The sequence below is a fragment of the Bradyrhizobium sp. DOA1 genome (assembly GCF_001593325.1).
Lineage (GTDB): Bacteria > Pseudomonadota > Alphaproteobacteria > Rhizobiales > Xanthobacteraceae > Bradyrhizobium.
The window spans coordinates 4,281,273-4,336,491 of sequence record NZ_JXJM01000001.1; the positions used below are offsets into that span (position 1 = coordinate 4,281,273).

The 55,219-nt window shown below is 65.8% G+C and carries 47 protein-coding genes; 24 read left to right on the plus strand and 23 right to left on the minus strand.

The features are described 5' to 3' along the window. From SE91_RS20185 to SE91_RS20195, 3 genes are all read left to right on the plus strand, one after another. Nucleotides 1-712 (plus strand): quinone oxidoreductase family protein (locus SE91_RS20185; protein ID WP_061848834.1); only part of this gene is annotated, 712 nt, incomplete at its 5' end. 251 nt (nucleotides 713-963) lie between these two features. Then, entirely contained in the window at nucleotides 964-2,334 is a 1,371-nt protein-coding gene (locus SE91_RS20190; RefSeq protein ID WP_061848835.1) for a cation-efflux pump, read from the plus strand. 211 nt (nucleotides 2,335-2,545) lie between these two features. After that, nucleotides 2,546-4,876, plus strand: coding sequence for a PAS domain-containing sensor histidine kinase (locus SE91_RS20195; protein WP_061848836.1), 2,331 nt, complete (start codon nucleotides 2,546-2,548; stop codon nucleotides 4,874-4,876). A 180-nt stretch (nucleotides 4,877-5,056) separates the two neighbouring features. Here the strand turns inward: SE91_RS20195 and SE91_RS20200 are convergent, their stop codons facing one another. After that, nucleotides 5,057-5,950: a LysR family transcriptional regulator gene (locus tag SE91_RS20200; RefSeq protein WP_060735584.1), complete on the minus strand. Its 894-nt coding sequence runs from the start codon at nucleotides 5,948-5,950 to the stop codon at nucleotides 5,057-5,059. A 222-nt stretch (nucleotides 5,951-6,172) separates the two neighbouring features. Here SE91_RS20200 and SE91_RS20205 point away from each other — a divergent pair, with 222 nt between their 5' ends. The 5 genes from SE91_RS20205 to SE91_RS20225 are packed head-to-tail and all read left to right on the plus strand — an operon-like array spanning nucleotide 6,173 to nucleotide 12,153. Beyond that, entirely contained in the window at nucleotides 6,173-6,661 is a 489-nt protein-coding gene (locus SE91_RS20205; protein ID WP_061848837.1) for a formate dehydrogenase subunit gamma, read from the plus strand. Further along, nucleotides 6,658-8,214, plus strand: a complete 1,557-nt coding sequence (locus tag SE91_RS20210) for a formate dehydrogenase beta subunit (protein WP_061848838.1) — start codon at nucleotides 6,658-6,660, stop codon at nucleotides 8,212-8,214. Before SE91_RS20205 ends, SE91_RS20210 begins: the two co-directional genes overlap by 4 nt. Before the next feature lie 10 nt (nucleotides 8,215-8,224). Next, nucleotides 8,225-11,098, plus strand: a complete 2,874-nt coding sequence (fdhF, locus tag SE91_RS20215; RefSeq protein WP_061848839.1) for a formate dehydrogenase subunit alpha — start codon at nucleotides 8,225-8,227, stop codon at nucleotides 11,096-11,098. A gap of 4 nt (nucleotides 11,099-11,102) precedes the next feature. Further along, entirely contained in the window at nucleotides 11,103-11,930 is an 828-nt protein-coding gene (fdhD, locus tag SE91_RS20220) for a formate dehydrogenase accessory sulfurtransferase FdhD (RefSeq protein WP_061848840.1), read from the plus strand. Further along, a complete protein-coding gene (locus SE91_RS20225) occupies nucleotides 11,920-12,153 on the plus strand; it encodes a formate dehydrogenase subunit delta (RefSeq protein WP_061848841.1) in 234 nt (77 codons plus the stop codon). Before fdhD ends, SE91_RS20225 begins: the two co-directional genes overlap by 11 nt. Here SE91_RS20225 and SE91_RS20230 read toward each other — a convergent pair. The 13 genes from SE91_RS20230 to SE91_RS37175 all read right to left on the minus strand — a co-directional run bounded on the left by SE91_RS20230 (nucleotide 12,110) and on the right by SE91_RS37175 (nucleotide 28,055). After that, nucleotides 12,110-15,097: a bifunctional [glutamine synthetase] adenylyltransferase/[glutamine synthetase]-adenylyl-L-tyrosine phosphorylase gene (locus tag SE91_RS20230; RefSeq protein ID WP_061848842.1), complete on the minus strand. Its 2,988-nt coding sequence runs from the start codon at nucleotides 15,095-15,097 to the stop codon at nucleotides 12,110-12,112. The genes SE91_RS20225 and SE91_RS20230 overlap by 44 nt on opposite strands. Then, nucleotides 15,094-16,554, minus strand: a complete 1,461-nt coding sequence (locus tag SE91_RS20235) for a sensor histidine kinase (RefSeq protein ID WP_061848843.1) — start codon at nucleotides 16,552-16,554, stop codon at nucleotides 15,094-15,096. Before SE91_RS20235 ends, SE91_RS20230 begins: the two co-directional genes overlap by 4 nt. Then, complete coding sequence (locus SE91_RS20240) at nucleotides 16,538-17,218, minus strand: response regulator transcription factor (RefSeq protein WP_008553803.1); 681 nt, start codon at nucleotides 17,216-17,218, stop codon at nucleotides 16,538-16,540. Before SE91_RS20240 ends, SE91_RS20235 begins: the two co-directional genes overlap by 17 nt. Before the next feature lie 274 nt (nucleotides 17,219-17,492). Continuing rightward, complete coding sequence (locus SE91_RS20245; RefSeq protein WP_061848844.1) at nucleotides 17,493-19,070, minus strand: Do family serine endopeptidase; 1,578 nt, start codon at nucleotides 19,068-19,070, stop codon at nucleotides 17,493-17,495. Nucleotides 19,071-19,363: 293 nt separating this feature from the next. Further along, nucleotides 19,364-19,846, minus strand: coding sequence for a cytochrome c-type biogenesis protein (locus tag SE91_RS20250; RefSeq protein ID WP_061848845.1), 483 nt, complete (start codon nucleotides 19,844-19,846; stop codon nucleotides 19,364-19,366). Between the two features lie 4 nt (nucleotides 19,847-19,850). Beyond that, nucleotides 19,851-21,833 (minus strand): heme lyase CcmF/NrfE family subunit, encoded by a 1,983-nt coding sequence (locus tag SE91_RS20255; protein WP_061848846.1) that lies wholly within the window; start codon nucleotides 21,831-21,833, stop codon nucleotides 19,851-19,853. Beyond that, the gene (gene ccmE / locus SE91_RS20260; protein WP_008553789.1) at nucleotides 21,830-22,339 is read right to left on the minus strand and encodes a cytochrome c maturation protein CcmE; all 510 of its coding nucleotides are present in this window, start codon (nucleotides 22,337-22,339) and stop codon (nucleotides 21,830-21,832) included. Before ccmE ends, SE91_RS20255 begins: the two co-directional genes overlap by 4 nt. 37 nt (nucleotides 22,340-22,376) lie before the next feature. Next, nucleotides 22,377-23,477 (minus strand): c-type cytochrome biogenesis protein CcmI, encoded by a 1,101-nt coding sequence (ccmI, locus tag SE91_RS20265; protein ID WP_061851221.1) that lies wholly within the window; start codon nucleotides 23,475-23,477, stop codon nucleotides 22,377-22,379. A 131-nt stretch (nucleotides 23,478-23,608) separates the two neighbouring features. Then, nucleotides 23,609-23,878, minus strand: coding sequence for a hypothetical protein (locus SE91_RS20270; RefSeq protein WP_060735580.1), 270 nt, complete (start codon nucleotides 23,876-23,878; stop codon nucleotides 23,609-23,611). Nucleotides 23,879-23,974: 96 nt separating this feature from the next. Continuing rightward, nucleotides 23,975-25,378 (minus strand): hypothetical protein, encoded by a 1,404-nt coding sequence (locus tag SE91_RS20275; RefSeq protein ID WP_061848847.1) that lies wholly within the window; start codon nucleotides 25,376-25,378, stop codon nucleotides 23,975-23,977. A 149-nt stretch (nucleotides 25,379-25,527) separates the two neighbouring features. After that, entirely contained in the window at nucleotides 25,528-26,904 is a 1,377-nt protein-coding gene (locus tag SE91_RS20280; protein WP_061848848.1) for an ATP-binding protein, read from the minus strand. A gap of 93 nt (nucleotides 26,905-26,997) precedes the next feature. Continuing rightward, nucleotides 26,998-27,672, minus strand: a complete 675-nt coding sequence (locus SE91_RS20285; protein WP_011085905.1) for a response regulator transcription factor — start codon at nucleotides 27,670-27,672, stop codon at nucleotides 26,998-27,000. Between the two features lie 227 nt (nucleotides 27,673-27,899). Further along, entirely contained in the window at nucleotides 27,900-28,055 is a 156-nt protein-coding gene (locus SE91_RS37175) for a hypothetical protein (RefSeq protein ID WP_008553760.1), read from the minus strand. A gap of 231 nt (nucleotides 28,056-28,286) precedes the next feature. On the opposite strand from SE91_RS37175, the gene ku reads away from it, so the two are divergent. The 4 genes from ku (at nucleotide 28,287) to SE91_RS20305 (ending at nucleotide 30,329) form a co-directional block, all read left to right on the plus strand. Continuing rightward, nucleotides 28,287-29,282, plus strand: coding sequence for a non-homologous end joining protein Ku (gene ku / locus SE91_RS20290; RefSeq protein WP_061848849.1), 996 nt, complete (start codon nucleotides 28,287-28,289; stop codon nucleotides 29,280-29,282). A 59-nt stretch (nucleotides 29,283-29,341) separates the two neighbouring features. Continuing rightward, complete coding sequence (locus SE91_RS20295) at nucleotides 29,342-29,578, plus strand: hypothetical protein (RefSeq protein ID WP_061848850.1); 237 nt, start codon at nucleotides 29,342-29,344, stop codon at nucleotides 29,576-29,578. Nucleotides 29,579-29,783: 205 nt separating this feature from the next. After that, nucleotides 29,784-29,957 (plus strand): hypothetical protein, encoded by a 174-nt coding sequence (locus tag SE91_RS37180; protein ID WP_060737648.1) that lies wholly within the window; start codon nucleotides 29,784-29,786, stop codon nucleotides 29,955-29,957. 207 nt (nucleotides 29,958-30,164) lie between these two features. Then, complete coding sequence (locus SE91_RS20305; protein WP_008553742.1) at nucleotides 30,165-30,329, plus strand: Flp family type IVb pilin; 165 nt, start codon at nucleotides 30,165-30,167, stop codon at nucleotides 30,327-30,329. 565 nt (nucleotides 30,330-30,894) lie between these two features. On the opposite strand, the gene SE91_RS20315 is transcribed toward SE91_RS20305, so the two are convergent. After that, nucleotides 30,895-33,438 carry a cation-translocating P-type ATPase gene (locus SE91_RS20315; RefSeq protein WP_061851222.1) on the minus strand — a complete coding sequence of 848 codons (2,544 nt, stop codon included), beginning with the start codon at nucleotides 33,436-33,438 and terminating at the stop codon, nucleotides 30,895-30,897. A 263-nt stretch (nucleotides 33,439-33,701) separates the two neighbouring features. Between SE91_RS20315 and SE91_RS20320 the strand changes: the two genes are divergently transcribed. The 3 genes from SE91_RS20320 (at nucleotide 33,702) to SE91_RS20330 (ending at nucleotide 39,706) form a co-directional block, all read left to right on the plus strand. After that, nucleotides 33,702-35,375: a thiamine pyrophosphate-requiring protein gene (locus SE91_RS20320; protein ID WP_283806315.1), complete on the plus strand. Its 1,674-nt coding sequence runs from the start codon at nucleotides 33,702-33,704 to the stop codon at nucleotides 35,373-35,375. Between the two features lie 104 nt (nucleotides 35,376-35,479). Then, nucleotides 35,480-37,978 carry a GAF domain-containing sensor histidine kinase gene (locus SE91_RS20325; protein WP_061848853.1) on the plus strand — a complete coding sequence of 833 codons (2,499 nt, stop codon included), beginning with the start codon at nucleotides 35,480-35,482 and terminating at the stop codon, nucleotides 37,976-37,978. A 78-nt stretch (nucleotides 37,979-38,056) separates the two neighbouring features. Further along, a complete protein-coding gene (locus tag SE91_RS20330; RefSeq protein WP_061848854.1) occupies nucleotides 38,057-39,706 on the plus strand; it encodes an alpha/beta hydrolase in 1,650 nt (549 codons plus the stop codon). Nucleotides 39,707-39,713: 7 nt separating this feature from the next. Here the strand turns inward: SE91_RS20330 and SE91_RS20335 are convergent, their stop codons facing one another. Further along, the gene (locus SE91_RS20335) at nucleotides 39,714-41,294 is read right to left on the minus strand and encodes an MDR family MFS transporter (RefSeq protein WP_060735576.1); all 1,581 of its coding nucleotides are present in this window, start codon (nucleotides 41,292-41,294) and stop codon (nucleotides 39,714-39,716) included. Nucleotides 41,295-41,450: 156 nt separating this feature from the next. Continuing rightward, the gene (locus SE91_RS20340) at nucleotides 41,451-41,966 is read right to left on the minus strand and encodes a YcgN family cysteine cluster protein (protein ID WP_061848855.1); all 516 of its coding nucleotides are present in this window, start codon (nucleotides 41,964-41,966) and stop codon (nucleotides 41,451-41,453) included. 294 nt (nucleotides 41,967-42,260) lie between these two features. On the opposite strand from SE91_RS20340, the gene SE91_RS20345 reads away from it, so the two are divergent. From SE91_RS20345 to SE91_RS20365, 5 genes are all read left to right on the plus strand, one after another. Continuing rightward, complete coding sequence (locus SE91_RS20345; RefSeq protein ID WP_060735575.1) at nucleotides 42,261-44,549, plus strand: transglycosylase domain-containing protein; 2,289 nt, start codon at nucleotides 42,261-42,263, stop codon at nucleotides 44,547-44,549. A 9-nt stretch (nucleotides 44,550-44,558) separates the two neighbouring features. Next, complete coding sequence (locus tag SE91_RS20350) at nucleotides 44,559-45,137, plus strand: DUF1214 domain-containing protein (RefSeq protein ID WP_061848856.1); 579 nt, start codon at nucleotides 44,559-44,561, stop codon at nucleotides 45,135-45,137. Beyond that, nucleotides 45,134-45,715 (plus strand): DUF1254 domain-containing protein, encoded by a 582-nt coding sequence (locus SE91_RS20355; RefSeq protein ID WP_061848857.1) that lies wholly within the window; start codon nucleotides 45,134-45,136, stop codon nucleotides 45,713-45,715. The genes SE91_RS20350 and SE91_RS20355 overlap by 4 nt, the downstream gene beginning before the upstream one ends. 480 nt (nucleotides 45,716-46,195) lie before the next feature. Then, nucleotides 46,196-47,272 (plus strand): Cj0069 family protein, encoded by a 1,077-nt coding sequence (locus SE91_RS20360; RefSeq protein ID WP_061848858.1) that lies wholly within the window; start codon nucleotides 46,196-46,198, stop codon nucleotides 47,270-47,272. A gap of 125 nt (nucleotides 47,273-47,397) precedes the next feature. Further along, nucleotides 47,398-47,808 carry a GFA family protein gene (locus tag SE91_RS20365; RefSeq protein WP_008553665.1) on the plus strand — a complete coding sequence of 137 codons (411 nt, stop codon included), beginning with the start codon at nucleotides 47,398-47,400 and terminating at the stop codon, nucleotides 47,806-47,808. Between the two features lie 9 nt (nucleotides 47,809-47,817). Here SE91_RS20365 and SE91_RS20370 read toward each other — a convergent pair whose 3' ends face one another. Genes SE91_RS20370 through SE91_RS20380 form a run of 3 tightly spaced genes read right to left on the minus strand, consistent with a single transcriptional unit; the run spans nucleotide 47,818 to nucleotide 50,446 of the window. Continuing rightward, on the minus strand, nucleotides 47,818-48,828 hold the full coding sequence (locus tag SE91_RS20370; protein WP_156489697.1) for a transketolase family protein: 1,011 nt from the start codon (nucleotides 48,826-48,828) through the stop codon (nucleotides 47,818-47,820). Beyond that, nucleotides 48,825-49,664 (minus strand): transketolase, encoded by an 840-nt coding sequence (locus SE91_RS20375; protein ID WP_061848860.1) that lies wholly within the window; start codon nucleotides 49,662-49,664, stop codon nucleotides 48,825-48,827. The genes SE91_RS20370 and SE91_RS20375 overlap by 4 nt, the downstream gene beginning before the upstream one ends. Nucleotides 49,665-49,684: 20 nt before the next feature. Further along, on the minus strand, nucleotides 49,685-50,446 hold the full coding sequence (locus SE91_RS20380; protein WP_061848861.1) for an SDR family NAD(P)-dependent oxidoreductase: 762 nt from the start codon (nucleotides 50,444-50,446) through the stop codon (nucleotides 49,685-49,687). A 132-nt stretch (nucleotides 50,447-50,578) separates the two neighbouring features. On the opposite strand from SE91_RS20380, the gene SE91_RS20385 reads away from it, so the two are divergent. Next, entirely contained in the window at nucleotides 50,579-51,466 is an 888-nt protein-coding gene (locus tag SE91_RS20385) for a LysR substrate-binding domain-containing protein (protein WP_061851223.1), read from the plus strand. Nucleotides 51,467-51,531: 65 nt separating this feature from the next. Here the strand turns inward: SE91_RS20385 and SE91_RS20390 are convergent, their stop codons facing one another. Further along, the gene (locus tag SE91_RS20390) at nucleotides 51,532-52,896 is read right to left on the minus strand and encodes an NAD(P)-binding domain-containing protein (protein WP_061848862.1); all 1,365 of its coding nucleotides are present in this window, start codon (nucleotides 52,894-52,896) and stop codon (nucleotides 51,532-51,534) included. A 49-nt stretch (nucleotides 52,897-52,945) separates the two neighbouring features. Next, nucleotides 52,946-53,263: an ArsR/SmtB family transcription factor gene (locus SE91_RS20395; RefSeq protein WP_061848863.1), complete on the minus strand. Its 318-nt coding sequence runs from the start codon at nucleotides 53,261-53,263 to the stop codon at nucleotides 52,946-52,948. Between the two features lie 110 nt (nucleotides 53,264-53,373). Here SE91_RS20395 and SE91_RS20400 point away from each other — a divergent pair, with 110 nt between their 5' ends. From SE91_RS20400 to arsC, 3 genes are read left to right on the plus strand one after another with little or no spacing between them, the layout of a single operon-like run. Further along, nucleotides 53,374-53,736: an ArsR/SmtB family transcription factor gene (locus tag SE91_RS20400; RefSeq protein WP_008553640.1), complete on the plus strand. Its 363-nt coding sequence runs from the start codon at nucleotides 53,374-53,376 to the stop codon at nucleotides 53,734-53,736. Beyond that, nucleotides 53,729-54,439: an aquaporin gene (locus tag SE91_RS20405; RefSeq protein ID WP_082813768.1), complete on the plus strand. Its 711-nt coding sequence runs from the start codon at nucleotides 53,729-53,731 to the stop codon at nucleotides 54,437-54,439. Before SE91_RS20400 ends, SE91_RS20405 begins: the two co-directional genes overlap by 8 nt. Next, entirely contained in the window at nucleotides 54,436-54,837 is a 402-nt protein-coding gene (arsC, locus tag SE91_RS20410) for an arsenate reductase (glutaredoxin) (RefSeq protein WP_061848864.1), read from the plus strand. The genes SE91_RS20405 and arsC overlap by 4 nt, the downstream gene beginning before the upstream one ends. Nucleotides 54,838-54,853: 16 nt before the next feature. On the opposite strand, the gene SE91_RS20415 is transcribed toward arsC, so the two are convergent. Continuing rightward, nucleotides 54,854-55,219: tripartite tricarboxylate transporter substrate-binding protein (locus SE91_RS20415; RefSeq protein ID WP_249762075.1), on the minus strand; the 366-nt coding region annotated here is incomplete at its 5' end.

A 55,219-nucleotide genomic window follows, 5' to 3' on the forward strand; every position in this document is an offset into this window, starting at 1 on the left:
CGCCGCCTTCGCCGAGTACACGCTGGCTGATCACGGCCGGCTGTTCCACGCGCCCTCGAACATGAATTTCGAGGAGGCCGCCACCCTGCCCGTCGCGCTCGCGACCATGCACAATGCTGTCGTCACCGTCGGCGGCGTGCAGCCGGGACAAAGCGTGCTGATCCAGGGCGCCAGTTCCGGCGTCGGCCTGATGGCGATGCAGATCGCGAGGCTCAAGGGCGCAAAGCTCGTGATCGGCTCGTCGACCGACGCCACTCGCCGCGGCCGGCTGAAAGAATACGGCGCCGATCTCGCCGTCGACAGCTCCGATCCGAAATGGGTCGACGACGTCCTGAAGGCAACGAACGGCGAAGGCGTGGATCTCATCGTCGACCAGGTCTCAGGCAAGGTCGCGAGCCAGAACCTCGCCGCGACCAAGGTGAAGGGCCGCATCGTCAATGTCGGCCGGCTCGGCGGCACCCATGCCGACTTCAACTTCGACCTGCACGCCGCGCGCCGCATCGACTATGTCGGCGTCACCTTCCGCACCCGCACCATCGAGGAGGTCCGCGAGATCTTCGAGGAGGTCCGCAAGGACATCTGGGGCGCGGTGGAATCGCGCAAATTGCAACTGCCGATCGACAAGGTTTATCCGTTCGACCAGATCGACCAGGCGTTCGAGCACATGGAGGCGAACAAGCATCTGGGGAAGATCGTGGTGACGGTGCCGTAGGCGGCGCTCCGCGTCCAAATACCCCCGATCTTGGAGGGTGGGCAAACCGAAGCGTGCCCACCATAGGCGGCGGATCAGGAGACACCTGCTGGTGGGCACGGCGCTACGCGCCTTTGCCCACCCTACGAGACCGAGCCAGCGGCAGCATTCAATTCAGAAGCATTCGCAATAGCTTCGCTCCTGCAACTCACTTGCGACTACAGCTGTGGATCGTCGCTTGATGTTCACCCATGGGCTGCTAAATCCCCGCCATGACTTCCCAGCACAACAAGACCTCGGTCGCCGCGATCTCGATCTTCGCCAGCGGCGGCATGGCGGCGGCCAAGTTCGTGGTCGGGATCGCGATCGGCTCGCTGGCGCTGATCTCCGAGGCCCTGCATTCCGCGATCGACCTGGTTGCGACCATCATCACCTGGGCGGTGGTGCGGGTGTCCGACAAGCCGGCCGACGAGGAGCACCATTACGGCCACGGCAAGCTCGAGAGCGTTTCCGCGCTGGGGGTCACCGCCCTGCTCTACGTGCTCGCCGGCGGCATCCTGGTCGAGGCCTATAGCCGGCTCAGCGAGGGAAGCCCGCCGCCGACGATCTCGGCGGTGCCCTTCGTGGTGCTGGTGATCGACATCGCGGTAAACCTTTGGCGCGCCCGCGCGCTGCATCGCGCCGCGCGCGCGACGCGGAGCCAAGCGCTGGCGGCCGATGCGCTGCATTTCGCTTCCGACGTCATGGGCTCCTGCGCGGTGATCGTCGGTCTGATCCTCGCCGGGCTCGGCTTCTGGTGGGGCGACGCGGCCGCCGCCGCCGCCGTCGCCGTGATGATCGCGGCGCTCGGCCTGCGCATGGCCGGCTCGACCGTGCAGACCCTGGTCGACCGCGCGCCGGAGGGCGCCCATGAGAAGGCCACGGCCGCGATCCGCAGTGTGCCCGGGGTGATCGACGTCGAGCGGCTGCGCGTGCGCATGGTCGGGGCGACCACGTTCATCGACACCATTGCGAAGGTGCCGCGGACCTATCCGATCGACCGCGTCGAGGAGATCAAGCATGCGGCCGAGCTTGCCGTCAGCAAGACATTTGGCGACGCCGACCTCACCTTCACGGCCGTTCCCGTTGCGCGCAACAACGAGACCGTGCGCGACCGCATCATGGTGATCGCGCGCAATTCCGGCCTCGCCATCCACCACGTCACGGTGCACGATCTCGGTGCCAAGCTGATCGTCAGCATCGACCTCGAGGTCGACGGCGAGATGCGGCTCGATTCGGCCCACGACGTCGCCAACACGCTGGAGCGCAACATCAAGGAGGAGTTCGAGGACGTCGAGGTCGACGTCCATATCGAGCCGCTGGAACCGGAACTGCCGTTCGGCATCGACGCTCCGGCGGAACGCGTGCAGATCATCGCCGCTGCGCTCGCCGAATTTGCCGGCGAGGGCGAGATCCACGACATCCATAATGTGCGCGTCCGCAATACCGACGCCGGCGAGATCGTCAATTTCCATTGCCGCGCCGCGCCGTCGATGAGCGTGATCAAGGTGCACGAGCAAGTCGACGCGATCGAACGCGCGTTGCGCCGCGCGTTCCCGAGCGTGAAGCGCGTCATCAGCCACGCCGAGCCGCCGCGTGCGTGACCGGGCGCGTCCTGGAGTCACGTTCTCGTTTCGGACTCCTCACGCCCGTGAGTTTGCGGACGCGCGCTGCACAAACTGCGCATTGGATAAGAATAATTTCGCGTTAACGATTCGTTGACTCTCGACAGCCCGCGAAAACTGGATTCAAATCGATGTGATTCGAAAGCGACGTGGGGCTGCTTTCGAAACTCGTTTTCAGGGGGCCGAAGGCATGTCGCGTGCAGACGCCGCGAACGCGTGCGTCCAATCCGATTCGATCAAAGGATTGGCGCAATCGATCGCGAAACCTGCCTATCACCGGCTACTGATCGCGGAGCCGGCGCTGCGCCGCGCGGTGCCGACGCTCATCATCGCGTTCCTGATCACGATCTGCCTCGGCGCGTTCGTGCAGGTCGTCGACCAGACGCGTCAGAAGCGCATGGTGATCCGGCACGACATCTCGGCGCTCGCCGACCTGCTCGCCGAACGGATCGACCGCCTCACCTCCGTGCGACAGGAGCGGCTCAAGACCATCGAGAGCCTGCCGACGCTGCTGCCCGATCTCATTCCGTCCTGGGGCACCGCCTCGGGCCGCCACGTCATCGTCACCTCGGCCGGCATCGACCGCCGGATCCTCGCCCGCGTCCCGATCGACAACGACCCCGTCGGCAACGACCGCCTGCTCGATGCGATCACGACGGCGCAACTGGTCGCGGCGCCGCCGCGCGACGCCAACGTCTCCGACATGACACTGCCGAACGGCAACGCCGCAATGGCGACCTCGCGCCAGATCAAGTCGCTGCCCGGCTTCATCACCGTGATCCAGGAGCGCAACGAGCCGATCTGGGGCTCGGACGCCGCGCTCTCGGTGACCTTGTCGGCGACGACCGGCTTCGTCGTCCTGATCCTGGGCTTCGCCTTCCACTGGCAGTCGACCCGCGCCCGCGAAGGCGACCTCATCAACGACGCCGTGCGCGGCCGCATCGACACCGCGCTCAACCGCGGCCGCTGCGGCCTGTGGGACTGGGACCTGTCCCGCGGCCGGATCTTCTGGTCGCAGTCGATGTTCTCGATGCTCGGCCTCGACGGCCGCAACGAGCTCCTCACCTTCGGCGAGGTCAACGCGCTGGTGAAATCCGACGACATCGATCTGTTCGAGATCGCCGACCAGCTCATCTCCGAGAAGATCGACCACATCGACCAGACCTTCCGCATGCAGCATGTCGACGGCCACTGGATCTGGCTGCGCGTCCGCTGCGAGAAGACCCGTGGTGCCACTGATTCCAGCGTGCACCTGATCGGCATCGCGGTCGACATCACCGAGCAGAAGAGCCTCGCCGAGAAGACGGTGGAAGCCGATCTTCGCCTGCGCGACGCGATCGAGACCATTCCGGAAGCCTTCGTGCTGTGGGACGCCAGCGACCGCCTCGTCCTCTGCAACTCGCACTTCCAGCGCCTGCACAAGCTGCCGGACACCGCCGTGATCCCCGGCACCTCCTACGAGACCGTGCTCGAGGTCGGCCGCATGCCCGAGGTGCGCACGCGCCACAACGAGACCGCGGCCCAGGGCCCCGGCGCGCGCACCTTCGAGGCACAGCTCGACGACGGCAGCTGGCTGCACATCAGCGAGCGGCGCACCAAGGACGGCGGCTACGTCTCGGTCGGCACCGACATCACGCGCATCAAGGAGCACGAGCAGAAGCTGGTCGACAACGATCTGCGCCTGCGCGCCACCGTGATCGACCTCAAGCGCTCGCAGGCCGCGCTGGAGCGCCAGGCGGTCGAGCTCGCCGACCTCGCCGAAAAGTACCAGCGCGAGAAGACCCGCGCCGAGGAAGCCAACCAGACCAAGTCGAAATTCCTCGCCAATATGAGCCACGAGCTGCGCACGCCGCTCAACGCCATCATCGGCTTCTCCGAGATCATGGGCTCGGGCATGTTCGGCGAGCTCGGCAGCGAGAAGTACCAGGAATACTGCCAGGACATCCTGACCAGCGGCCATTACCTGCTCGAGGTCATCAACGACATCCTCGACATGTCCAAGATCGAGGCCGGCCGCATGAAGCTTGACCTGGAAGAGCTGGATCTGTCCCGGACGCTGGCGGAATCCTTGCGAGTCGTTACCGGACGGGCGCAGGACAAGCACTTGACGCTGGATGCCGACATCGCCAAACCCATCGCCGTTGTCGCCGACCGCCGCGCCACCAAGCAGATCATCGTCAACCTGCTCTCCAACGCGGTGAAGTTCACGCCCGACGGCGGCCGCGTCGTGGTGCGCAGCCGGCAGCTCGACGACAAGATCGTGCTGATGATCGCCGACACCGGCATCGGTATCGCGCCGCATTCGCTGGCGCGGCTCGGCCGCCCGTTCGAGCAGGTCGAGAGCCAGCTCACCAAGACCTATCACGGCTCGGGCCTCGGCCTCGCCATCGCCCGCTCGCTGGCGCAGCTCCACGGCGGCTCGATGCGTCTGCGCTCCAAGCTCGAAGTCGGAACGGTGGTGCGCGTGACGCTGCCGCGCGACGCGGTAAAGGCGGCGGCCGGGATACCGGCGGCGGCCTAGGACGAAGCTCACCTGCGGCCATCCTTCGAGACGCCCGCTGCGCGGGCTCCTCAGGATGAGGACCGAGTAAGCAGCAACTGCTTCAGCGAACACGGATATGACGGAGCCTCATCCTGAGGAGCGCTCCAACGGAGCGCGTCTCGAAGGACGAGGCGCTTGCTCAGGCCCTGCCGCTCTAGCCTACAGCTGCAGCGTCGGCGCCACTTCGCGCGCGACATTGACCAGCGCCGCGATCAGGGGCGTCATGGGATCGCGCTGCGGGATCACGAGGCCGATGCTGTAATTGACCTCGGGATCGACGATCGGGATCGAGCGCACCGTATCGGACAGGCCGAGCGTTTCGGCGAGCTTGGCCGGCATCACGCTCGCCCAGCGCCCGGTCTTGACGTGCGTGAACAGCACCAGCAGCGAGTTCGAGGTCAGCGTCGGTGTCGCCTCCGCGCCGACCGAGCGCAGCGCGCGGTCGATGATGCGGCGGTTCTGCATGTCGGGCGTCAGCAGGCACAGCGGCACCTGCCCGACCTCGGTCCAGGTCACCGTCTCGCGATCGCCGAACATCCCATCCGGCGCGGTCAGCAGGCGGTAGCTCTCGTTGTAGAGCGGGATGGTGCGCACCTTGCCGATCGGCTCGTTCTCGATATAGGTCAGCCCCGCATCGACCTCGAGATTTTCGAGCAGCCCGAGCACCTCTGATGAGGTTGTCGAGCGGATGCTGAAACGCACATCGGGATGCCGGGCGCGGAACGGCGTCGTCAGCGCGGCAACCATGCCGAGCACGGTCGGGATCGCCGCGATGCGGATCTCGCCGGAGAGCTGATGCTTCAGCCCGTTGATCTCGTCGCGCATCGCGCGGGCATCGCCCACGATCCGCCGCGCCCAGTCGAGCGCACGCTCGCCTTCCGGCGTAAAACCCTGGAAGCGGGAGCCGCGCTGGACCAGCATCACGCCGAGGATCTCCTCGAGCTGCTTGAGCCCGGTCGACATCGTCGGCTGCGTCACGCCGCAGGCCTCCGCCGCGCGTCCGAAATGCCGCTCCTTCGCCAGCGCCAGCAATAATTCAAGCTTGTCGATCAACCGGTCGTCCCCTCGCACTCCATCGTGGCGTGCACGCTAGCACGCCCGCCTCCGGCCAACACCTGAAAACACCGGGCCAAAGCCTCATTATTGCATTCTCAAATCGTCTCATCGGACTTGCAGATCAATATGAATTCGCAATCGCAGCACGGGACAGCTTTATTGATCTTCGAATGATTCCAAATAGTTTGAGGCAAGGAACGCTCAAGTTGAGAACGAAGAATGACAGCCACCTACGAGTCTCGTTACGAGCCTTGGGACGAAGCGCGCGGTGCCGAAATCATCGCCGAACACGCACAGCAGGAAGGCGCAACGCTCGTCATCCTGCATGCGCTTCAGGAGGCGTTCGGCTACGTGCCGGAGGCCGCCATTCCCATGGTGGCGCAGGCGCTCAATCTGTCCCGCGCCGAAGTGCACGGCGTCTTCACGTTCTATCATGACTTCAGGCACAAGCCGGCCGGCCGCCACGTGCTGAAGCTCTGCCGCGCGGAAGCCTGTCAGGCTGCGGGCGGTGACGCGCTGGCGGCGCGCGCCGAGGCCAAGCTCGGCGTCACGCTCGGCAACACCACGGCGGACGATCGCGTCACGCTGGAGCCGATTTACTGCCTCGGCCTGTGCGCGACCGCGCCGTCCGCGATGCTCGACGGCCGCCTGATTGGCCGGCTCGATCAGAAGCGCCTCGATGCGCTGGTTGCGGAGGCGCAGCGATGAGCATGCGTGTATTCGTTTCACGCGATGCAGGTGCGGTGGCCGTCGGCGCCGACGAGGTCGCGCTGGCGCTGGAGCAGGCTGCTGCCAAGCGCGGCGTATCCGTCGAGATCGTCAGGACCGGCTCGCGCGGCCTATACTGGCTGGAGCCGCTGGTCGAGGTCGCAACGCCGCAGGGCCGGATCGCCTTCGGGCCCGTCACCGAGGCGGACGTGCCCTCGCTGCTCGATGCGCTCGCCAGCAACACGCCGCATCTGTTGCGGCTGGGCGCGACCGACGAAATCCCCTGGCTGAAGCGCCAGACCCGCCTCACCTTCGCCCGCTGCGGCGTGATCGATCCGCGCTCGCTCGACGACTACCGCGCCCATGGCGGCTACAAGGGCCTGGAGCGCGCCCTGTCGCTCGGCTCGGATGCGACCCTTAGCGAAGTCACGGCATCGGGCCTGCGCGGCCGCGGCGGCGCGGGCTTCCCGACCGGCATCAAGTGGAAGACGGTCACGCAAGCCAAGGCCGACCGCAAGTTCATCGTCTGCAACGCCGACGAGGGCGACAGCGGCACCTTCGCCGACCGCATGATCATGGAGGGCGATCCCTTCCTGGTGATCGAGGGCATGACGATCGCCGGCCTCACCGTCGGCGCGACCAAAGGCTACATCTACATCCGCAGCGAATATCCGCACGCCGTCGAGGCGATGAACGCCGCGATCGCAGCGGCCAGGCGCGGCGGCTATCTCGGCAGCAATATCGGCGGCTCGAAGCAGGGGTTTGATCTCGAGGTGCGCGTCGGCGCCGGCGCCTATATCTGCGGCGAGGAGACCTCGCTGCTGGAGAGCCTCGAAGGCCGCCGCGGCATCGTGCGCGCCAAGCCGCCGCTGCCCGCCCATCACGGCCTGTTCGGTAAGCCGACCGTCATCAACAACGTGCTGTCGTTCGCGGCCGTTCCCTTCATTCTCGCCGAGGGCGCCAAGGCCTATGCCGATTTCGGCATGGGCCGATCCCGCGGCACGATGCCGATCCAGCTCGCCGGCAACATCCGCTACGGCGGCCTGTTCGAGACCGCGTTCGGCGTGACGCTGGGCGAACTCGTCGACGACATCGGCGGCGGCACGTTCACCGGCCGCCCGGTTCGCGCCGTGCAGGTCGGCGGGCCGCTCGGCGCCTATTTCCCCCGCGCCCTGTTCGACACGCCGTTCGACTACGAGGCCTTCGCGGCGCGCGACGGCCTGATCGGCCATGGCGGCATCGTCGTGTTCGACGACAGCGTCGACATGCGCAAGCAGGCACGCTTCGCGATGGAGTTCTGCGCCGTCGAATCCTGCGGCAAGTGCACGCCGTGCCGGATCGGCTCGACCCGCGGCGTCGAGACCATCGAGAAGATCATCAACGGCGAGCGCGTCCATGAAAATCTCGCGCTCGTGGAAGACCTCTGCAACACCATGAAATTCGGCTCGCTCTGTGCGCTCGGCGGCTTCACGCCCTACCCCGTGCTCAGTGCATTGAGGCACTTCCGGGAGGACTTCGTGCCGACGCCGACCACGCTTCAGGCCGCGGAATAGGAGAACGACGATGTCTCTGATCGAAGAAATCGACTACGGCACGCCGGCCTCCAAATCGGAAACGATGGTGACGCTGATCATCGACGGCAACACGGTCACGGTGCCCGAGGGCACCTCGATCATGCGGGCCGCGATGGACGCGGGCCACCAGATTCCAAAGCTGTGCGCCACCGACATGGTCGACGCATTCGGCTCCTGCCGGCTCTGCTTGGTCGAGATCGAGGGCCGCGCCGGTACGCCGGCGTCCTGCACCACGCCTGTGATGAACGGCCTCGTCGTCCACACCCAGACCGAGCGGCTCAAGAAGCTGCGCAAGGGTGTGATGGAGCTCTACATCTCCGACCATCCGCTCGACTGCCTCACCTGCGGCGCCAATGGCGATTGCGAATTGCAAGACATGGCCGGCGCGGTGGGCCTGCGCGACGTGCGCTACGGCTATGAAGGCGAGAACCACGTCTTCGCCAAATCCCACGGCTGCGACAACGACCACTGGATGCCGAAGGACGAGTCCAACCCGTACTTCACCTACGATCCCTCCAAGTGCATCGTCTGCTTGCGCTGCGTCCGCGCCTGCGAGGAGGTGCAAGGCACCTTCGCGCTCACGATCTCGGGCCGCGGCTTCGACAGTCGGGTCTCGCCCGGCATGAGCGAGAGCTTCCTCGGCTCCGAATGCGTCTCCTGCGGCGCCTGCGTGCAGGCCTGCCCGACCGCGACGCTGACGGAGAAGTCGGTGATCGAGATCGGCCAGCCTGAGCACTCCGTCGTCACCACCTGCGCGTATTGCGGCGTCGGCTGCGCCTTCAAGGCCGAGATGCGCGGCGAGGAAGTGGTGCGCATGGTGCCCTACAAGGATGGCAAGGCCAATCGCGGCCATTCCTGCGTCAAGGGCCGTTTCGCCTGGGGTTACACCAACCACAAGGAACGCATTCTCAAGCCGATGATCCGCGAGCGGATCGAGGATCCCTGGAAGGAAGTGTCCTGGGACGAAGCGTTCTCGTTTGCCGCCGCCAGGATGCGCGGCATCCAGAAGAAGTACGGCCGCGACGCCATCGGCGGCATCACCTCGTCCCGCTGCACCAACGAGGAGACCTATCTGGTGCAGAAGCTGATCCGCGCCGGCTTCGGCAACAACAATGTCGACACCTGCGCCCGCGTCTGCCACTCCCCGACCGGCTATGGCCTCGCCACCACCTTCGGCACCTCCGCCGGCACGCAGGATTTCGACTCGGTGGAGGACACCGATGTCGTGGTCGTCATCGGCGCCAATCCCGCTTCGGCCCACCCTGTGTTCGCCTCTCGCCTGAAGAAGCGGCTGCGCCAGGGCGCCAAGCTGATCGTGATCGATCCGCGCCGCACCGAGATGGTGGAATCGCCGCATGTGAAGGCGCTGCACCTGCCCCTGATGCCCGGCACTAACGTCGCGGTCATGACCGCGATCGCGCATGTCATCGTCACCGAGGGTCTCGTCAACGAAGCCTTCGTGCGCGAGCGCTGCGACTGGAGCGAGTTCGAGGAATGGGCGGCCTTCGTCGCTCAACCCAACAACAGCCCGGAAGCCACCGCCATCCTCACCGGCGTCAACCCGAACGATCTGCGCGAGGCGGCCCGCATCTACGCCACCGGCGGCAATGGCGCGATCTATTACGGCCTCGGTGTCACCGAGCACAGCCAGGGCTCGACCACCGTGATCGCGATCGCCAATCTCGCGATGGCCACGGGCAATATCGGCCGGCCCGGCGTCGGTGTGAATCCGCTGCGCGGCCAGAATAACGTGCAGGGCTCCTGCGACATGGGCTCGTTCCCACACGAGCTGCCGGGCTACCGTCACATCTCCGGCGATGCCGTGCGCGACCAATTCGAGGCGCTGTGGAACGTCAAGCTCAACCCCGAGCCCGGCCTGCGCATCCCGAACATGTTCGATGCCGCGGTCGACGGTACCTTCATGGGTATCTACGTGCAGGGCGAGGACATCCTGCAGTCCGACCCCAACACCAGCCACGTCGTGGCGGCACTGTCGGCGATGGAATGCGTCATCGTTCATGATCTCTTCCTGAACGAGACCGCGAACTATGCTCACGTCTTCCTGCCCGGCTCGAGCTTCCTGGAGAAGGACGGCACCTTCACAAATGCCGAGCGCCGCATCCAGCGCGTGCGCAAGGTGATGACGCCGAAGAACGGCATGGCCGACTGGGAGGTCACCATCGGCCTTGCCAAGGCGATGGGTTTCGAGATGAACTACAGCCACCCCTCCGAGATCATGGACGAGATCGCGGCGCTGACGCCGACCTTCGCCGGCGTCTCCTATGCCAAGCTCGACGAGCTCGGCTCGGTGCAGTGGCCCTGCAACGACAAAGCGCCCGAGGGCACGCCGGTGATGCATATCGACGGCTTCGTCCGCGGCAAGGGCAAGTTCGTCGTCACCGAATATGTCGCGACCGACGAGCGCACGGGCCCGCGCTATCCGCTGCTGCTCACCACGGGCCGCATCCTCAGCCAGTACAATGTCGGCGCGCAGACAAGGCGCACCGACAACGTGGTCTGGCATGCGGAGGACCGGCTGGAGATCCACCCGCACGATGCCGAGCAGCGCGGCGTGCGCGATGGCGACTGGGTCCGCCTGAAGAGCCGCGCCGGCGAGACCACGCTGCGCGCCGAGATCACCGACCGCGTCGCGCCCGGCGTCGTCTACACCACCTTCCACCATCCGGACACGCAGGCCAACGTCATCACGACCGACTATTCGGACTGGGCCACCAACTGCCCGGAATACAAGGTGACGGCGGTGCAGGTCTCGCCCTCGAACGGTCCGTCGGACTGGCAGAAGGCCTATGACGCACAGGCGCGGCAGTCCCGCCGCATCGTGCCGGCCGAAGCCGCGGAGTAACGGCATGCACGTCCCCGTCCAGGCCATCGACCGCAAGAGCTGGCGCGACGGTGCCGCGTCGGAAGGCGCGCGGCTGATCCCGGAGGAGACGCCGCTGGCGCTGACCTACAATGGCGGCACTTACGCCGTCATGATGGGGACGCCGCAGAACCTGGAAGACTTCGCGGTCGGCTTCAGCGTGAGCGAGGGCATCGTCAAATCCGTCGACGACATCCGCTCGCTCGAAATGGTCCGCCTCGACGACGGCATCGAGCTTCGCATGTGGCTCGCCTCGGACGATGCCGCGCGCATCAGCGAGCGTCGCCGCCACGTCGCAGGCCCGACCGGTTGCGGCATCTGCGGCGTCGAGTCCATTGCCCAGGCGGTGCGGCCCGCGGCGGTCGTGCCGCAGGGACAGACCTTCACGCCAAACGAGATCATGGCGGCGATGCAGGCCATCGCGCCGCTGCAATCGATCAATTTGCAGACGCGCGCCGTTCACGCCGCCGCGTTCTGGTCTACTACCGGCAACATCGTCGCACTGCGCGAGGATGTCGGCCGCCACAATGCGCTGGACAAGCTCGCCGGGGCGCTGGCGCGCAGCCGCACGGATGCACGCGGCGGCATGGTGCTGCTGACGAGCCGCGTCTCGGTGGAGATGGTGCAAAAGACGGCCGCGATCGGCGCCCCCGTGATGGTCGCCGTATCAGCGCCGACCGCGCTCGCGGTGCGGACGGCGGAAGCCGCCGGCATCACGCTGATCGCCATTGCCCGCCAGGACGGGTTCGAGGTGTTCTCGCATGGTGACCGTATCGTCGGCCGCCATGCCACGGAGGTTGCCGATGTCGCCTGACCGCCTGATCTACATGGCCAACCAGATCGGCAGATTCTTCCAGAGCCAGGGCCATGACAAGGCCGTGCCGGGAATTGCCGAGCACATCAAGAAGTTCTGGGACCCCCGGATGAAGCGCGCGATCTTCGCCCATCTCGATGCAGGCGGCGCCGGCCTCACGCCCGATGTCCGCGAGGCCCTCACCGCGCTGAAGCAGACGACGTCCCTTCCAGCAGCGCCGTGAAGACGCGACGCACCTCGCTCTGCGTCTCCTTCACCCGCGCTTCCAGCGAGGAGAAATCCGGCGCATCGCCGGCCCGCGCCATCACGCGTTGGAGATCGGTGCCGGCGGTTTCCGGCTTGAAGCGATCGCTGACGCAGAGTCGCAGGATCTGCGTCAGGTCGTGATAGAGGCGCGCGGCGGCGCGCAAGATCTCGGTCTCGGATTGCGGGAGCACGCCAAGCCTGCATGCGTTCTCCAGCACCTGCATGGTGCTGACGTCGAGGATCTCCGGCTTGTCGTGAGCGTGCACGAGCTGGAGATATTGCGCGATGAAGTCGATATCGACCATGCCGCCGGCGGCATGCTTGATGTCCCAGCAATCGGCCTCGCCCTTCTCCTGGGCGATGGCGCGCCGCATGTCGGCGACGTCATTGGCAGTGATGGCGGGATCACGGCGGCGGGTCAGGACGTCGCGGATGACGCGCTCGATCCGTTCCCGGAATTCGGGCGATGCCGACACTACGCGGGCGCGCGTCAGGGCCATGTGCTCCCAGGTCCAAGCCTCGTTGGCCTGGTAGTCCGCGAACGAGACGAGGCTCGAAGCCACGGGACCGGCACGGCCCGACGGGCGCAGCCGCATGTCGATCTCGTAGAGCACGCCGTAATTGGTGCGCGTGGTGAAAGCGCTAATCAGGCGCTGGGTGAAGCGGGCGAAATAGTGGGCGCCTTGCAGCGATTTCGGCCCGTCGGAGTCCGGATTGTCGCTGTCGAAATCGTAGAGCAGGATCAGGTCGAGATCGGATGAGGCCGTCATCTCGCGGCTGCCAAGCCGGCCCATTGCGATGATCGCGGTCTCCTGCCCCTTGATGCGGCCATGCTGGGCGGCGAAGCGGTCGGCGACGAGACCATGCACGGTGTGGACGATGCCTTCTGCGACATCGGCGAAGGCCGTGCTCGCCTGTTGCGCCGAGACGGTGCCGGACAGGATGCGGGTGCCGATCAGAAACAGGCTCTCCTGCCCGAACAGGCGCAGGCGATCCAGGAACTCTTCGTATGAGCCGGCATCCTGTACGGTCGCAGCCAACCGTCCCGACAATTCCTGCCTGTCCGGCATGGCGCCGAAGAAGCGCGGATCAATCAGGCCGTCCATCAGCTGCGGCTGGCGCGCCAGCATCTCGCCGAGCCGCGGCGCCGCACCCAGCACAAGCGCCACCAGCGCAACAAGGTCGCGATTCTGGCCGAGCAGCGTGATCAGCCGGCCGCCGCGCTGGAGCGCTCCGAGAAATTGATCGAACGCCACCACCGCACGATCCGGCTCCTCGGCATGCGCGAGACCGTCGATCAGGGCCGGCACGAACTCGACGAAGGCGCTTCGCGTCGCCTCATTGCGGAACACGCGATAATCGCCGGTGATCCAATCGCGCACGGTCTGCGCGACCGCGGCAGGCTTCTTGAAGCCGAGCGCGGCAATGTGCTGGAGCAGGCGCGGATCGTCTGGACCCGCACTGTAATCGAGCGCCGGCAATTTGGCCGTCCCGGTCGGATCGTCGCCCTCGAACAGCTTTTCGTAGTGGCCCTGCACGATCCCGAGTTGGCGCAACAGGTCGCGCGCAAAAGCCTCGCGATCGGGGTAGCCGAAGAACCAGGCGAAACGCTCGACCGCCTCCTTGTCCTCGGGCAGCGTATGGGTCTGCTCGTCGGCAATCATCTGGAGACGATGCTCGACCCGGCGCAGGAATCCGTAGGCTGTGGCCAGTTCGTCCCGCGCGGCAGAGGTGATCCAGTTGCTGGAGGCGAGCACGTCGAGGGCTTCGAGCGTCGGCCGCACCCGCAATTCCGGATGGCGGCCGCCGGCGATCAATTGCTGAGTCTGCGCGAAGAACTCGATCTCGCGGATGCCGCCGCGGCCGACCTTAACGTTGTGGCCTTCGACGGCGACCTCGCTCTGGCCGCGATAGGTCTGCATCTGCCGCTTCATGTCGTGCACGTCGGCGAGTGCGGCGAAGTCGAGATGCTTGCGCCAGACGAACGGCGCGATCTCGGCCAGCAATGCCTCGCCCGCTTTGGGATCCCCGGCGCAGGCGCGCGCCTTGATCATGGCAGCGCGCTCCCAGGTACGCCCTTCCCGCTCATAATAATTCAGCGCGGCGTCGCGGGAGATCGCCACCTGTGTCGAGGACGGATCTGGCCGCAGGCGCAGATCGACGCGGAAGACGTAACCGTCATAGGTGCGCTGCTGGAGGATGCGCGCCATTCCTTGCGTCACGCGCACGAAGAACGGCTGCGGTTCGATATCGGGCGCGAGTGTCGTCGCCTCGGGGTCGAAGAACACGATGAGATCGATGTCGCTGGAATAGTTCAGCTCGCCCGCGCCCATCTTGCCCATCGCGAGCACGATCAGCCCACAGCCGATCTCGGGCGCTTCTGGATCGGGCGGTGAGAGCTTGCCGCGTGCGGCTTCCTGCCGCAGCAGGTACTGGAGCGCCGCCTGGACCGAGAACACCGCGACGTCGGTCAGTGCCGCCGTCACCCGCATGACCGGCCAGACGCCGCCGATGTCACACAGCGCGGTCAGGAGCGCAGCCTCCGCCTTCATGCGGCGAAGCAGTCGCATCACCTCGGCTTCGTCAGGCGCCGCGAGCACGGCGCCCCTCGCCTCCGCCATCAAGCCTGCCAGATGCGCATCCGGATCGCATTCGAGCAACCGGATCAGGCGCAGGGGATCGGCGCGCACCAGCTCGAACAGATAGGGCGAGAATTCCGCAATGCCGGTCAGAATATCCCGCGCGAAGGGACGAACCAGCAGCGATTCGAGACGGGCCGACTGCGCCGGCTCGAGTTCGGCCAGCCAATTCGAAAAACGAGTCTCGTCGGTTGTGGAAGCGGCAACACAGGGAGCTTCCGCGAAGCGTGCGGCGAGGCTCTCACCATGCTTGTCCGCGTTTCCCGGCGCGGAGTGGTTCATGCCACCTTCTGTGGCACATCCGGTATTGGCGGAGCAACCCTGTCGCCGGCGCCCGCGCGCGCCGGCAGGACGAGCGTGGCGACGAGGCCGGGATGCGCATCGCCCAGGCGCAATTCGCCGCCGTGCAATGTCGCAACCGCCGAGGCGAGGCTGAGGCCGAGGCCGGAGCCCGGCAGCGTCCGGCTGGCTTCCAGCCGCACGAATCGCTCGACCACATGCTTGCGATCCGCTTCCGGGATGCCCGGGCCACGATCGGTGACGCTCAGCAGCACCTGGTCGCCGTCGCGCTTCGCCTCGATCGTGATCTGCCTCGCGTCCATGCTGACCACGGTTCCCGCGGCCTGCGCCGCAGGCTTGCCATATTTGATCGCGTTCTCGACGAGATTGGCGAGCGCCTGACTGATCAACTCGCGGTTGGCGTGAACCGGCGTCGGCTCTGCTTTGACCTTTAGGGTCATGCCGTCGTCTTCGGCGAGCGGCTCGTAGAGCTCGTGGATGCCGTTCGCGACCTCGGCGGCGTCGAAGTCGTCCATGTTGCCGCGCGCCTGTCCGGACTCGGCGCGCGCGATCATCAGGAGCGCGTTGAAGGTGCGGATCAGCCCGTCGGATTCCTCGATGGTTCGCTCCAACGCGGCGCGGTAGTCCGCCTCGCAGCCGGATTTGGCGAGCGCTTCCTCGGCGCGGTTGCGCAGGCGCGTCAGCGGCGTCTTGAGGTCGTGCGCGATGTTGTCGGAGACTTCCTTCAGCCCCGCCATCAGCGCCTCGATCCGCTCCAGCATGGCATTGAGATTCTCGGCGAGACGGTCGAGCTCGTCGCCGCTGCGCCCCACGGGCAGGCGCTCGCTGAGATCACCGGACATGATCCTCTGCGTGGTGCCGGTCATCGCGTCGATGCGCCTTAGGACACGGCGCGCGACGAAGATGCCGCCGCCGAGGCCGAGCACCACGACGATCAGGACCGACCATTGCGCGGCCTTTGCCACGATGCCGAACAGCCGCCGCCGCTCGTCGAGATCGCGGCCGATCAGAAGGCGGAAGCCGTTCTCCAGCTCGGTGACGCGCACCAGCGCGCGATGATCGCGCTCGTCGGCATCCTCGATGCGACGATAGGCCGTCTCGGACCAGCCGCGCGTCGCCATCACGCCGGGCGCGAGCGAGCCGACATTGCCGGCGATCGCCTGTCCGGTCGGCGTGGTCACGAGGTAGAGGTTGGCACCCGGCCGCAGCGCCCGGTATTCGATCGCGAGCACGAGGCCGCGCAAGCCCCTGCGGCCGTAGATCTCACTGATCTCCGAGGTCTCGGCATTGACCGTCTGCGTGATTTCCTCGGTGATCAGGCGCCGCGTGTTCCAGGCGAAATACGCCAGCAGCGAGGCCGCGAACATCGCGAACAGCAGCAGATAGACCAGCGTCAGCCGGAACGCCGTGGTGCGGACGAGTTTACCGAATGCCGTCACGGATCATGTACCCCGCGCCGCGGATCGTGTGCAGCAGCGGGCGCTCGAAACCCTTGTCGATCTTGGAGCGTAGCCGCGAAATGTGCACGTCGATCACGTTGGTCTGCGGATCGAAATGATAATCCCAGACGTTCTCGAGCAGCATGGTGCGCGTCACCACCTGGCCGGCATGCTTCATGAGGTATTCGAGCAGGCGGAATTCGCGCGGCTGCAGCGTCAGCTCGTCCTTGCCGCGGGCCACGCGGTGGGAGAGACGGTCGAGCTCGAGATCGCCGACGCGGTAGAGCGTGTCCTCGGCGGGTCCGCCGCGGCGGCGCGACAGCACCTCGACGCGGGCGAGCAGCTCGGCGAAGGAATAGGGTTTCGGCAGGTAATCGTCACCGCCGGCGCGCAGGCCCTTGATGCGGTCGTCGACCTGACCGAGCGCGGAGAGAATCAGCACCGGCGTGCTGTTGTCCTTGTCACGCAGCGCGCCGATCAACGACAGGCCGTCGCGCTTGGGCAGCATGCGGTCGACCACCAGCACGTCGTATTCGCCGCTCTCGGCCATGGCGAGGCCTTCCTCGCCGTCGGCGGCGTGGTCGGCAATGTGCCCGACCTCACGAAACGCCTTCACGAGATAGTCGGCGGATTCGCGGTCGTCTTCGATAATGAGGAGGCGCATCGTGCGTTCGGCGGCAGTCAAGGGCGTGAACCTTCTCTAAACATGGCGCGGACGGCAATCGCATGCAAGCCGAGCGGGACCATCTCGGAGCGGGGAAAAGGCGGGCGGTGAGGCTGGGGGGACCTCACCGCCCTAGGCCTTCCGACGGAGGGGGGCGTAATTCCACCGGAAGGTAGACAGGGGAAGCGAGCGTTGCGCTGCTCCCCCGAAGGGCGCCACCGGCGGGGGCGACTGATGCCGGCGACACCCTTCATCTCGTAAGCCTCCTGACGCCTCAGCCCTTGGCGATGGGCACGGCGACGAAGCGCGACTGGCCGCCGCTCTTCACGCGCATCAGGATGCTGTTCTTGTTGTCGGTCCGCGCCGTGTTGATGGCGTCGCGGACTTCGCCGGCGGTGGCAACGCTCTTGCCGCCGACTTCGAGAATCACGTCGCCTTCCTTGAAGCCGCGTTCGGCCGCGGCGCTCTTCGGATCGACCTGGGTGACCACGACGCCTTCCTTGCCAGCACCGGCGACGGAATTGGCGGGCGCGACGGTCATGCCGAGCTTCGGCACATCGGTGCCGCGGCTCGCACCCTTGCCGCTGTCAGTGTCGGTGTCGGCCTTGGCCTCGACCGTGTTCGGCAGCTGGCCGAGCGTAAGGTTCACCACCTTGTCCTGGCCCTTGTGCAGCACGTTGAGCTTCACGGTGGCGCCGGGCGCCATGCCGCCGATGGTGCGCGCAAGCTCGCGGGCGTCCTTGACGGCTTCGCCGTTGACCGCGGTGATGACGTCGCCGGACTCGATGCCGGCCTTGGCCGCCGGACCGTTCGCCTGCGGCTCCGCCACCAGCGCGCCTTCGGCCTTCTTCATGCCGAGGCTGTCGGCGATGTCGGACGTGACGGGCTGGATCTGCACGCCGATCCAGCCGCGGCTGACCGAGCCCTTGTCCTTGAGCTGGGCGATCACGCTCTTGACGGTGTTGGCCGGAATCGAGAAGGCGATGCCGACGCTGCCGCCCGAGGGCGAGTAGATCGCGGTGTTGACGCCCATCACCTCGCCATTGGTGTCGAAGGCCGGGCCGCCGGAATTGCCCTTGTTCACGGGCGCGTCGATCTGGATGAAATCATCATAGGGGCCGTTGCCGATGTCGCGGCCGCTGGCCGAGACGATGCCCGCGGTCACGGTGCCGCCGAGACCGAAGGGATTGCCGACCGCGAGCACCCAATCGCCGATCCGCGGCTTGCTGTCGGCAAGCTTGGCGAACGGGAAGTTCGAGCTGCCCTCGACCTTGATCAAAGCGAGGTCGGTGCGTTGATCGGTGCCGATCACCTTGGCGGTATAGGTCTTGCCGTCGTCGGTGGTGACCTCGACCTTGTCGGCGCCGTCGACCACGTGGTTGTTGGTCACGGCATAGCCGTCGGCCGAGATGAAGAAGCCGGAGCCTTGGCCCTGCACGACGCGGCCACGACCGCCCTTCAGCCCGGGAATACCATCCGGCCCGCCGAAGCGGCGGAAGAAGCGCTCCATCGGCGAGCCCGGCTGGAACGGCGAGGACTGGTCATCGCCGTCATCGTTGCTCGCGGCCTTCTCCTTCATGTTGACCTTCACCGAGATCACCGACGGCTTCACGCGCTCGACGACATCAGCGAAACCGACCGGACGCTCGACCTTGCGGACCTCGTTGTTGACCTGCGCATGCGCCGGACTCGCGAACAGGTTGGCCGGCGAGGTCGAGGGGCTGAAGCCATAGACGGCCGCGCCGAGACCGGCGACGACCGAGGCCATCAGCGCGATCCTGCGTGCGGAGAACACCGACCGGCGCGGCTGCCGGTAGGACGGAAGGTTCGAGAGGTCGGGACGGTCGGTCATGTAGAGATCTCCAGGGCCTTGAAATTCTTTTGGCGCCGGATGGCGGCACCTTACGGACCTGAACATGGGGGCTCCCGCCTTACCGTGCGCTGGCGGCGGGGTTAAACTTTCGTAATGAAGCGGCAAGTGGATGCGGCAGTTTAGCGCAGTCAAAAAAGCGTTGCGCTCCAGGAACTTAGTCGAGTTCCCGTGACGCACGCCAGATCAGGTTTTTGGCGACGTCAGCTCGCCCTGACGCTGACGATGAACTCGTCGACTTCGCGCTTCCCGGCGGCCTACGTATCATTGCGTAGCTAGGACGACTTCGCGTCGTCCGACATCAAGGAAGCGAGTCGCGCTTTCTCTTCCGGCGAGAGCGGTGGAGCCGGTACGTCTGCACCGCTTCGCGCACGACGCCGGATTTGCAGCCATAACGCAAGGCCGCCGCCGATCAGCAGCACCGGTCCGAGCAGCCACAACAGCAGGTTCTGCCGCTCGAAGCGCGGCTTGAGCAGCACGAACTCGCCATAACGCGCGACCAGGAAGTCGAGCACCTGCGAATTGCTGTCGCCCGCCGCGATGCGCTCGCGCACCAGGAGCCTGAGATCGCGCGCCAGCGGCGCGTCGGAATCGTCGATCGACTGGTTCTGGCAGACCATGCAACGCAGCTCTCGCGACAATTCGCGCGCGCGCCCTTCCTTCACCGGATCCGACATGATCTCGTCGGGCTGCACAGCGAGCGCGGCAGGCGAGGCCAGCAGCAGCAGCGCCACGAACGCAGCCATCATCCGGCGCATCGGATCACTCCGCCGGCTGGAGGCGCTGCTTGGCGCGCGCCGGCTTCGGCGCGCCGACGCGCAGGCGCCGGTCGGACAACGACAGCACGCCGCCGAACGCCATCAGCACCGGCCCCCACCAGATCAAGAGCACCATCGGCTTGTAATAGATGCGCACGGCAATGGCGCCTTCGGCGGTGGCATCGCCGAGCGAGATATAGAGCTGGCTCGCGCCACGCGTCATCAGTGCCGCCTCGGTGGTGGAGGAGCCGCGCGTGGTGAAGCTGCGCTTGGACGGCGTCATGACGGTGACAGGCTCACCGTCGCGGCTGACGTTGAATTCCGCGATCATCTCGCGATAGTTCGGCCCCTGGCGCTGAAGCAAGCCGTCGAGCTTCACGTCGTAGCCTGCGATTTGAGCGACGTCGTTCTGCTTCATCGTCGCGATATGTTCGCTATTCCAGGTGGTCTCGCAAACGATCCCGATCAGCGCCACGCCGAGACCGGCATGTGCAAAGGCGGAGCCCCAGGCCGAGCGCGGCAGGCCGCGCGCCCGGTGCAGCACCGTTGCGAACGGCAGGCGGACCAGGCCAGTCCGCTCGGCGAGATCAGTGACGGCGCCGGCAATGACGAAGACGCCGAGCCCGATGGCGAGCGGCGCCAGCGCGCTGCCGCCCCGCACCCAGGCCCAAACGATGGCGACGACGACGAGCCCGGCAACGCCGGCTGCGAGCAGGCGCTGGGTGACGCCGAGCAGATCGCCGCGCTTCCACGCCAGCAGCGGCCCGAACGGCACGGCGAGCAGCAAGAGGGCGAACAGCGGGGCGAAGGTGAGATTGTAGAAGGGCGCACCGACCGACATCTTGAAATCGGCCAGCATCTCCATCGCCAGCGGATAGAGCGTGCCGAACAGCACGACGGCACAGGCAACCGTGAGCAGGAGATTATTCAGCACCAGCGCGCCCTCGCGCGAGATCGGCGCAAACAGGCCGCCCTGCTTCAACGACGTCGCGCGTCCCGCGAACAGCGCCAGGCTGCCGCCGATGAACAGGCAGAGGATCAGCAGGATGAACACGCCGCGGGTCGGATCAGTGGCGAAGGCGTGCACCGAGGTGATGACGCCCGAGCGCACCAGGAACGTGCCGAGCAGCGACAGCGAGAAGGTCAGGATCGACAGCAGGATGGTCCAGACCTTCAGCGCGTTGCGCTTCTCCATCACCAGCGCCGAATGCAACAGCGCGGTGCCGGCGAGCCACGGCATCAACGAGGCGTTCTCGACCGGATCCCAGAACCACCAGCCGCCCCAGCCGAGCTCGTAATAGGCCCAGTACGAGCCCATGGCGATGCCGAGCGTCAGGAAGATCCAGGCGACCAGTGTCCACGGCCGCACCCAGCGCGCCCAGGCCGCATCGATCCGTCCCTCCATCAGCGCCGCGATGGCGAAGGAGAATGAGATCGAGAAGCCGACATAGCCGAGATAGAGCATCGGCGGATGCACGGCGAGGCCGATGTCCTGAAGCACCGGATTGAGGTCGCGTCCTTCGATCGGTGGGTTGGCGATGCGCAGGAACGGGTTCGACGTCGCCAGGATGAACAGATAGAAGGCGCTGGCGACCCATGCCTGCACGGCGAGCACATGCGCACGCAGCGACAACGGCAGATTGTTGCCGTACGCCGCAACGAGGCCGCCGAACAGGGCAAGGATCAACACCCACAGCAGCATCGAGCCTTCATGGTTTCCCCAGACGCCGGTGATCTTGTAGAGCAGCGGCTTCATCGAGTGGGAATTCTCGTAGACATTGGCGACGGAGAAATCAGAGTTCACGTGCAGCATCACCAGCGCGGTGAACGAGGCGCCGACGAACAAGAGCTGCGCCAGCGCGGTGGAGCGCGCCACGTTCATCAGCGCAGGATCGCGCAGGCGCGCGCCGACCAGTGGCACGATCGACTGGATCAGTGCGAGACCGAGCGCCAGCACCAATGCGTAGTGTCCTGTTTCCGCAATCACCGCACCGCTCCCTGCGGATTGCCCTGCGCCGTCGCGGCTTGAGGCTTGCTGCCGCCGGAGGCTTTGGGATCGTAATCGTCCTTCCAGTGCCCCTGCTTCTTCAGGGCATCGGCGACGTCCTTGGGCATGTAGGTCTCGTCGTGCTTGGCGAGCACGGTGTCGGCCTTGAACACGCCGTTGGAGTCCAGTGCGCCCTCGGCGACGACACCCTGCCCTTCGCGGAACAGGTCGGGCAGGATGCCCTTGTAGGCGACCGGAAGCTTGGCGCTGCCGTCGGCGACCTCGAAGGTCACCATAAGATTGTCGCCGCGCTGGAGGGAGCCGGGCTGCACCAGGCCGCCAAGGCGAAACCGCTTGCCGGGCTCGACGTGCTTCTCGGCGACCATCGTCGGCGTCGAGAAGAACACGATGGAGTCGCGCAATGCGTTGAGCACCAGCGCGGCCGCGAGCGCGAGCACGGCGAGCGAGCCGCCGATGATGGTCATACGTCGCTGCTTGCGCGTCATGGCGTATCCGTTCTCCGCTCGCCTCGTCCCGACATCGTCATCCGTCGAGCCCGAGAGTTTTGAGGCCGTCGTTGAGCTGGCGCAAACGCTCGGCATTGCCAGCGACTGCCTGCCGGGCATCGGCCGATGCCCCGACGGCCTTGTCGCGCTCGCCCATCACGAGGTAGGCGCGCACGAGGCGCAGCCAGCCGTCGACATCGTCGCCGTTCTGCTTCAGCCGCGTGGCGAGGCGGTCGACCATGCCGCGCACCATCGCGTTGCGCTCGCCCTCGGCCATATCCTTGGACGCAGCGATCGTCTCGTCCGACAGCGCCGGCATCGTACTTCCGCCGACCCGCGCCAGCGACGATTGCACCAGAGCACGCCATGGCGCATCCGCCGGCGCCTTCGCAAGCAGCGCGCGCCAGATATTGGCCGCATCCTCCTTGCGTCCATCCTGCTCGGCGGCGAGCCCCAGGAAGTAGTTCGCCTTGGGATCGTCGGCGTCCAGCGCGCGCGCGCGCTCGAACTCGGTCTTGGCTTCAGCAGTCACGACGCCGCCGGCAGCGGCCGCAAGCGCTTCGCCGAGATCGGCCCGGCGCTCCGACGTCTCACCATTATAGGTCAGCGAGTTGCGATAGGCGCGCACCGCATCGTCGAAGCGGCCCAGCCGCTGCAGCACCGGCCCGAGCACGTTCCAGCCACGGCCGTCGGTCGGATTCTTTTCGAGATGCTGCTCGACCTGCGTGACCATATTCTCGAGCGTGTTGGACACCGGCCCGCGCTCGCGCTGCGCCAGCGGAAAGTCCTGAAGCCTGGGCGAGCCAAGCGGCATGTAGACGCCGATCGCAACCAGCGGCAGGCCGATCAGCGCCAGCACGGCTGCCGCTCGGCGCCATTTCAGGCTCGACTTCGGCTCCAACGCCGCCTCGCTGCCGGCCGCGGCAAGCAGCCTGCGGCTGATCTCGACGCGCGCGGCCTCGGCTTCAGGGGCGGCGATCAGGCCCGCACCGAGATCACGCTCGATCTCGGCCAGCTGGTCCTTATAGACCGCGACTTCGCTGCCTTGGTTTTGCGCGCGTCCGCTGCGGCCGAGCGGAAGGAGCACGGCGAAAATCGCCGCGACCGTCATCAGCGCGAACACGAACCATAGCGTCATCTGGCAAGCTTCCGGCGGCGCACGATCCGCGCCCATAGGTGGCTTTACACCACGGCTAGACGAGGCGGCAATTGACAATTGTCAATTCGGCGCGACCGCAGGCGGTCCCGAAACGGTGAAACTCCAACGGCTTAGCCGATCTCGAAGTCCGTGCTTTGCGCGGCGTCCTCGCCGTGCCCGTTGAAGGCCTTGAGGAAGTACGTCCCTGCCCGGATCGCCTCCGGCAATCTGATGCGCAGCGCGCCGACGGGAACCGGCGAGGCGACCCTGGTGACCGTCTCCGGCAACTGCCGACCGCTTGCCTTCTCGACCAGCACCACCTTTGCGCCAACCATTAGTCGTTGATATTTGGCAGTAATGACGCGGTTCTCGATTTCGATGGAGCTGATAACGGGTTTCATGCGCCCACAAATAGAAGTTCCCCGGACTTGCACGGGAACGTAGGGCTCGCCGACCGCACGGTCAACTTAAAATTGTGATCACGAAACGATGCGTTTCTATCCGCTTGCACGCGACGATTTGCGCTCGCCCGTGAGCGCGTTTTCTGCCGCACGGCTCATCAGCGAAGCGTAGTCGTCGCCGAACAGCACCTGGCAGAATCGGATCGCGGCCTGCACCTGCTGCTGCCGATAGGTGCGGACCTTGTGATCGGCGGCACGCAGCGCCTGCACCAGCTGCTCGGTCGAGCGTTCGACATATTGCTGAAGATCAGAATAGGTGCGCAGCGTCACCTCGTTGATCGCGAGCTCGCTCGCATAGTTGCGGCAGGTCGCGACGAAATCGATCAGCGCCACGGCTTCCTCGACCTCGGTGCTGTCGATCCGCGCCCCCGGAGGAATGTCCTTCTCGGGGCGCTGGCGCAGGATGCGGCGGACACGGCCGGGGACGCTGTCGATCTCGGATTGCAGCGCATTGGAGATGTCGGCCCGGATCGAAGTCAATTGCTTGCCCCAGGCAGAATCGTTGCGCAGGTCCAGCTCGGTGCGCAGGCCCCGCACACCGTCATGCAGTGTCTTGAGATTGTCGGCGACATTGTCGAAATGACCGCGCTTGATATCCATGCGCAGGATCGCGGCAACGCGGGACAAATCGTGCAGGGCGATGGTGACGGCGACACCGTAGGGCGTTGCCGCGACGCGGATCTCGTCGTCGGATGCGGCAATCTTGATGGCGAGGCGGATGATCTGCCACGGCGCGCTCATCCGCTGCACGACCATCGACAGTGCAAAGGGCAGCATCTGCGGCGTCTGGAGCACGGGAATGTTGAGCGCCGAGGTCACCGAGGCGATCTGGGAATCGCCGAAGGCGCGCAGGAAGCGCGGCAGCTTCTCGCTCAGGGCCGCGATGGCCTCGCGGACCTGGAGCACCGCACCGATCGAATAGAGGTCCTCGATCACGTTGGGCGGGCCGACACGGGCGAGCGCGCGCGACTTGTCGCCGCCGCCGGGTCCCGTCAGTTCGAAGATGGCGTCCGCAGCCACCGCCTGGAGCTTCGAGGCCAGGGCCTCGACCTGCCCTGCATTGTCCGCCGGCATGCGGGCCAGCGCCGCCTCGAATTCATTCACCTTTTCCGGCGCGCCGTCGCGGCCGAGCCATTGCCAGATCGGATGCAGCGAGGAGCGGCGGATCTGCCCGACCCTGACAGGGGCACCCGCCTCCACCAGGAACGGTTCCAGCACCTGAAACAGCAGCCGCGACAGATCGTCCGTGCGAGGTGGCGAGGCGTCGTCGGCTTCGCTCTTGCGGACGATCTTGCGTAGTTGCTCGAGCACGAGGGTTGCCACTGCCGTGTCCTGGCCACGCTCCAGCGCGCGCTCGAACTCCCGCATCAGCAGCGCCTGCGCCTGCGGCGGGAGCTGCGCGAGATATTCCCTCAGCCGCTCGATCGATGTCTGGCTCATGCGCCCGGGTAATGCATGGTAAAATGGCGGACCTGGGATGCGTCCGGGCGCGATCATAGGAGATCCCAACTTAAGAAGCCGTTTAGGAAGAGCCCCCGAATGCTCGCGGTTTCCGCTGGAGAGACGAAAAATCTCGTGGAAACAATGGATTACAGTCCGGGAAGGACCAGCTCCGCCCGCAGACCGCCGGTCGGCGCGCCGCCGAGCGAGAGGCTGCCGCCATAAAGGGCGGCGAGGTCGGTCACGATCGACAGCCCCAATCCAGAGCCGGGCTTGGATTCGTCCAGCCGCTGGCCGCGCCGAGAGACCTGGGCCCGCTCGGCCTCCGACAGGCCGCGGCCATCGTCGTCGACGATGATCCGCAGACGCGGGCCCGCGCCGGTCTGGTGCGGCGTTTCGACCAGAACCTCGATGAGGACGCGCGAGGCCGCCCATTTGCAGGCGTTATCGACGAGATTGCCGACCATCTCCTCCAGATCCTGCCGCTCGCCCCGGAATTTGGCGGACGGATCGGCCTTGGCCTCGACCACGATGCCGCGGTCGCGGTGGATCTTCTCCGTGGTCCGCCGCAACGCCTCGATGGCGGGCGCCACCTCCGTCACCGTCGCGACTACTGAGACCCGCGCTGCAATCCGCGCGCGCTCCAGATGATGGGCGACCTGGTCGCGCATCACGTCGGCCTGCTCCATCACCTTGGACGCGAATGGATCGGCCGGGTGGCTGCCTGCTTCATTGACGATGACCGAGAGCGGCGTCTTGATGGCGTGGGCGAGATTGCCGACATGAGTGCGCGCGCGCTCGACGATCTCGCGATTGGCATCGATCAGCGCATTGGTCTCGCGCGCCAAAGGCGCGATCTCGACCGGGAATTCGCCCTCGAGCCGCTCCGCCCGCCCGGAGCGGATATCGGCGATGGATTCCGAGATTCGCTTGAGCGGCGCGAGGCCAAAGCGGACCTGGAACACCGTGGTCAGCAGCAGCACGATGCCGAGCGCCGTGAACGTGCCGCCGAGATAGTAGTCGAAACTCCGCGTCTCATCGAAAATCTCGGTGTCGTCGCCGGCGACGCTGACGAGAAACTTGCCGTCGGCGCCGAGATCGACCGGTCGCTCCACCATGCGCAGGTTTTGCCCCTCCGGACCGTCGACATAAGCGAGGCGGATGCCCGCGGCGGTGAGCTCAGCGCCCTGCTCCTCGAGCTTCGGCAGCTTCTTGTCCCAGAGCGAACGCGAGGAGCGTACCTCCGGTTTCTCGGTATCGGTGCGCGTGATCTGCCAGTACCAGCCGGACAGCGGCAGCTCGAAGAGCGGCTCGCCGAGCGACTGGAACTGGCGGTCCGGCGGCTCGTCGGGGGTCGCGACCTCCGCGATCAGCGTGCGCAGGTAGAGATTGAGCCGGCGGTCGAAGGCGCGCTCGGTGGCGTCCTTGTAGACCGACGACAGCACGACGCCGGTGATGGCCAGGATCACCACGAGCCAGGCGGTCGCCGACAGGAACAGGCGGTTCGCAAGCGAGCTAGCGGCCATCGGTCATGAACCCGGAAGGCGCGATGTCAGGTCGTCGGATATCATGACCGGACCAAGGCCCCTGTTCGGCCTCCCGTCAAGTCCGCGAGGGGCTCAAGCGCCCGGAGCCGGCGGCGGGGTCAGGAGATAGCCGAGGCCGCGGACGGTCTGGATGATGTCGACGTCGAGCTTCTTGCGGATGCGGCCGACGAAGACCTCGATGGTGTTGGAGTCGCGGTCGAAGTCCTGGTCATAGAGATGCTCGACCAGCTCGGTGCGGGAGACCACGCGCCCGGAATGGTGCATCAGATAGGCCAGAAGCCGATATTCGTGCGAGGTCATCTTCACGGGATTGCCTGATACGCTGACCCGGCCGGTCCTGGTGTCGAGGGTGACGGGGCCGCAGCTGAGCTCGCTCTGGGCGTGGCCGGTCGAGCGGCGCAGCAGCGCGCGGATGCGGGCCAGCACCTCCTCCAGATGGAACGGCTTTGCGACATAATCGTCGGCGCCGGCATCGAAGCCCTGCACCTTGTCGCTCCAGCGGTCGCGCGCGGTGAGGATCAAGACCGGCATGGTGCGCCCGTTGCGGCGCCATGCCTCCAGCACCGAGATGCCGTCCTTCTTCGGCAGGCCGATATCGAGCACCACGGCATCATATGGCTCGTTGTCGCCGAGATAATGCCCCTCCTCTCCGTCGAAGGCGCGGTCGACGACATAGCCGGCGTCGGTCAGCGCCTTGGTGAGCTGGCGATTGAGATCGGGGTCGTCCTCAACAACGAGCAGGCGCACGCGTGTCTCCAAGGATTGGCTGCATCTTGCGCCAGAGATGAGCAATTCCGGCGTGAACTGAATATGAACGCGGGGAACCCGCCAACGTTACTTTTTGGTCATTTAGGATTCCCGCCGGCCGATACGACTGCGCCCACCAGTCCGACCGGCGAACCGGCGTCTTGGCGGGCGCAATGTGCCGCGTCACGCGGCGAATAGGAAGGGTCCGAGGCGTGTCGGTCTGCCCGTCAGGTCCGGAAGAAGACGAACCAGACGACGGCGAGGATCAGGATCGCAAGCCCGGTCGAGATGGCGAGCAGCGCCGCCACCGAAGGTCCGGGCTCACCCTGACGGGCCTCGGTCGGAGTTTCGACGATACGGTGCTGCTCTCGCGTGGTTGCCATGATGCCCTCAATCTCTGGATGTCGCTTGGTTAGCCGCGACCTCCTCGCAGCCGTGTCCCGAGCCAACGCGTGATTGAATGCGATGTTCCGACTTATGCGCTCCGATCAGGCCGCAGCCGCGGGCCCAGCGGCCGGTTAACGCAGTTGCCAGATCAGCATCGCCCCTTGCTATGATTTGGTGTTCCCCGATGGTATCTTTGTCATCTGTCCCCGTTGCGTTTGGAGTAGCCCATGGCCCCCCGCGCCAATTGGAAGGGTTTTCTGCGTCTGTCGCTCGTGACCTGTCCGGTCGCGCTCTATCCGGCCACTTCGGATACCGAGAAGGTCTCCTTCAACCAGATCAATCGCAAGACCGGGCATCGGATCAAGTACCTCAAGGTCGACGCCGAGACCGGTGACGAGGTGACGTCCGAGGACATCGTCAAGGGCTACAAGGTCGACACCGACACTTATATCGAGGTCACCAAGGACGAGCTGGACGACATCGCGCTCGACTCCACGCACACGATCGAGATCGACGAGTTCGTGCCGAAGGCCGACATCGACAACCGCTATCTGATCCGTCCCTATTACCTCGTGCCCGACGGCAAGGTCGGCCATGACGCCTATGCGGTGATCCGCGAGACCATCCGGAGTATGGACAAGGTCGCGATCGGCCGCGTGGTGCTGACCAACCGCGAGCACATCATCGCGCTGGAGCCGCTCGAGAGCGGGCTGATGGGTACGCTGCTGCGATATCCCTATGAGGTCCGCAGCGAGACGGAGTATTTCGACGACATCCAGGACGTGAAGCTGACCAGGGACATGCTCGACCTCGCCAGGCACATCGTCGAAAAGAAGTCCGGCGCCTTCGAACCCGAACTCTTCGAGGATCACTACGAGACCGCGCTGATCGACCTCATCAACAAGAAGCGCAGCGGCATGCCGATCGCGGCCAAGGCCGCGCCGAAGACCGGTGGCAACGTCATCAACCTGATGGACGCGCTGAAGAAGAGCCTCGCGACCGAGAAGGACGCTGCGCCCGCGGCGAAGGTCGCCAAGGAAACTGTCAAGGAGACCGTCAAGGGCAAGAAGCCGAAGAAGCGCGTCGAGGGCCAGCGCGAGATGCTGCTGCCGATATCGGGCAAGGGTGGCAAGGACGCCGCGGCAAAGACCGCGCCCAAGGACGCTGCGAAGAAGGCCGACAAGCCGGTGCGCGCGCCGGCGCGGGCCAAGAAGGCCAGCTAGGCGCTTCACACCAAGCAATCTTCCCGTGATGTCCCCTCTCGCCGGTCGGCCGGACTGACATGCCCTGGTCGACGGCGTTCGACGATCCGGTTCGCGTGAGCAACAGGCGCAAGCTGGTCACGTTGCAGGACGCGGCTGACTACATCATGCAGCTGCCCGAGGACGCCCAGCACGAAGCACACTGGCAGACCGCGATCGAGACCCTGATCAATGCAGCCGAGACCGGGGGCGGCTGGGTGATGTTCGCTCGCATCGCCATGTTGCGGGCCCTGAATGCGGACGGCCGGCGCGAATGAGAGCGACGATCGGCACGCTCGATCGACATGCTTGCCGAGCCGTTGACTAACAGGTTCAACAATCCGTTAAGCGCGACCGTGGATTCCGCGACGGCCCAGCGCTGCGCATGAACCAGAGTATTCCCAGGGGACACGAAGTTGAGCACTGGTTGGCCTTGCGCACAGCATGGTCCCAGCCCTCCGATCGAGCCAAGGTTTGCGTGCCGTGCAGCAGCAGGACGTCAGAAAGAACTACATCGGCATCGTGAGCGACGCGACCGAGCGCGAGCGGGCCGCGGGCACGGCAGCGCGCTGGCAGCCGGGCACGATGAAGGATTTCGTCGGCCGCCTCACGGCCGTGCTCAAACGCCGCCTCCCCCGCCCGACGATCATGTCCTAGCGAACGTTGCGGATGTACGCAGGCAACGTGCGGTTTGCATCCATTTGGACCGGATGATGGAACCTTAAGTTAATGAATGTTACCGTATGAAACTGGGGCGCGCTCGCCCGGGTCTGATTGTTTTGGCGCGCAGAAAATCTATTCGATCGATTTTCGGATTCGAAAACGACGCGACCAGACATTGGATTGGATGAAGAGGAGTTGGCAATGCGTTTGCTTAGGTCTTTCCTTGCCGATGAGACTGGCGCCACCGCCATCGAATACGGCCTGATCGCCGCCGGCATTGCACTGGCCATCGTCACCGTCGTCAACAACACGGGCAGCCAGCTCCTCAACAACAAATTCAACTCGATCAGTTCGTCGCTGAAGTAGCGACGACAGGCCTGAGGCGACGCCCCGTGCGCGCCGGCGGCAACCGCGCGCAGACACTCTCTGATCTCGTCATTGCGGGCGCAGCGAAGCAATCCAGGACCCCTCCCCGGGAAGGATCCTGGCTCGCTTCGCTGCGCCCGCTTTGACGGCTAGGCGAGTCCTGATAGTCTTGAGCACGATCGTTGCTCGACGAGCCGTACTATCAACCGAATCCGGGCTGCTTGAAGGATGCCAATGAGACGCGCGACACTCCTGGCTCTCGGCCTCATGTTGACCGGTGCCTGGTCGCAGGACTGCGCGAGAGCGCAGACATCGGCCAAACCGCCGGTCTCGATTGCTCCGCCCAATGCATTACCGGCGCCGAATCCGGCCGCCGACTACGATGGCTTCAGTGCAAGCGTAAACGGCGACAATGAGGCCGCGAGGCAGGCGGCGCCTGCAAGATCGCGCGCAGCGAGGAGCTCCAAATCCAGCGCAGATGCCGCCGATCCCTCGTCGGTGGATCAGGAAGACGATGCGTTGAAGCGAAAGCTGACGATCTGCAAGAATTGCAAGTAAAGGTCTGTCAGACCTTTCCTAATGCAGACCGGCGACGGCGTAGCGGATATTTCGACAGTTCCAACACCACCAGGCAGACCAGCGCGGCCGCCACCGTGATGGCGAGATCGTCGGCATGGAGCGGGCCGAACCGGAACAGGTCGGCGGCGGCGGACCATGCAAGGCTCAAAGAGAGCACGCTCGTCACAAACAGGACGATGATGACCAGGGTTCGGTTCGGCCGGGTGAAGGCTTCGACCAGCGACGTCGAGAACGAGCGGTTGACGAAGATCAGGCTCACGATCACCAGCACCAGCGAGAAGAACGTCAGGGCGCGCACCTCGTTCGCGGGCATGCCGTAGGCGTTCGCCATCACCATCACGCCCCCGGTCAAAGCCAGCGCGAGCGCACCCTGGAGCGCCGACCAGACCAGCAGGGATTTGGGCAGCAGCGGCTCGTCCGGCGAACGCGGCGGCCGCTGCATCACGTCACGCTCTTCGGTCTCCGCCTCGAACACCAGCGAGCAGACGGGATCGATGATCATTTCGAGGAACGCGATGTGGACCGGTCCGAACAGAAGCGGCATCCCGGTCACGAGCGGCAGCAGCGCAAGCCCGGCGATGGGAACGTGGACAGCGAGGATGAAGCTCATCGCCTTGCGAAGATTGTCATAGATCCGGCGACCGAGACGGATCGCCTTCACGATCGAGCCGAAATCGTCGTCGAGCAGAACGATCGACGACGCCTCGCGCGCCACGTCGGTGCCGCGGCCGCCCATAGCGATGCCGATATGGGCCGCCTTCAACGACGGCGCGTCGTTGACGCCGTCGCCCGTCATGGCGACGATCTCGCCGGCGCCCTTGAGCGCACTGACGATGCGCAGCTTCTGGGCCGGCGCAATGCGCGCGAACACGGCCTGTCCCTGCGCCGCCTGGACAAGCTCGGCATCGGCCATGCCTTCGGCGTCCGGACCCGTCACGATACGTTCGGAATCGAGGCCAGCGCGCGTCGCGATCGCGGATGCGGTTGCGGGATAGTCGCCGGTGATCATGACCACACGGATGCCGGCGGACCGGCATTCGGCGACGGCGCCCTTCACTTCGGGCCGCAGCTGATCGACGAAGCCGGTCAGGCCGCAGAAGCCGAAAGCAAAGCCGCGCTGCGCCTCCGGAAGGTTCGTCGCCGCACAAGTCGCCCGCGCCACGCCGAGCACGCGAAGCCCCTCTTGGGCGAGCGCGTCTACGCGCGCTCCTAATTCGGCCAGCTGTTCCGCGTTCATCCCGCAGAGCATGCCGATCGTCTCGGGCGCGCCCTTGGCTGCGACGATGCATTCGTCACCGCGTCCATGCCACACGTTCGACATGGCGAGCAGGTCGGGACGCAGGCCGTAGCTCCGCACGAGCTCCAAGCCGGTGTCGGTCCCCGGCGCAAGCGCATGCAGCGCCTTCTCCATGGGATCGAACGGCTCCGGAACGCAGGCGAGGACGCTGGTTTCGATCAACCGATGGAACGCGGGCTCCGCGCGTGCGGCGACCTCCGGCGTGTACGGCGCGCCATCGGGCAGCATCAGACGCGCCACCGTCATGCGATTTTCCGTCAGCGTGCCGGTCTTGTCCGTGCAGAGCACGGTTGCCGCCCCCAGCGATTCGATGGCGGAGGCCCGCCGGGTCAGCACGCGGGCCTGCGAGATGCGCCAGGCGCCCATGGCGAGAAACACGGTCAGAACGACCGGGAATTCTTCTGGAAGCATCGACATGCCGAGCGCAATGCCGGCGAGCACGCCCTCCAGCCAGCCGCCGCGATAGAGGCCATACAGGAGCACGGTCGCGGCGATGACGAAGCCGCTGGCGATCGCGAACATGGCGACCAGGCGCGTCGTCTGCTGTTTCAGGCGCGGCGCTTCCGTCGTCAGAGACTGCAGGGACTGTCCGATCTTGCCGATCTCGCTTCTGATCCCGGTCGAGGTGACTTCGGCCACGCCGGTTCCGCGCACCACCAGCGTGCCGGAGAACACGAACGGATGATCGTCGCCGCCGGCATGCGGCACCCCCGGCTGTTCGAGCATGGCACGCGCCAGCTTGCGGACCGGGACGGACTCTCCCGTCAACAGCGATTCATCCAGCAGCAGATCGTCGCATGTGAGGACAGTGGCGTCCGCTGCCACGCGGTCTCCCTCGGAGAGCATGATCAAGTCGCCGCGAACGACCTCGCGGCCGGGAATGCGGATGTGTTCGCCGCCGCGGATCACGAGGGCACGGGGGCTGGTGAGATCACGCAAGGAGTCGAGCACGCGCTCGGTGCGGGCCTCCTGCACGATGGTGATGACGATCGAGATCGATGCAAACACGAGGAGCAGCAACGCCTCGCCGAGATCGCCCAGGGCGAAGTAGATCAGGCCACCCGCCAGCAGCAACAGCAGCATGGGCTCGCGCAACACCTCGATGACCAGGCCCAGGATCGTTCGCCGCCCCGTACGCGGCAGTTCATTGAAGCCTTCGGCCTTCAGCCTCGCCTGTGCTTCGGACGCGGTGAGACCCTGTCGTGAGTTCGTTCCGGACCGCCCCGTATCGATGTGTTTTTCCTCGGCAGCGGCGCCATCAGAATCGCTCGTGAGGCTCAAATCCATGGGTCCCCGGAAGAATTGAGTGATGAGACTTTGTCATGTCGTTCCCTGACCACGACAATGACACGCCGCCACGGGCTACCGGCTTGACCTGGGTCAAGCGTTGGGCTGACCGCGTCTATTCGACATCGACGGGCGCGGCCGTCCTGCATGGCTGACCTCCCGGGCCCCGCGCTTTACCCTTCTCCCATTTCCTGATCCTCTCTCCTCCAATCAGCCGGACCAACCGGCCTGCCAGGGAGAGAGACGTCATGAAGCTCGGCACTGCCATCGCGGAAATCATGCGGCGCGAGGGGATCGAGATCCTCTGCGGCTATCCCGTCAACCATCTGATCGAGCACGCAGCGAAAGCGGATATCCGGCCGGTGATGGTGCGGCAGGAGCGCGTCGGCATCCACATGGCGGATGCGATCTCGCGGGTGACGTCGGGTCGCAGCATCGGCGCGTTCTGCATGCAGCATGGCCCCGGTGCGGAGAACGCGATGGGCGGGGTCGCGCAGTGCTTCGGCGAATCCGTGCCCGTGCTGGTGCTGCCGATGGGCTATCAGCGCCGGCTTGCGCATATCGAGCCGAACTTCAATTCCAGCGAAGCGATGAAGCCGTTCGCGAAATCGTCCGAGCCGATCATCCTCGCGGCCGAGGTCGCCAACATCTTCCGCCGCGCCTTCACCAAGCTGAAGAACGGCCGCGGCGGGCCTGTGATCGTCGAAATTCCTTCGGACATGTGGAACGAGGAGGTGCCGGAGCCGCTGAACTACACGCCGGTGCTGCGCACCCGCTACGGCGCAGATCCCGTTCACGTCAAGGAAGCAGCCAGCCTCCTCGTGAACGCAAGGCGGCCAGTGATCTATGCCGGCCAGGGCGTGCATTACGCGCAGGCGTGGCCACAACTGAAACGGCTCGCCGAGCGGCTGGCGATCCCCGTCACCACCAGTCTCGGAGGCAAGTCCTCCTTTCCGGAAACGCATCCGCTCTCGCTCGGCTCGGGCGGGCTCGCGGTGCCGCGCGCGGTGCCGAAATTTCTGAGCGAGGCCGACGTCATCCTCGGCATCGGCTGCTCCTTCACCGAGACCAATTTCGGCATCGCGATGCCGAAGGGCAAGACCATCATCCACTCCACGCTCGACCCGAACCATCTCAACAAGGACGTGGAAGCGACGATCGGCCTCGTCGGCGATGCCGGCCTCGTGCTCGACGCGCTGCTGGAGGAGATCGGCAGGTCCGTCACGTCCGATCGTGATGCGTCGGCCGTCGCGGCCGAGATTGCGGCTTCGCACAAGGAGTGGCTGGCAAAATGGATGCCGAAGCTCACCAGCAACGATGCGCCGCTCAGCCCCTATCGCGTGCTCTGGGACCTCCAGCACACGGTCGACATCAAGAACACAATCATCACGCATGATGCCGGCAGCCCGCGCGACCAGCTCTCGCCGTTCTGGAAGTCGGTCGAGCCCCTCACCTATCTCGGCTGGGGCAAGACGACACAGCTCGGCTATGGCCTTGGGCTCGCGATGGGCGCCAAGCTGGCAAAGCCCGACAAGCTCTGCATCAATGTCTGGGGCGATGCGGCGATCGGCTTCACCGGCATGGATTTCGAGACCGCGGTGCGCGAGCGCATCCCGATCATGTCGATCCTGCTCAACAATTTCTCGATGGCGATCGAGTTGAAGGTGATGCCCGTCTCGACCGAGAAATATCGCTCGACCGACATCTCCGGCGACTATGCCGCGATGGCGAGGGCTTTTGGCGGCCATGGCGAGCGGGTGACGAAGCCGGAGGACATCGTCCCCGCGATCAAGCGCGGCATCCAGAAGACGCAGGAGGGCATCCCGGTGCTGCTGGAGTTCATCACCAGCAAGGAGACCGAGGTGTCCCGGCCCGGCGCGTGAGCCGGGTCGGATCTCAGCAACGCCGCGAGCGCTGGCTCCGGCCGCAGGAGATGTGATAATCCGGCCCGGTGCCGCGCATGTCGCGGCATCGAGCTGGATTAGGAATGACCACCGCTTCCCACGATATCGAGGACCTCGAGCGCCGATTGCAGTCGGCCGCAACCGAGAACGCGCGGCTGCGCAGCGAGCTTGCGGTCGAACGCGATCGCCAGAGTGCCAGCGCCGAGATCCTGCGCACCATCGCGGCCTCGCCCTCCGACGCGCGACCTGTGTTCGCGGCGATCGCGTCCAGCTCGAAGCGCCTGCTCGGTGGCTTCTCCGCCACCGTGCTTCAGTTCATCGGCGACGAGCTGCACCTCGTGGCATTCACGCCAACCAGCCCGGAAGCCGATGAAGGTCTGAAGGCGTCCTTTCCGCGCAAGATCGCGGACTTCCCGACGTTTGCCCTCGTGCGCGACGGCGAGACGATCCAGTTTCCCGATAGCGAGGCTGCCGACGTCCCCGAGCTGAACCGGGAGCTGGCGCGGCTGCGCGGTTTCCGCAGCGTGCTGTTCATGCCGCTGATGAACCGGGGCACGCCGGTCGGCATGATCAGCGTCACGCGTGCCGAACCTGGCGCGTTCGCGCCCGACCTCGTGCAGCTGCTCCAGACCTTCGCCGACCAGGCCGTGATCGCGATCGAGAATGCACGCCTGTTCAACGAGACGAAGGAGACGCTAGAGCGCCAGACCGCGACGGCCGACATCCTCAAGGTGATGGCCGCCTCGCCCTCCGACGTGCAGCCGGTGTTCGAGGCCATCGCCACCAACGCCAACCGGCTGATCGGCGGCTTCTCCACCGCGGTGCTGCGCTATATCGACGGCGCCGCGCATCTTGCGGCGTTCACGCCGACCGATCCGGCCGGCGATCGCGTGCTCCAGGCCTCGTTCCCGGTGCCATTCGCAAAGTTTCCGCCCTATGCGCTCGTGGCCAAGGGTGAAGCGGCGCAATTGCCCGACACCGAGCTCGAGCCGGCGGCGCGCGACATCGCGCGCGCCCGCGGCTATCGCAGCATGCTATTCACGCCCTTGATGAGCGAGGGCGAAGCCATCGGCATCATCATCGCCACGCGGCGGACGACCGGCCGGTTCGCCGAGCATCACGTGCGGCTGCTGCAGACTTTCGCCGACCAGGCGGTGATCGCAATCAAGAATGTCAGCCTGTTCAACGCCACCAGGGAAGCGCTGGAGCGGCAGACCGCGACCGCCGACATCCTCAAGGTGATCGCGGCCTCGCCCGCCGATGTCACGCCGGTGTTCCAGGCCATCTCCGACAGCGCTAAGGCGCTGATCGGCGGGCACTCGTCCACCGTCACCCGTGTCATCGACGGCATGCTGCATCTGGCCGCCTTCACCACCGACAACGAGGCCGGCAATGCGGATCTGCTCAGCTCCTTCCCGGCACAGCTAGCGTCGTCAGGCATTCACAGTCGGGTGGCGACAAGCGGAGAATATGCTTTCCGCAGCGACATGCAGAACGAGCCAGGTCTCACCGAGGCCATGAAGGAGCTGGCGCGGACCCGCGGCTATCGCAGCATCCTCGTCGTGCCGATGCTGCGCGACGGCGTTGCGATCGGCACCATTGCCGTGACGCGGCCGGAGCCCGGTCATTTCGCCGATAAGGCGATCAACCTGCTCAAGACCTTTGCCGACCAGGCCGTGATCGCGGTCGAGAACACGCGCCTGTTCAACGAGGTGCAGGACCGCACCAGAGAACTTGCCAGATCGCTCGACGACTTACGCGCCGCGCAAGACCGGCTGATCCAAACCGAGAAGCTGGCGTCATTGGGCCAGCTCACGGCGGGCATCGCCCATGAGATCAAGAACCCGCTCAACTTCGTCAATAACTTTGCTTCGCTCTCCGCCGAGCTGACCGACGAATTGAACGATGTGCTCGCGCCCCTTACGTTCGCAGACGACGTCCGCAGCGAGGTCGACGAGCTGACGGGACTCCTGAAGGATAATCTGCAAAAGATCGTGCAGCACGGACGGCGCGCCGATTCCATCGTCAAGAACATGCTGGTGCATTCGCGCGAAGGCGGGGGCGAGCACGGCCTGAGCGACATCAACGCGCTGGTCGAGGAAAGTCTCAACCTCGCCTATCATGGCGCACGCGCCGAGAAGCCGGGGTTCGACGTGACGCTGAAGCGCGAGCTCGATCCGGCAGCGGGGCAGGCGGAAGTGTTTCCGCAGGAGATCACCCGCGTGCTGCTGAACCTGATCTCGAACGGTTTCCATGCGGTCACCAGGCGCAAGGCGGACGGCGCCGCGGCTTACGAGCCAACGGTGATCGCCGCAACGCGCGACCGCGGCGACCGCGTCGAGATCCGCATCCGCGACAACGGCACCGGCATTGCCGACGAGGTCCGGGAGAAGATGTTCAATCCGTTCTTCACCACCAAGCCGGCCGGTGAAGGCACCGGCCTTGGGCTGTCGATGAGCCACGACATCGTCGTGAAGCAGCACGGCGGCACGATCGATGTCGCAACCAAGCCGGGCGCGTTCACGGAGTTCACGATCCGCCTGCCGCGCAGGAGCAGTTTTGCGGAGAGCAACAAGGGATAGCGTCAGCCGGAGGATGCCTTGAAGAGTCTCGCGTGGTTCATTCGGCGACAACTCCTCTCGCTGTCCGGCGTCGGCCTCATGCTTGGCGCGCTGTTCTTTGCGGCCGCGCTGACGCCGACGCTGATCCCGCGAAGCTATCTCACACAAGGCGTCCTCGCCGGGGGGTGCTTCGCGATCGGCTATTTCGCCGGAATCCTGTGGCGGCGACTGTGGCACTATCTCGAATTGCCGGAGCCTTCGGCGCGCGCGAGATCGATTGCGAATGCGCTCGTCGCGGCCGCCTGCTTGCTCGTCGTCATCGTCTTCCTGTGGCGCGCGGCCGGCTGGCAGAACTCGATCCGCGCCGTGATGACGATGGCCCCGGTCGAGACCGCACATCCGCTCAAGGTCTGCGCGATTGCCCTGATCACATTCGCAGTGCTGCTGGTGCTGGGGCGACTGTTCGCCCTTGTCGCCCACGTCGTTGCTGCGCGCACCAGACGCGTCATTTCCCGGAAGGTCGCGAACGTCATTGGCGTGATCGCCGCAGGCCTGCTGTTCTGGTCGATCGCCAGCAATATCCTGGTCCGCATGGCATTCAACGCGCTCGACTCCTCCTTCCGCGAACTCGACGTCCGGCTCGAGCCCGAACGGCCGCAGCCGACCGCGTCGAATCGGACCGGAAGCCCGGCATCGCTGGTGAAGTGGCAAGAGCTCGGGCGAATGGGGCGCCGGTTCATTGCCTCAGGCTCGACCGCGGCCGCGATCGGCGCCGTCACGGGACGGCCTGCGCAGGACCCCGTGCGGGTCTATGTGGGGCTCGGCAGCCGCGACACGGCGCAGGCGCGCGCCAGGCTTGCGCTCGATGAACTCAAGCGCCAGCGCGGCTTTGAACGCAAACTGCTGATCGTCGTCACGCCGACCGGCACCGGCTGGATCGATCCGTCCGCGATGGACACCGTCGAATATCTCCACCATGGCGATGTCGCGAGCGTCGCGATGCAGTACTCCTATCTCAACAGTCCGCTGTCGCTGCTATTCCAGCCCGAGTACGGCGCCGAAGCGGCGCGCGCGCTGTTCGCGGAAATCTACGGCTACTGGACGACGCTGCCGAAAGACCGGCGGCCGAAACTGTATTTGCACGGACTGAGTCTCGGCGCCATGAACTCGGAAAAATCCGCCGAGCTGTTCGAGACGATCGGCGATCCCATCGCCGGCGCGCTGTGGAGCGGGGCGCCGTTCGAAAGCCGGATCTGGCGCTCGATCACTGAAAGCCGCAATCCGGGCACGCCAGCCTGGCTGCCGGAATTCCGCGACAGCCGCTTCGTCCGCTTCATGAACCAGGACGGACCGACAGTGCCGCCGGATGCGCCCTGGGGCCCGATGCGCGTCGTCTATCTGCAATATGCCAGCGATGCGATCACGTTCTTCGCCTACCGCGACGCCTATCGGGTGCCGGCCTGGATGGCGGCCCCGCGCGGACCGGACGTCTCACCCGAGCTGCGCTGGTATCCCATCGTCACCATGCTGCAGCTTGCACTCGACATGGCGGTCGCGACCCATACTCCAACGGGCTTCGGCCATGTCTACGCGCCCGAGCATTACGTCGATGCCTGGGTCGCCGTCACCGATGTCCAAGATTGGTCCTCCGAAGCGCTTGCGCAACTCAAGTCTCATCTCGCGACGATGGCGCGAAAGGCGGCCGGGAGCAACGGCGCCGGCGAGCCCTACGCCGATCGGGGCGGCTAGACTAGCCCTACTCCGCCATCTCGGCCGGCTGCGACGTGGAGGGACCGGCCAGCGGCCGCTCCTCCATCGCGATCAGGCAGAGTGCAGCAGCGGTCATCAACGCCGTGGCGGCGCCGAAGACGTAACGGAACGCGTGCCGCATGTCCTCGGCGGGAATCGCGACGCTGCCGGCGGCATGATGCTCGCCGAGCGGAATGTCGGCACCGAGCGCGATCAGCAGGATGGCCGCGAAAGCCGCGACCGTGAAGGACGACATCAGCGAGCGGAAGAAGTTCAACGCGCCGGTGATGGTGCCGACCTGCGGCCGCGCGACCGAATTCTGCACCGAGACCACGCAGACCGGGAAGGTGGTGCCGAGGCCGAGCGCGAAGGCCGCCATCAGCGTCAAGAGGCCCCAAAGCGGCAGCGTCGTCAGGGTGAGGCCGAGACCGCACAGCGCGGCCCAGGACGTGCCGACGATGGCGACGCGCTTGTAGTGCTTGGCCCGCGCCATGGTGCGGCCGGCGATGGCTGCGCCGCAGGTGGAGACGGCCGCCAGCGGGATCAGAGCAAGGCCCGCCTCGCTGGCGCTGAGCTGATAGACGGATTCGTAATAGAGCGGGAGCTGGACCGTGAGGCCCGTGATCGCGCCGAGCGCGCAACCGCCGGCCATCAGCCCGAACGGCACGACGCGTCCGCCGAGCAGCGGCAGCGGCAGGAACGGCTCGTCCGCCCGGCGCGCGTGCCAGACGAAGCTGACGGCGAGCGCGACCGCACCGCCGACCATCGCCAGCACGGTCGGCGACAGCCACGGATAGCGTGTGCCGCCCCAGGTCAGCACCAGCATGAAGACGACGGCGGAGGCCATCAGCAACACGCCGCCGAGCCAATCGACCTTGCGCCTGCGGTGGAACACCGGGATCTTCTTCATCTTCGGCAGCAGCAGCGCGATCGCGGCGGCCGAAAGCGGCAGGTTGATCCAGAAGATCATCGACCAGTGCAGATGCTCGGCGAACACGCCGCCGATGACCGGGCCGAGAATGCCTCCGACCATCCAGACGCTGGAGAAGTAGGCCTGATATTGCCCGCGTTCGCGCGGGCTCACGACGTCGGAGATTACGGTCTGCACCACCGGCATGATGCCGCCGCCGCCAAGGCCCTGAAGGCCGCGCGCCAGGATCAGCATCGGCATGTTCGGCGCGATCGCGCACAGCACGGAGCCCGCAACGAACAGGCTGAGGGACGTGATGATCATGGCCTTGCGGCCATAGATGTCGCTGAGCGTGCCGAACACCGGCGCGACCGCAGTCGAGGCGAGCAGATAGGCGGTGATCACCCAGGACAGGTTGGAGACGTCCTGGAACTGGCGGCCGATGGTCGGCAGCGCGGTCGCCACGATGGTCTGGTCGAGCGCGGCCAGGAACATCGTCAGCATCAGGCTGATGACGATGGTGCGGACCTCGTCCTGCGAGAGCGGCACCGGCGGGGCGATGGAGGGCGCGTCATCGACGCTGATGACCTCGCTCGGAAGCCGGGACAGCTCTTCGGCGATATCGTCGGGCAACGCCTGGATGTCGGCAGAACTGCTCTGCCGGTCGAACTTGTTCATCTCGATCGGACGTCGTGAGGCGGCGCAACGCCGCGAAGGATTCGTTCTATGCAGCCCAATGTAGACAGCAAAGACTTCCCCAGGCAGGCACCGCGGCGCATGGGTGCATCCCATCGCAGGGTCATCCCGAACACGTGATCAGGTCAGCACGGCGGATCAGTCCTTTGGACGTCGCTTCAGGCGGGCCCGTTTCGGCAAGGTCCCCGGCCATTGCACGATGTGGTCCTCGAGCTCCTCGTCCGGGATCTCATCCTCGCTGCCCTCGACCCGGCCGCGCACGGAGACACCGGCCTCATGCACCGTGTTGGGATCGCCCGACACCAGCGGGTGCCACCAATAAAGGTCGCGTCCCTCGGCGACGAGCTTGTAGCCGCAGCTCGGCGGCAGCCAGTTCAGGGTGCGGACATTGGTGGGAGTCAGGCGGACGCAGTCCGGAACCTTGTCGGAGCGATTCGGGTAGTCCTTGCAGGCGCAGCTGGCGCCATCGAGCAGCTTGCAGCCGATATGGGTGAAATAGATATCGCCGGTGTCCTCGTCCTCGAGCTTGTTCAGGCAGCAGCGGCCGCAGCCGTCGCACAGGCTTTCCCATTCCTCCCCAGACATCTGTTCCAACGTCTTGGTTTTCCAGAAGAATCCTTCCTGGCCGGAAGGTCGCTTGGGAGCTGCGGTCATGCGCCTCAACAAGAGTTCGAAAGAGCTACGGCAACGCCATCTAGGGCGTGCGTCGGGAACGTTGCAAGCAACGCCCCCGCAAGGCCCGTAATGACCCGGGGGCAATTAGGCCTGTTGTTCAAAATCGCGAGCGTGGCCATTGGTTTATAGGCCCTGCTCGGCTAGAAGGAACGCTGGGTCCCCCTCGGACGCGTACCGGGCGCCTTGGGTTTGCCGCAACATACCCGCAAGACGTCTCGATGCCGCCCCGGCCGGGTGCTTGAACGCTTTCGAAGCAAGCCGCAAGGGTTCTAGGTGCGCCAGATCATACCACCGCATTGGAAGCAGAGGATCCGGAATTTCTTCCTGGATCTCGATGCGCGCATCGACTCCTCGCTGTTCTCCTCGGCCAAGGGCATCCGCGAGCTCTACGAGCGCTACTCGACCTTCATGGACCGGTTTTATGTCGGACGATGGAAGCGCTGGGTGTTCATCGAGCCGCTGTCGGAAGCCGCGACCCTCGGCCTCGGCGGCCTGGTCGTGATGCTGACGCTCGCGATTCCCGCCTTCCGCGAGACCGCGGACGAAGACTGGCTGAAGAAGTCCGACCTCGCGGTGAGCTTCCTCGACCGCTACGGCAACCCGATCGGCAGCCGCGGCATCAAGCACAACGACTCGATCCCGCTGGAAGATTTTCCGGACGTGCTGATCAAGGCGACGCTGGCGACCGAGGACCGCCGCTTCTACGACCATTTCGGCATCGACATCGCCGGCACCGCGCGCGCGCTCGTCACCAACGCCCAAGCCGGCGGCGTCCGTCAGGGCGGCTCCTCGATCACCCAGCAGCTCGCCAAGAACCTGTTCCTGAGCAACGAGCGCACGATCGAGCGCAAGGTCAACGAGGCCTTCCTCGCGATCTGGCTGGAATGGCGCCTGACCAAGAACGAGATCCTCAAGCTCTATCTCGACCGCGCCTATATGGGCGGCGGCACCTTCGGCGTCGACGGCGCTGCGCATTTCTACTTCAACAAATCGGCGCGCGACGTGACCTTGGCGGAAGCGGCGATGCTCGCCGGCCTGTTCAAGGCGCCGACGAAATACGCCCCCCACATCAACCTGCCCGCAGCCCGCGCCCGCGCCAACGTCGTGCTCGACAATCTCGTCGATGCCGGCTTCATGACCGAGGGCCAGGTGTTCGGCGCCCGCCGCAATCCGGCCTTCGCGGTCGATCGCCGCGACGAGGCGTCGCCGAACTATTATCTCGACTACGCCTTCGACGAGATGCGCAAGCTGGTCGACACCTTCCCGAAATCCTACACCGAGCGCGTCTTCGTGGTCCGCACCGCGATCGACGCCACCGTGCAGAAGGCCGCCGAGGATGCGGTCGAGAACCAGCTGCGCCAGTTCGGCCGCGACTATCACGCGACGCAGGCGGCAACCGTCGTCGCCGATCTCGATGGCGGCATCCGCGCCATGGTCGGCGGCCGCGACTACGGCGCCAGCCAGTTCAACCGCGCCACCGACGCCTATCGCCAGCCCGGCTCCTCGTTCAAACCCTATGTCTACACCGCGGCACTGCTGAACGGTTACACGCCGAACTCGATCGTGGTCGACGGTCCCGTCTGCATCGGCAATTGGTGCCCACAGAATTATGGCCATTCCTATTCCGGCTCGGTGACGTTGACGCAAGCGATCACGCGCTCGATCAACGTCGTGCCGGTGAAGCTGTCGATCGAGATCGGCCGGAAGAACGAGCCCAAGGCGCCGAACCCGGCCAAGGTCGGCCGAGGCAAGATCGTCGAGGTCGCCCGCCGTTTCGGCATCAAGGCGCCGCTGCCCGATACGCCGTCGCTGCCGATCGGCTCGGACGAAGTCACTGTCCTCGAGCACGCCGTCGCCTATGCGACCTTCCCCAACCGCGGCAAGGCGGTGACGCCGCATGCCGTGCTGGAGGTGCGCACCGGCGCCGGCGATCTCGTCTGGCGCTGGGACCGCGACGGGCCGAAGCCGCGCCAGGCGATCCCCGCCTCTGTCGCCGCCGACATGGCGGGCATGATGAGCCACGTCGTCAGCGAAGGCACGGCGCGCCGCGCAGCGCTGGACGGCATTCCGACGGCGGGCAAGACCGGCACGACCAATGCGTATCGCGACGCCTGGTTCGTCGGCTACACCGGCAATTTCACCTGCGCGGTGTGGTACGGCAACGACGACTATTCGCCAACCAACCGCATGACCGGCGGCTCGCTGCCGGCGCAGACCTGGCACGACATCATGCTGGTGGCGCATCAGGGCGTCGAGGTCCGGGAGATCCCCGGCATCGGCATGGGCCAGAAGCTGCCGCCGCAGCATGTCTCCAACGCGCAGGCCAATGCGGGACCGAAGGTGCTGGAGACCAAGCCGGGTCCGCCGCCCATTCTGACCAAGCGCGGCGCCGACATCCTGGTGCGCGTCGAGAAGCTGCTGGATGACGCGGCCAGGACCGCGAACAAATCGTCGGCCGCCGACGCCAATCCGGCCAAGCCGTCCTCGTCGAACAGCGCGCTCGCCTTCCCGCAGAATTATGCGGAGGAGAACGCCAACGCCTCCGCCCCGCGCAAGAACTGATCGAAACCCGTGCGGCTGATCCTGATCACATTGACGGCGCTCCTTCTCGCAGGCGTGGTCGGCGTCGGCGCCACCTGGATGACGACGACGCGCGGCACCGATATCGGCGCGCTGACCATCGGCCCCTGGACCGCGCGCCCGCGCACCGGCACGGCCGACGTCGACCCCTATTCGCGCGCCACCATCGTGCGCAACGGCGAGCTGCCGATCGGCACTGGTGACGGCGTCGCCTTCACCGCGACCACCGACGACAAGAAGAAGGCGCTCGACGGCCGCTGCGATGTGGTGGTCTCCGGCGTGACGCCGCCGGCGCGGTTCTGGACGCTGACGCTCTACGACCGCAAGGGCCATCTCGTCGCCAATTCGCTCCAGCGCTACGGCTTCACCAGCCAGGAGATCGTGCGCCAGTCGGACGGATCGTTCGAGATCCGCATCGCCTCGCGCTCGCGCGCCGGCAATTGGCTGCCGACCGGCGGCATCGAACGCTACGCCCTGATGCTGCGTCTCTACGACACGCCGGTCGGCGTCGCCACGCGCACCCAGCGCGATGCGCCGATGCCCACGATCACCACGGTGGGCTGCTCATGATCCGGCTGCTGTTCACCATCGTCGCCGGCATTGTCCTCGGCCTCGTGGTCCATCTCGTCAGCGTGCTGGCGCTGCCGCGGATCGCGACGCAGGACGCCTATTCGCGGCTGACGCCGATGACGAAGCTGAACGCGGTCACCCAGCTTCCCCTCGCCGATCCGCAGACCTCACCGATGCCGTTCATGGACCCGGCCTTTGCGCTGGCGATCTGCCGCTATGATCTGACCAACGGACCGATCAAGCTCACGGTGCCGGTGAGCCAGGCCTACACCTCGGTGTCGTTCTACACGCGCAACGAGATCGCCTATTACGCCATCAACGACCGCTCGGCGGGCCGCAAGGTGATCGAGCTCGACCTGATGACGGAAGCGCAGCACAGCGAGCTGCCCGAGGACGAGGAGGTCACCGCGGCAGACCGCCTGATCATCGATTCCCCGACCGCGACCGGCCTGATCCTGATGAAGGCGCTCGCCCCCGAGCCGGGCCTGATGCAGCAGGCGCAGGCGACGCTTGCTGCCGCGACCTGCGCGCCGCAGACCGAGGCGCCCGCCAAGGCCGAGGCGCCGCGCCGGCGCTGACGAACGGTTGTTCGGCGGCGCAAATACAGTTCGAAAACAACCCCATGCACAGTAGCGAAGCTACTGAAGCATATTCTGTTTTCAATTCCGGAATTTTGCCACGCGGCGGCTCTGCCCACCTTGGCGCCGGTCTAGCCGTTGGGCGGAGGTACGCGATCTCTGACGCAATCGGTCGCATGGGGTGCGGTCCAAACGCACTTTGACACGTCGGGCAAAAGACCGGCAGGATGGCATCATCGAAAGTTCGCAACACCCGCGTGGAGCAATCCGCCGCGGGTTTTTTTATGTCGAAACCGAGGAGCGTAGGGAGGAGATGCGATGCGCGGCTTTGATCCTGCCTAAAGAGCGCCCTGACCGCACCAACCACCATCTTGAAACGACTGGGCGATTTCACATACATTGTACGCGTGGGGACGAAGCAGACTCCCCGTGAGACTTCGGTCCAAGCTCTGCGCAGCACGCAATACGTGGAGCTTGCGCATGGACACCGAACAACACTCCTCATCCCGCAATATCGTCGCCATCCTCTCGCGCGGAGATGCTGACGCCCGCGGGGTCGCGACCCCGCAAAACAGCCGCTTCGTCCGCGTCTTCGAAGCCCTCGCCGCCGTCGGCATCGAGGCTCGACCCGTCATCTACGACGAGAGCGTCGCCGACGCGGTTCGCGACCAATTGCTCAGCGTCGACGGCGTGCTCGTTTGGGTCGATCCGATTCATCAGGGCAAGACGCGCGCCGAGCTTGACGGCCTGCTGCGCGACGTCGCGGCGCAAGGACCATGGATCAGTGCACATCCGGATGTCATCCTGAAGATGGGCGTCAAGGAGGTGCTCTATCGAACCCGACATCTCGGCTGGGGCACCGACACGCATCGCTACGATAGTGCTGCGGCATTCCGTTCCGAATTTCCCTCCCGCCTCGTGGCAAGCGGTCCGCGCGTGGTGAAACAAAATCGCGGCAATGGCGGCCAGGGAATCTGGAAGGTGGAGCGACTATCCGACGCCGACGGCATCGTACGCGTGCTGCACGCGCAACGCGGCAGCCTGCCCGAGGACATGCCGCTCGATGCCTTCATCGCGCGCTGCGAGCCCTATTTCAACTGGGGCGGCTGCATCATCGACCAGGCGTATCAAGCTCGCCTGCCCGACGGCATGATCCGCTGCTACATGAGCGGAGCCAAGGTTGCCGGCTTCGGGCATCAATTGATCAAGGCCCTGATCCCGCCGCCGAAAGGTCCTGAGGCGCCTGAGGCGCAGCCGGGACCACGCATCATGCACGGGCCGGATGCCCCGGCGTTCCAGCCCCTACGGAGATCGATGGAGAACGAATGGACGCCGCGGATGATGGAGACGCTCGGCATCGACGAGGGCTCGCTTCCGGTGATCTGGGATGCGGACTTTCTCTACGGGCCACGGGATGCAGCCGGCCGCGACACCTACGTGCTGTGCGAGATCAACGCGAGCTCCTGCTTCGCCATCCCCGACGAGGCGCCAGCCGCGATCGCGCAGACGGTGAAGCACCGCTTGATCCGGACTCACAGGTCCTCCGCATCAACCTGACGTCAGCGATGTGGCAGCAGCTGTCACGCGACAGTAGGACGCAATCGCAACCAGCGATGAGCCGTTGAAGCTGCGAGTCTGCGGCGTTATCGATCCCGGCAATCTGCTTTGATCGGGAGGAACGCATGAGCACCATCACTGGCGGCTGCCACTGCGGCGCAATCCGCTATGAAGTCGAGGGCGAGGCAATCGTGCACGCGCTGTGTCACTGCCGTGACTGCCGGCTCCACGCGGGCGCGCCGGTCGTCGGGTGGACGATGTATACCGAGAATGCGCTCAAGGTGACCAAGGGCGAGCCCAAGATCTATCGCTCCTCCGAGCATGGCCGGCGGCACTTTTGCAGCGACTGCGGCACCGGCTTGTTTTACGTCAATGCCGACATCCTGCCGGGGATGATCGACATCCAGAGCGCGACCTACGACGATCCCGACGCCGTGCCGCCGATGATGCACATCCAGGTGGCCGAGCGCCTGCGCTGGATGGAGCGCGCGCACGAACTGCCGACGTTCGACCGCTATCCGCCGCAACCGTCGTAATGGCAGCTGTCAGCGCAGCCACACCTTGATTTGCCGCGTCACTTCGGCGGTCGAGATGCCGTAGCGATCGTGCAATGTCGGCAGTGCGCCGGCGGCGAGAAACGCGTCCGGAAGCCCGATCTGCCGGAACGCGGGATGGACGCCTGCGCGCATCAGCAGCGCCGCCACGGCTTCGCCGAGGCCGCCGATCACCGTGTGGTTCTCGGCGACGACGACGAGGCGGCCAGGCCTGCCCGCTTCGCGCAGGATCGCTTCGGTGTCGAGCGGCTTGATCGTCGGCACGTGCAGGACGGCTACGTTGACGCGATCATTCGAGAGAGCCTGGGCCGCCTCCAGCGCGCGCATGGTCATGATCCCCGACGAGATGATCAGAACATCGGTTCCGTCGCGCAGCAGCGCGGCCTTGCCGAGCTCGAAGCGGTAATTGTATTCGTCGAGCATCAGCGGCACCTGTCCGCGCAGCAGCCGCATATAGACCGGCCCGCGATGCGCGGCGATGGCCGGCACGATCTGCTCGATCTCGTGCGCATCGCAGGGGTCGATCACCGTCATGTTGGGCATCGCGCGGAACAGCGCGAGATCCTCGGCGGCCTGATGGCTCGGCCCGTAGCCCGAGGTCAGGCCGGGCAGCGCGCAGGCGATCTTCACGTTGCGGTCTTCTTCCGCGATGGTCTGGTGGATGAAGTCGTAGGCCCGGCGCGAGGCGAACACCGCATAGGTCGTCGCGAACGGCATGAAGCCTTCCGCCGCAAGGCCGGAGGCCGCGCCGAACAGCAGCTGCTCGGCCATGCCCATCTGGTAGTAGCGATCGGGAAAGGCCTGCGCGAAGATATGCAGGTCGGTGTATTTGCCGAGATCGGCGGTCATGCCGACGACGTCCTCGCGGCTGCGGGCGAGTTCGACCAGCGCGTGGCCGAACGGAGCCGGCCTGGTGCGCTGCCCTTCCGCCGCGATCGAGGCGATCATCGCCGAGGTGGTCAGCCTGGGCTTTCCTGATGGTGGCGATCCCTCGGGCTTCATGGCTGGTCTCCCGCGTTCAGGGCGGACAGGGCGAGCTGCCATTCATGCGGCTCGACCCGAATGAAATGGTTCTTCTCGCGCTGCTCCAGGAAGGGAACGCCCTTGCCCATCAAGGTGTCGGCGACGATCATGCGCGGCTTCGGTGCGGCATGCGCCATCGCCGCATCGAAAGCGGCAACGACGGCGTCGAGATCGTTGCCGTCGACACGCTGCACGAACCAGCCGAACGCTTCCAGCTTGTCGACCAGCGGCTCGAAGCCGAGCATCTGCCCGGACGGACCGTCGGCCTGCTGATTGTTGACGTCGACGATCGCGATGATGTTGTCGAGCTCGTGGTGGGCCGCCGACATGATGGCCTCCCATTTGGAGCCTTCGTCCAGCTCGCCGTCGGAGAACAGCGTGAAGATGCGTGCGGTGGATTTCTTGCGCTTCAGCCCGAGCGCCATGCCGACGGCGATGGCAAGGCCGAGACCGAGCGAGCCGCCGGACATCTCCATGCCCGGCGTATAGGAGGCCATGCCGGACATCGGCAGGCGGCTGTCGTCGAAGCCGTAGCTTTCGAGCTCGGCCTCGGGAATGATCCCGGCCTCGATCAGGGCTGAATAGAGCGCGATCGCATAATGCCCGTTCGACAGCAGGAAGCGGTCGCGGCCTTCCCAGGCGGGATCTTCGGCGCGAAATCGCATCGCGTGAAAATAGGCGACGGCCAGTACGTCCGCGATGTCAAGCGCCTGGGCGATATAGCCTTGGCCCTGGACCTCGCCCATCAGCAGGGCATTGCGGCGGATGTTGCGGGCGCGCTGCGCCAGCGTCGGCGCATTTGCGAGCGTTGCCATGATTGTCTCTCCCTGCCCGCTCAGTGGATCAGCATGCCGCCGTTGACGTCGATGACCGCGCCGGTGACGTAGGCCGACAGGTCGGAGGCGAGGAAGGTGTAGATGCCCGCGACGTCGGCGGCCTCGCCGAGCCGGCCGAGCGGGATGCCCTCGAGAATCTTCGCGCGCATCTCGTCGGTGAGCTTGCCGGCGGTGATGTCGGTGCCGATCAGGCCCGGCGTCACGCAGTTGACGCGGATGCCGTCGGGCCCGAATTCACGCGCCATTGCCTTGGCGAGCCCGAGCACGCCGGCCTTTGCCGCCGAATAATGCGGTCCGCCGAAAATGCCGCCGCCGCGCTGGGCAGAGACCGACGACATGCATGCGATCGATCCGCTTCTGCGCTTGCGCATATGCGGGATCACCGCCTGCGACAGGAACAGGATGCCCTTGAGGTTGACGTCCTGGATGCGGTCCCAATCTTCCGGCGTGATGTCGAGAAGCTTGACCGGCTGGGTGACGCCGGCATTGTTGATGAGGATGTCGATCTGGCCGAATTTGGCCATCACGGCTTCGACGGCCTTGATGCAGGCCTGCTTGTCGGCGACGTTGCAGGCAAGGCCGAGATGCGGCTCGCTGCCGGCCGGTTCGAGGCCGCGCGCAGCAGCCTCCGCAGCCGGGCCGGCGATATCGAGGATGGCGACCCGGGCGCCCTCCGCTGCAAAACGGCGGGCAGCGGCGAGGCCGATGCCCCGCGGCGAGGCCGCGCCGGTGATGATGGCAGTCTTGCCGCGTAGCAGCATGTGCTCCTCCCTGGATCGCTTTTGCAGACCGCGCAGGCGCGGCGTTCTTGACCTCATTCATTATGCAGGCGCAGCTTTTTCCACAAACGCGCTGTTGTCTTGCATAGGTGAATTTGGTTCACTTGTCAGATGCTGCTATCGTCCATCCCGATATCGTCTATCCGCGCCTTCGAGGCGGCGGCGCGCACCGGCTCGTTCCGAGATGCGGCGAACGAGCTTCATCTCACCCCAAGCGCAGTCAGCCACGCCATTCGCAAGCTCGAAAGCGCGATGGGCACCGTCCTGTTCGAACGCAGCGCCCGCGCCATTCGTTTGACGCCGGCGGGCGAGAACCTGATGCGTCATGCCGGTGCCGCGTTCGACAATCTGCGGCGCGGCATCGAGGAGGTTGCCGGCCGCGGTCCGCAACTATTGAGGGTGCACTGCGCGCCGAGCTTCGCTGCCCAATGGCTCGCCCCTCGCCTCGCCCGTTTCATGGCCGCCGAGCCCAAGCTCGAGGTCCGCCTCGCCGCCAGCACCGAATATGCCCGGTTCAGCAACGATGATTTCGACATCGACATCGTCTACGGCCAGCCGAGGGCCGAGGGCGTCGAGGTGATGTCACTCGGCGAAGAGACCGTGACGCCGCTCTGCACGCCCGAACTCGCAAAGAAGATCCGCAAGCCGAAGGATCTGTTCGACCAGGTGCTGATCCGCTCCGAGGTGAAGCAGGTGCAGTGGCATCAATGGTTCAGCGCCAACGGCCTCGAAGCGCCGGCCATTCACGGCATGCGCTTCGATCGCAGCTTCCTGGCGATCGCGATGGCCTCAAGCGGCCTCGGCGTGACGCTGGAATCGACCCGGCTGGCCGAACGCGAGATCGCGACAAGGCGGCTGGTTGCACCGCTCGCCAAACGGTCCGTCGATATCCGCTATGTCGGCCATCATCTGGTGTTTCCACGCGCAAGCCAGCAGCGCCGGCCCATCCGCGCGTTCACCGAGTGGATCATGCGCGAGCTTGCGGCCGGCCGCTCGGTCTGATCTCTCCGCGCGCACGGGTCAGGCCGAGTCGGGGAGTATCGTCCGCCCGATCGCCGGCAGTGGCGTCATGAACAGCCGCACCCCGAAGCGCCGGCCTTCTTGGCGGTTTCGTCGGCGGCGCAACAGGCCGAGACGTCTTCCGTCGTTGGGCCACCGCAGCAGCCGGAAGCTGCGGTGGACTCCACACCGCCTCGCGTGCAGACGCCGGTCTCCGGCAGCACGAGCTCGACCCGCGCCGCAGCCGCCTTGTCGCCGGCGATGTCGGCGGCGATCGAGCGCACCTGTTCGTAGCCGGTCACCATCAGGAAGGTCGGTGCACGGCCGTAGGATTTCATGCCGGCGATGTAAAAGCCCGGCTCGTCATGCGAAAGCTCGCGCGCACCATGGGGACGGACCGTGCCGCAGCTATGCTCGTTGGGGTCGATCAGCGGCGCGAGCGCGACGGGCGCCTCGATGGCCGGATCGAGGCGAAGGCGCAGCTCGGACTGGAAGGAGAAGTCGGGACGAAAGCCCGTCGACACGATCAGTTCGTCCACGATCACGTTTCGGGCGCCGCAGCAGGCGCCGGCCGCGATCTTGAGACGACCTTCGGATTCCGAGACGTGAGTGACACCGAATTTGGTCTCGACCTCGACTTTCCCGGCGGCAACAAGCGCAGCGAAAGCACTTCCAAGCTCACCGCGTGCGGCGAGCTTGTCGTTGCGGCCACCGCCGAAAGCCTTGGCAGGATCAGCGCCGCGCAACAGCCAGACGGGCTGCGTGCCGGGCGCCTCGTCCGCGAGCTGCACGAGATCGATCAACGTGCCGACGGCGGAATGGCCGGCACCGAGCACGGCGACGATCTTGCCGGCAAATCTGGCGCGGCCTGCGCCGCGCACATCCGGCATGCCATAGGCGATGCGGTCCGTACGTTCGCGTTCGCCGATCGCGGGCAGGCCGTTGCTGCCGGCGGGATTGGGCGAGAACCACGTGCCTGATATGTCGATGACGGCGTCGGCGCGCAGCATCTCGGGGCCTTTGCCGTTCTGATAACGGATTTCGAATGGCGCCTGCTCCCTGCCCTTCGTCTTGGCCTTGTCGAAGCCGGCGCGGCTGATGGAAGTGACGCGGCTTGACGTCCTGATCATCTCGCGCAGCGGCGTTCGCGTCGCAAGTGGATCGAGATATCGCTCGATCAGCTCGCCGCCGGTCGGATAGGAGCTTGGGTCCGGCGAATTCCACCCCGTGGGCGCGAGCAGGCGCGCGGCCGCCTTGTCGACATTGTATTCCCACGGCGAGAACAGCTGCACGTGCTGCCACTGCCGGACCGCGTGGGCAGCCTCCGGTCCAGCCTCGAGCACGATGGGAGACATGCCGCGTTCGAGGACATGCGCAGCCGCCGCGAGACCGACGGGCCCTGCCCCGATGATCGCCACCGTTTTCCCGTCCATCCTACTTCTCCCATCATTCTAGAATCATCGAATAATAGGCCCGACAAAATCAGGCCGCCGTTTGCGTGTCCTTGCATCCGAGTTCGTCCGCACAGCATTCCGAAGCCAAAAAATCCACCAGCCCCTGCATTGCGTCGTAGTTCGCATGGCAGACGAGCGTCGTGGACTCGCGCACCTGCCTGACGAGCCCGACCGAGACCAAGGTCTTGATGTGATGCGACAGCGTCGAGGCCGGGATCTTCAACTTGTCCTGCAAGCGGCCGACGGCCATGCCCGAATGCCCCGCGCGAACCAATGCGCGGTAGATCTGGAGCCGCGTCCGGTTGCCGAGTGCTTCCAGCCGTGCTGCTGCGTCGTCGATCTTCATGGCGACGACAATGCTCCCGTTCGCTCCGGCAGTCAACCGTATTTCTAGAATATTCGAAACAAGGCAGATTCGGATTGACGCGTTCCGATTAATTCCATAAGTCTGGATATATGGAAACAGAGGAAGCCGTCCTGGCGCTCGCGGCGCTGTCGCAATCGACCCGTCTGGAGGCGTTCCGGACGCTGGTCCGGCACGAGCCTGAGGGACTTGCAGCAGGCGACCTCGCCCGCCTGCTCGAAGTGCCGCAGAACACGCTGTCGGCACACTTGTCGATCCTGAGCCGCGCGCGGCTCGTGTCGTCCGAGCGGCGCAGCCGCTCGATCATCTACCGCGCCAATCTCGGCGAGTTTCGCGACGTCGCCGTATTCCTGCTGCGCGATTGCTGCGGCGGACGGCCGGAGGTTTGCGAACCCGTCGTCGAGACGCTGCGATCGTGCTGCGCGCCCAAACGAAAGGAGCGAAGCCGTGCCTGATCAGCACGCCTTCGACCTTCCGCGGCGCCTGGCGGCCGAGGCGCTCGGCACCGGCATGCTCGTCGCCACCGTGGTCGGGTCCGGCATCATGGCGGAAACCCTGACCAGGGATGTGGCGCTGGCGCTGCTCTGCAACACCTTGCCGACCGGGGCCATCCTGGTCGTCCTGATCACGTTGCTTGGTCCGATCTCCGGCGCGCACTTCAATCCGGCCGTCACGCTCGTCTTCACCGGCAAGCGCGAGCTGCCGGTGAACGAGGCCGCGCTCTACGTGTTCGCGCAGATCGCCGGCGGCATCGCGGGAACGCTGGCGGCGCACCTAATGTTCGGACTGCCCCTGCTCGACCTCTCGGCCAAGGTCCGAACCGGAGCACCGCAATGGTTCGCCGAAGCCGTCGCGGCGTTCGGGCTGGTCGCGACAATCCTGGCCGGAATCCGCTTTCAGCGCACGGTGATCCCCTGGCTGGTGGGCCTTTACATCACGGCGGCCTATTGGTTCACGGCTTCCACGTCGTTTGCCAACCCTGCGGTGGCCATTGCACGGTCGCTCACCAACACCTTCGCCGGCATTCGCCCTGTCGACCTGCCCGGATTCATCCTTGCCGAACTCTGCGGCGCGTTCGCCGGCATGCTGCTGATGCACTGGCTGCTCGGACCCTCCCGCGCGCCCGCCCCTGTCCCGATTGCGGAGACCACACGATGAGCGTCACGATCTATCACAACCCGGCCTGCGGCACCTCGCGCAACACGCTGGCGATGATCCGGCAGAGCGGCGTCGAGCCTGATGTCATCGAATATCTGAAGACGCCGCCGTCCCGCGAAAAGCTGGTCGAGCTCATCGCAACCATGGGCATGACTGCTCGCGCGCTGCTGCGCGAGAAAGGCACGCCCTATCGCGATCTCGGCCTCGACGATCCCAAATGGTCCGATGACGAGCTGATCGACCAGATGCTCGCGCATCCCATCCTGATCAACCGTCCGATCGTGGTGACGCCGAAGGGCACGCGGCTGTGCCGGCCTTCGGAGGCCGTGATCGATCTTCTGGATAACCCGGTCGGCCGGTTCGTGAAAGAGGACGGCGAGGTGGTGGAATCGCGATAGGCGCTTCCGTTTGCGATCAGATCTTCGGAATCTTCGCCTTCTCCACCACGCCGGTCCATTTGGTGATCTCGGTCTCGATCAGCGCCTTCATCTCCTCGGGCGAACTGCCGCGCACCTCGCCGCCGACGGCAGTTTCCAGCCGTTGCTTGAGATCGGGGTCCCTGAGTGCGTCGCGCGTTGCTGCATTGAGCGCAGCGACGATGGCGGGCGGCGTTCCCTTCGGGGCCAGGAGGCCCGCCCAGGTCCGCACGTCGTAGCCCTTGATGCCGGCCTCCTGAACCGTCGGCACGTCGGGCAACAGCGCGGTGCGCACCGGCGAGGTCACCGCAAGTCCGCGGATCGCGCCGCTCTGGATCTGGGGCGCGAGCAGGACGGGGGTGCC

Bases quoted from the DNA above. Each gene is read 5' to 3' on its own strand.
- SE91_RS20190 (WP_061848835.1), top strand. From the start codon at position 964: ATGACTTCCCAGCACAACAAGACCTCGGTCGCCGCGATCTCGATCTTC.
- SE91_RS20195 (WP_061848836.1), top strand. From the start codon at position 2,546: ATGTCGCGTGCAGACGCCGCGAACGCGTGCGTCCAATCCGATTCGATC.
- SE91_RS20205 (WP_061848837.1), top strand. From the start codon at position 6,173: ATGACAGCCACCTACGAGTCTCGTTACGAGCCTTGGGACGAAGCGCGC.
- SE91_RS20210 (WP_061848838.1), top strand. From the start codon at position 6,658: ATGAGCATGCGTGTATTCGTTTCACGCGATGCAGGTGCGGTGGCCGTC.
- fdhF (WP_061848839.1), top strand. From the start codon at position 8,225: ATGTCTCTGATCGAAGAAATCGACTACGGCACGCCGGCCTCCAAATCG.
- fdhD (WP_061848840.1), top strand. From the start codon at position 11,103: ATGCACGTCCCCGTCCAGGCCATCGACCGCAAGAGCTGGCGCGACGGT.
- SE91_RS20225 (WP_061848841.1), top strand. From the start codon at position 11,920: ATGTCGCCTGACCGCCTGATCTACATGGCCAACCAGATCGGCAGATTC.
- SE91_RS20230 (WP_061848842.1), bottom strand. From the start codon at position 15,097: ATGAACCACTCCGCGCCGGGAAACGCGGACAAGCATGGTGAGAGCCTC.
- SE91_RS20240 (WP_008553803.1), bottom strand. From the start codon at position 17,218: ATGCGCCTCCTCATTATCGAAGACGACCGCGAATCCGCCGACTATCTC.
- SE91_RS20245 (WP_061848844.1), bottom strand. From the start codon at position 19,070: ATGACCGACCGTCCCGACCTCTCGAACCTTCCGTCCTACCGGCAGCCG.
- SE91_RS20250 (WP_061848845.1), bottom strand. From the start codon at position 19,846: ATGCGCCGGATGATGGCTGCGTTCGTGGCGCTGCTGCTGCTGGCCTCG.
- ccmE (WP_008553789.1), bottom strand. From the start codon at position 22,339: ATGACGCGCAAGCAGCGACGTATGACCATCATCGGCGGCTCGCTCGCC.
- ccmI (WP_061851221.1), bottom strand. From the start codon at position 23,477: ATGACGCTATGGTTCGTGTTCGCGCTGATGACGGTCGCGGCGATTTTC.
- SE91_RS20270 (WP_060735580.1), bottom strand. From the start codon at position 23,878: ATGAAACCCGTTATCAGCTCCATCGAAATCGAGAACCGCGTCATTACT.
- SE91_RS20275 (WP_061848847.1), bottom strand. From the start codon at position 25,378: ATGAGCCAGACATCGATCGAGCGGCTGAGGGAATATCTCGCGCAGCTC.
- SE91_RS20280 (WP_061848848.1), bottom strand. From the start codon at position 26,904: ATGGCCGCTAGCTCGCTTGCGAACCGCCTGTTCCTGTCGGCGACCGCC.
- SE91_RS37175 (WP_008553760.1), bottom strand. From the start codon at position 28,055: ATGGCAACCACGCGAGAGCAGCACCGTATCGTCGAAACTCCGACCGAG.
- ku (WP_061848849.1), top strand. From the start codon at position 28,287: ATGGCCCCCCGCGCCAATTGGAAGGGTTTTCTGCGTCTGTCGCTCGTG.
- SE91_RS20295 (WP_061848850.1), top strand. From the start codon at position 29,342: ATGCCCTGGTCGACGGCGTTCGACGATCCGGTTCGCGTGAGCAACAGG.
- SE91_RS20305 (WP_008553742.1), top strand. From the start codon at position 30,165: ATGCGTTTGCTTAGGTCTTTCCTTGCCGATGAGACTGGCGCCACCGCC.
- SE91_RS20325 (WP_061848853.1), top strand. From the start codon at position 35,480: ATGACCACCGCTTCCCACGATATCGAGGACCTCGAGCGCCGATTGCAG.
- SE91_RS20330 (WP_061848854.1), top strand. From the start codon at position 38,057: ATGCTTGGCGCGCTGTTCTTTGCGGCCGCGCTGACGCCGACGCTGATC.
- SE91_RS20335 (WP_060735576.1), bottom strand. From the start codon at position 41,294: ATGAACAAGTTCGACCGGCAGAGCAGTTCTGCCGACATCCAGGCGTTG.
- SE91_RS20340 (WP_061848855.1), bottom strand. From the start codon at position 41,966: ATGACCGCAGCTCCCAAGCGACCTTCCGGCCAGGAAGGATTCTTCTGG.
- SE91_RS20355 (WP_061848857.1), top strand. From the start codon at position 45,134: ATGATCCGGCTGCTGTTCACCATCGTCGCCGGCATTGTCCTCGGCCTC.
- SE91_RS20360 (WP_061848858.1), top strand. From the start codon at position 46,196: ATGGACACCGAACAACACTCCTCATCCCGCAATATCGTCGCCATCCTC.
- SE91_RS20365 (WP_008553665.1), top strand. From the start codon at position 47,398: ATGAGCACCATCACTGGCGGCTGCCACTGCGGCGCAATCCGCTATGAA.
- SE91_RS20370 (WP_156489697.1), bottom strand. From the start codon at position 48,828: ATGAAGCCCGAGGGATCGCCACCATCAGGAAAGCCCAGGCTGACCACC.
- SE91_RS20375 (WP_061848860.1), bottom strand. From the start codon at position 49,664: ATGGCAACGCTCGCAAATGCGCCGACGCTGGCGCAGCGCGCCCGCAAC.
- SE91_RS20380 (WP_061848861.1), bottom strand. From the start codon at position 50,446: ATGCTGCTACGCGGCAAGACTGCCATCATCACCGGCGCGGCCTCGCCG.
- SE91_RS20390 (WP_061848862.1), bottom strand. From the start codon at position 52,896: ATGGACGGGAAAACGGTGGCGATCATCGGGGCAGGGCCCGTCGGTCTC.
- SE91_RS20395 (WP_061848863.1), bottom strand. From the start codon at position 53,263: ATGAAGATCGACGACGCAGCAGCACGGCTGGAAGCACTCGGCAACCGG.
- SE91_RS20400 (WP_008553640.1), top strand. From the start codon at position 53,374: ATGGAAACAGAGGAAGCCGTCCTGGCGCTCGCGGCGCTGTCGCAATCG.
- arsC (WP_061848864.1), top strand. From the start codon at position 54,436: ATGAGCGTCACGATCTATCACAACCCGGCCTGCGGCACCTCGCGCAAC.